The 57,671-nt window shown below is 46.6% G+C and carries 52 protein-coding genes and 2 pseudogenes; 15 read left to right on the forward strand and 39 right to left on the reverse strand.

The genetic code is table 11. From position 1 onward, the window contains the following. Positions 1–210 precede the first annotated feature (210 nt). Positions 211–354, forward strand: a complete 144-nt coding sequence (locus FYJ51_RS13795; protein WP_154503962.1) for an ATP-binding protein — start codon at positions 211–213, stop codon at positions 352–354. 16 nt (positions 355–370) lie between these two features. Here FYJ51_RS13795 and FYJ51_RS04620 read toward each other — a convergent pair whose 3' ends face one another. Next, complete coding sequence (locus tag FYJ51_RS04620) at positions 371–2,248, reverse strand: PRD domain-containing protein (RefSeq protein ID WP_235897223.1); 1,878 nt, start codon at positions 2,246–2,248, stop codon at positions 371–373. Beyond that, the gene (locus tag FYJ51_RS04625; RefSeq protein ID WP_154503819.1) at positions 2,176–2,757 is read right to left on the reverse strand and encodes a hypothetical protein; all 582 of its coding nucleotides are present in this window, start codon (positions 2,755–2,757) and stop codon (positions 2,176–2,178) included. The genes FYJ51_RS04620 and FYJ51_RS04625 overlap by 73 nt, the downstream gene beginning before the upstream one ends. Positions 2,758–3,137: 380 nt before the next feature. On the opposite strand from FYJ51_RS04625, the gene FYJ51_RS04630 reads away from it, so the two are divergent. The 6 genes from FYJ51_RS04630 (at position 3,138) to FYJ51_RS04655 (ending at position 7,356) form a co-directional block, all read left to right on the forward strand. Continuing rightward, positions 3,138–3,575 carry a PTS sugar transporter subunit IIA gene (locus FYJ51_RS04630; RefSeq protein WP_154503821.1) on the forward strand — a complete coding sequence of 146 codons (438 nt, stop codon included), beginning with the start codon at positions 3,138–3,140 and terminating at the stop codon, positions 3,573–3,575. Between the two features lie 8 nt (positions 3,576–3,583). Further along, positions 3,584–4,039: a PTS sugar transporter subunit IIB gene (locus tag FYJ51_RS04635; protein ID WP_235897219.1), complete on the forward strand. Its 456-nt coding sequence runs from the start codon at positions 3,584–3,586 to the stop codon at positions 4,037–4,039. 17 nt (positions 4,040–4,056) lie between these two features. Beyond that, positions 4,057–4,809: a PTS mannose/fructose/sorbose/N-acetylgalactosamine transporter subunit IIC gene (locus tag FYJ51_RS04640; RefSeq protein ID WP_154503825.1), complete on the forward strand. Its 753-nt coding sequence runs from the start codon at positions 4,057–4,059 to the stop codon at positions 4,807–4,809. Beyond that, entirely contained in the window at positions 4,809–5,657 is an 849-nt protein-coding gene (locus FYJ51_RS04645; RefSeq protein WP_105305212.1) for a PTS system mannose/fructose/sorbose family transporter subunit IID, read from the forward strand. The genes FYJ51_RS04640 and FYJ51_RS04645 overlap by 1 nt, the downstream gene beginning before the upstream one ends. A gap of 209 nt (positions 5,658–5,866) precedes the next feature. Continuing rightward, on the forward strand, positions 5,867–6,691 hold the full coding sequence (locus tag FYJ51_RS04650; RefSeq protein WP_105305211.1) for a BtpA/SgcQ family protein: 825 nt from the start codon (positions 5,867–5,869) through the stop codon (positions 6,689–6,691). Further along, entirely contained in the window at positions 6,688–7,356 is a 669-nt protein-coding gene (locus tag FYJ51_RS04655) for an HAD family hydrolase (protein ID WP_154503827.1), read from the forward strand. Before FYJ51_RS04650 ends, FYJ51_RS04655 begins: the two co-directional genes overlap by 4 nt. A 422-nt stretch (positions 7,357–7,778) precedes the next feature. Here the strand turns inward: FYJ51_RS04655 and FYJ51_RS04660 are convergent, their stop codons facing one another. Continuing rightward, positions 7,779–7,916: a hypothetical protein gene (locus FYJ51_RS04660; RefSeq protein WP_154503829.1), complete on the reverse strand. Its 138-nt coding sequence runs from the start codon at positions 7,914–7,916 to the stop codon at positions 7,779–7,781. Between the two features lie 90 nt (positions 7,917–8,006). Between FYJ51_RS04660 and FYJ51_RS13920 the strand changes: the two genes are divergently transcribed. After that, on the forward strand, positions 8,007–8,273 hold the full coding sequence (locus tag FYJ51_RS13920) for a CPBP family glutamic-type intramembrane protease (protein WP_408022618.1): 267 nt from the start codon (positions 8,007–8,009) through the stop codon (positions 8,271–8,273). Positions 8,274–8,304: 31 nt separating this feature from the next. Here FYJ51_RS13920 and FYJ51_RS04665 read toward each other — a convergent pair whose 3' ends face one another. From FYJ51_RS04665 to FYJ51_RS04740, 16 genes and pseudogenes are all read right to left on the reverse strand, one after another. Further along, entirely contained in the window at positions 8,305–9,159 is an 855-nt protein-coding gene (locus tag FYJ51_RS04665) for a MerR family transcriptional regulator (RefSeq protein WP_205946189.1), read from the reverse strand. 329 nt (positions 9,160–9,488) lie between these two features. Beyond that, complete coding sequence (locus FYJ51_RS04670; RefSeq protein ID WP_154503833.1) at positions 9,489–10,022, reverse strand: sigma factor-like helix-turn-helix DNA-binding protein; 534 nt, start codon at positions 10,020–10,022, stop codon at positions 9,489–9,491. Positions 10,023–10,099: 77 nt separating this feature from the next. After that, the gene (locus FYJ51_RS04675) at positions 10,100–11,176 is read right to left on the reverse strand and encodes an ABC transporter permease (RefSeq protein ID WP_154503835.1); all 1,077 of its coding nucleotides are present in this window, start codon (positions 11,174–11,176) and stop codon (positions 10,100–10,102) included. Further along, on the reverse strand, positions 11,173–12,048 hold the full coding sequence (locus FYJ51_RS04680) for an ABC transporter ATP-binding protein (RefSeq protein WP_154503837.1): 876 nt from the start codon (positions 12,046–12,048) through the stop codon (positions 11,173–11,175). Before FYJ51_RS04680 ends, FYJ51_RS04675 begins: the two co-directional genes overlap by 4 nt. Positions 12,049–12,137: 89 nt before the next feature. After that, positions 12,138–13,316, reverse strand: a complete 1,179-nt coding sequence (locus tag FYJ51_RS04685; protein WP_154503839.1) for a sensor histidine kinase — start codon at positions 13,314–13,316, stop codon at positions 12,138–12,140. After that, positions 13,304–13,978, reverse strand: a complete 675-nt coding sequence (locus FYJ51_RS04690; protein WP_154503841.1) for a response regulator transcription factor — start codon at positions 13,976–13,978, stop codon at positions 13,304–13,306. Before FYJ51_RS04690 ends, FYJ51_RS04685 begins: the two co-directional genes overlap by 13 nt. A gap of 208 nt (positions 13,979–14,186) precedes the next feature. Continuing rightward, positions 14,187–14,330 carry a hypothetical protein gene (locus FYJ51_RS04695; protein ID WP_154503843.1) on the reverse strand — a complete coding sequence of 48 codons (144 nt, stop codon included), beginning with the start codon at positions 14,328–14,330 and terminating at the stop codon, positions 14,187–14,189. A gap of 203 nt (positions 14,331–14,533) precedes the next feature. Continuing rightward, positions 14,534–15,370, reverse strand: a pseudogene (locus FYJ51_RS04700) (VirD4-like conjugal transfer protein, CD1115 family); the annotation flags it as partial. Between the two features lie 11 nt (positions 15,371–15,381). Next, positions 15,382–15,591: a hypothetical protein gene (locus FYJ51_RS04705; protein ID WP_154503845.1), complete on the reverse strand. Its 210-nt coding sequence runs from the start codon at positions 15,589–15,591 to the stop codon at positions 15,382–15,384. Positions 15,592–15,599: 8 nt separating this feature from the next. Beyond that, positions 15,600–17,192 (reverse strand): MobA/MobL family protein, encoded by a 1,593-nt coding sequence (locus FYJ51_RS04710; RefSeq protein WP_154503847.1) that lies wholly within the window; start codon positions 17,190–17,192, stop codon positions 15,600–15,602. 163 nt (positions 17,193–17,355) lie between these two features. Continuing rightward, positions 17,356–17,688, reverse strand: a complete 333-nt coding sequence (locus tag FYJ51_RS04715) for a hypothetical protein (protein ID WP_154503849.1) — start codon at positions 17,686–17,688, stop codon at positions 17,356–17,358. A gap of 370 nt (positions 17,689–18,058) precedes the next feature. Further along, entirely contained in the window at positions 18,059–18,274 is a 216-nt protein-coding gene (locus FYJ51_RS04720; RefSeq protein WP_154503851.1) for a hypothetical protein, read from the reverse strand. Positions 18,275–18,608: 334 nt separating this feature from the next. Beyond that, positions 18,609–20,483, reverse strand: coding sequence for a recombinase family protein (locus tag FYJ51_RS04725; RefSeq protein ID WP_154503853.1), 1,875 nt, complete (start codon positions 20,481–20,483; stop codon positions 18,609–18,611). An 80-nt stretch (positions 20,484–20,563) separates the two neighbouring features. Continuing rightward, positions 20,564–20,764: pseudogene (locus FYJ51_RS04730) on the reverse strand (VirD4-like conjugal transfer protein, CD1115 family); the annotation flags it as partial. 710 nt (positions 20,765–21,474) lie between these two features. Next, a complete protein-coding gene (locus FYJ51_RS04735) occupies positions 21,475–23,748 on the reverse strand; it encodes an FAD-binding protein (RefSeq protein ID WP_154503855.1) in 2,274 nt (757 codons plus the stop codon). 84 nt (positions 23,749–23,832) lie between these two features. Further along, complete coding sequence (locus tag FYJ51_RS04740) at positions 23,833–24,648, reverse strand: MerR family transcriptional regulator (protein WP_154503857.1); 816 nt, start codon at positions 24,646–24,648, stop codon at positions 23,833–23,835. A gap of 9 nt (positions 24,649–24,657) precedes the next feature. Here FYJ51_RS04740 and FYJ51_RS04745 point away from each other — a divergent pair, with 9 nt between their 5' ends. From FYJ51_RS04745 to FYJ51_RS04760, 4 genes are all read left to right on the forward strand, one after another. After that, complete coding sequence (locus FYJ51_RS04745) at positions 24,658–25,053, forward strand: hypothetical protein (protein ID WP_154503859.1); 396 nt, start codon at positions 24,658–24,660, stop codon at positions 25,051–25,053. Positions 25,054–25,388: 335 nt separating this feature from the next. After that, positions 25,389–26,213, forward strand: a complete 825-nt coding sequence (locus FYJ51_RS04750; RefSeq protein ID WP_205946190.1) for a PRD domain-containing protein — start codon at positions 25,389–25,391, stop codon at positions 26,211–26,213. A 218-nt stretch (positions 26,214–26,431) separates the two neighbouring features. After that, on the forward strand, positions 26,432–28,054 hold the full coding sequence (locus tag FYJ51_RS04755) for a PTS transporter subunit EIIC (RefSeq protein WP_235897221.1): 1,623 nt from the start codon (positions 26,432–26,434) through the stop codon (positions 28,052–28,054). A 15-nt stretch (positions 28,055–28,069) separates the two neighbouring features. Further along, positions 28,070–29,557 (forward strand): glycoside hydrolase family 1 protein, encoded by a 1,488-nt coding sequence (locus FYJ51_RS04760; protein ID WP_154503863.1) that lies wholly within the window; start codon positions 28,070–28,072, stop codon positions 29,555–29,557. 316 nt (positions 29,558–29,873) lie between these two features. On the opposite strand, the gene FYJ51_RS04765 is transcribed toward FYJ51_RS04760, so the two are convergent. The 3 genes from FYJ51_RS04765 to FYJ51_RS04775 form a co-directional block, all read right to left on the reverse strand. Next, positions 29,874–30,644 (reverse strand): Fic family protein, encoded by a 771-nt coding sequence (locus FYJ51_RS04765; protein WP_154503865.1) that lies wholly within the window; start codon positions 30,642–30,644, stop codon positions 29,874–29,876. Between the two features lie 121 nt (positions 30,645–30,765). Continuing rightward, positions 30,766–31,152, reverse strand: coding sequence for a hypothetical protein (locus FYJ51_RS04770; RefSeq protein ID WP_154503867.1), 387 nt, complete (start codon positions 31,150–31,152; stop codon positions 30,766–30,768). A gap of 159 nt (positions 31,153–31,311) precedes the next feature. Then, positions 31,312–33,519: a hypothetical protein gene (locus tag FYJ51_RS04775; protein WP_154503869.1), complete on the reverse strand. Its 2,208-nt coding sequence runs from the start codon at positions 33,517–33,519 to the stop codon at positions 31,312–31,314. A gap of 272 nt (positions 33,520–33,791) precedes the next feature. Between FYJ51_RS04775 and FYJ51_RS04780 the strand changes: the two genes are divergently transcribed. Further along, positions 33,792–34,079, forward strand: coding sequence for a type II toxin-antitoxin system RelB/DinJ family antitoxin (locus FYJ51_RS04780; RefSeq protein ID WP_154503871.1), 288 nt, complete (start codon positions 33,792–33,794; stop codon positions 34,077–34,079). Between the two features lie 199 nt (positions 34,080–34,278). Here the strand turns inward: FYJ51_RS04780 and FYJ51_RS04785 are convergent, their stop codons facing one another. The 17 genes from FYJ51_RS04785 to FYJ51_RS04870 form a co-directional block, all read right to left on the reverse strand. Further along, positions 34,279–35,430: an RNA-guided endonuclease TnpB family protein gene (locus FYJ51_RS04785; RefSeq protein WP_154503873.1), complete on the reverse strand. Its 1,152-nt coding sequence runs from the start codon at positions 35,428–35,430 to the stop codon at positions 34,279–34,281. Between the two features lie 3 nt (positions 35,431–35,433). Then, on the reverse strand, positions 35,434–35,847 hold the full coding sequence (gene tnpA, locus FYJ51_RS04790; RefSeq protein ID WP_154503875.1) for an IS200/IS605 family transposase: 414 nt from the start codon (positions 35,845–35,847) through the stop codon (positions 35,434–35,436). A 597-nt stretch (positions 35,848–36,444) separates the two neighbouring features. Next, positions 36,445–37,080 (reverse strand): hypothetical protein, encoded by a 636-nt coding sequence (locus FYJ51_RS04795; RefSeq protein ID WP_154503877.1) that lies wholly within the window; start codon positions 37,078–37,080, stop codon positions 36,445–36,447. Continuing rightward, positions 37,070–37,759, reverse strand: a complete 690-nt coding sequence (locus FYJ51_RS04800; protein WP_105305188.1) for a hypothetical protein — start codon at positions 37,757–37,759, stop codon at positions 37,070–37,072. The genes FYJ51_RS04795 and FYJ51_RS04800 overlap by 11 nt, the downstream gene beginning before the upstream one ends. Next, the gene (locus FYJ51_RS13870) at positions 37,753–40,521 is read right to left on the reverse strand and encodes a VirB4 family type IV secretion system protein (RefSeq protein ID WP_205946191.1); all 2,769 of its coding nucleotides are present in this window, start codon (positions 40,519–40,521) and stop codon (positions 37,753–37,755) included. The genes FYJ51_RS04800 and FYJ51_RS13870 overlap by 7 nt, the downstream gene beginning before the upstream one ends. Beyond that, positions 40,412–41,155, reverse strand: a complete 744-nt coding sequence (locus FYJ51_RS04810) for a hypothetical protein (protein WP_154503881.1) — start codon at positions 41,153–41,155, stop codon at positions 40,412–40,414. The genes FYJ51_RS13870 and FYJ51_RS04810 overlap by 110 nt, the downstream gene beginning before the upstream one ends. Next, entirely contained in the window at positions 41,142–41,474 is a 333-nt protein-coding gene (locus tag FYJ51_RS04815; protein ID WP_105305185.1) for a hypothetical protein, read from the reverse strand. Before FYJ51_RS04815 ends, FYJ51_RS04810 begins: the two co-directional genes overlap by 14 nt. A 1-nt stretch (position 41,475) precedes the next feature. After that, positions 41,476–42,735 (reverse strand): hypothetical protein, encoded by a 1,260-nt coding sequence (locus tag FYJ51_RS04820; RefSeq protein ID WP_154503883.1) that lies wholly within the window; start codon positions 42,733–42,735, stop codon positions 41,476–41,478. 22 nt (positions 42,736–42,757) lie between these two features. Beyond that, a complete protein-coding gene (locus FYJ51_RS04825) occupies positions 42,758–45,139 on the reverse strand; it encodes a type IV secretory system conjugative DNA transfer family protein (protein ID WP_154503885.1) in 2,382 nt (793 codons plus the stop codon). A 15-nt stretch (positions 45,140–45,154) separates the two neighbouring features. Continuing rightward, complete coding sequence (locus FYJ51_RS04830; protein WP_154503887.1) at positions 45,155–46,774, reverse strand: CHAP domain-containing protein; 1,620 nt, start codon at positions 46,772–46,774, stop codon at positions 45,155–45,157. Between the two features lie 2,128 nt (positions 46,775–48,902). Further along, a complete protein-coding gene (locus FYJ51_RS04840) occupies positions 48,903–49,316 on the reverse strand; it encodes a hypothetical protein (RefSeq protein ID WP_154503891.1) in 414 nt (137 codons plus the stop codon). An 85-nt stretch (positions 49,317–49,401) separates the two neighbouring features. Then, complete coding sequence (locus tag FYJ51_RS04845; protein ID WP_105305179.1) at positions 49,402–49,767, reverse strand: hypothetical protein; 366 nt, start codon at positions 49,765–49,767, stop codon at positions 49,402–49,404. 308 nt (positions 49,768–50,075) lie between these two features. Further along, a complete protein-coding gene (locus tag FYJ51_RS04850; protein WP_154503893.1) occupies positions 50,076–50,966 on the reverse strand; it encodes a hypothetical protein in 891 nt (296 codons plus the stop codon). A 505-nt stretch (positions 50,967–51,471) separates the two neighbouring features. Beyond that, complete coding sequence (locus tag FYJ51_RS04855; RefSeq protein ID WP_154503895.1) at positions 51,472–51,699, reverse strand: type II toxin-antitoxin system HicB family antitoxin; 228 nt, start codon at positions 51,697–51,699, stop codon at positions 51,472–51,474. Positions 51,700–51,887: 188 nt separating this feature from the next. Beyond that, the gene (locus FYJ51_RS04860) at positions 51,888–53,171 is read right to left on the reverse strand and encodes a DUF3854 domain-containing protein (protein ID WP_154503897.1); all 1,284 of its coding nucleotides are present in this window, start codon (positions 53,169–53,171) and stop codon (positions 51,888–51,890) included. A gap of 87 nt (positions 53,172–53,258) precedes the next feature. Further along, positions 53,259–54,239, reverse strand: a complete 981-nt coding sequence (locus FYJ51_RS04865; protein ID WP_154503899.1) for a hypothetical protein — start codon at positions 54,237–54,239, stop codon at positions 53,259–53,261. 360 nt (positions 54,240–54,599) lie between these two features. Continuing rightward, positions 54,600–54,764, reverse strand: coding sequence for a hypothetical protein (locus FYJ51_RS04870; RefSeq protein WP_154503901.1), 165 nt, complete (start codon positions 54,762–54,764; stop codon positions 54,600–54,602). A 957-nt stretch (positions 54,765–55,721) separates the two neighbouring features. Here FYJ51_RS04870 and FYJ51_RS04875 point away from each other — a divergent pair. Next, entirely contained in the window at positions 55,722–55,958 is a 237-nt protein-coding gene (locus FYJ51_RS04875) for a LysE family translocator (RefSeq protein ID WP_154503902.1), read from the forward strand. Positions 55,959–56,201: 243 nt separating this feature from the next. Then, a complete protein-coding gene (locus tag FYJ51_RS04880; protein WP_154503904.1) occupies positions 56,202–57,533 on the forward strand; it encodes an ATP-binding protein in 1,332 nt (443 codons plus the stop codon). The last annotated feature ends 138 nt before the right edge of the window (positions 57,534–57,671 follow it).

The following is a 57,671-nucleotide window of genomic DNA, read 5'->3' on the forward strand; positions in this document are numbered from 1 at the left end:
AGTATTCTTCATTTTCCTGACGCGTCAATCCTTTCATGAAAATCACCTCCAGGTTTCTGATTGATAATCACAATCAGTCTACCCAGAGGTGCTCTTCATTTCAGTTCACCTTGTATTAGACGCTTACCGATCTTCGAAGTGATGGATAACGGGAAAGGAATCTCTGAAGAAGATCTTCCATATATTTTCGAGCGCTACTATCGATGATCTCTGAGTGACCAAGACAAGTCTTCGGGACTTGGCTTATCGATTGCAAAAGAAATAATCCAAGCTGAAAAAGGAAACATTTCTGCAGTAAGCAAAGTTGGAGAAGGAACTACATTCATTGTTACTTTTCCGGTGGTGACTGATTAGTGCATGATTCATTATTTTAAGAATTGTACTCAGGAAGAAAAATTTCCGTCACATAAGCTATTTCTGTAGCTGGAATTTTGATGCCGAAACTGTCTTCAGCGTATTCCAAATTGTGCTCAACAACATGCATGATATAGGAATTATCATTAGAAAACGAATTGATTTTTTGGTAATTCCAGGTTTCTTTGCTAATGACACGTTCCAGCATGTTTGTACAATGGCATATATACTTTACTGCAATCGCATCAGAATATGGAATATCCAGCTCTTTTAAGGTATTTCTTAAACATGTTTCCAGAATAGATACTGCTTTATTTGTGTCAAGAAAAGACACGGTTTTCGCAATAATATTGTCTCGGACTTGATCCAGAAAAGAAGAATTGTCGTTGTCTATTGAATTGAAGGAAGAGGATGCAAAACGAGCCTCAAGAGAATCTAGGTCATTAAATGTTTTAGAAACTGCAGCAACAATATTAATTAAAGTAGGAAGACTTATATTTCGGATTGTTCGGGTTGGAATATGCATTTTTTTCAGTATTACATCTCCTACAGACGTGAGTGGCTCCATATCACAACATATCAGAATACCTGCCCCTTTATTGAGCTCTCCTGCTTTTATTAGCGATAATTCTAATAGATCATTTAGTTGCATGTGTTCATGAAAGTCGATATAGTCCAAAGAATAGTTTCCTTGATAATTGTTTCGGATATAAGATGCCATTTCGGTTGCGACAGATTTTCCGTGACAAATCAGCAAAATAGAAACCGCCGCATGCATTGACCAGCGTTTCGCAATGGCTAGATATGAAGTGATAAAATCGATTTCTCGCTCAGTGGGATTAAAATTATAAAAGGACCCAATTGATCGATAAATATTCTCAGCGACTTTATATTCTTCCACATAAATTTGCTTTGTAACAGATTCCTTATGTTCTGATGCAACATCACCATTTTCAACCCTCTTAAGGTAGTTTGAAATGTGAATCAAAGCACCGAAAAGAAGCTGGGGATTACTTAGCAATTCCAAATATTCATGATGTTTATTGAGCTCTTTGATAGTTATTTGATAGACAAAAGGGTTTATCTTTTTCCGAAGAGCTTCTAATTGTGCTGGAGGGCAATTTTTTAATACATTAATATTTTCGCTGACATAACCATCAATATTATTTAAATCTTCTGTATTTACATCGAATTCATCAACAAATTGATCCACCCGATGATCATTGAAGACGTCCGGTGCTTGGTGAAAAATCGTTAAATCTTGTGAGAAGCCATCTGCTTCAAAACGTAGATATTCTGATGGAATGCATGAGAGGAGGCTAATTACATTTGCTGTGTTGACTGAGTGTGCTTCGCTCTGATTTATTAGTTCTTGAGTAAGGTGCTGAAGGGTAACATAGACCGTTTTTATTTCTTTCCCAGGGCTTTCAAAATATGCTCGGCTGCAAATGTTCTGAATTTCATTTCTCATCTCGGAAATGTTATTTCTATATTTTCTGGCGGATAAAGCTGCAATAACATCCTTATGTACACGTATTGCAACATGAATGCGTAAAGCTTCCCTGGAAAAATTGCTGAGAACTAGTTCGATTTTCTCATATACAGCGCGATCATCTATATCAAGCAGATGAAGGTGGACAGGCAGACTATTCTTTATGGAGTCAATTTGTTCATCGTCATACTTATGACGAGTCGTGCAAATAATCATGGTATTGAGCGGCACAGGAATGTTGCTCCCTGCAGGCAGGAATTTTTCATCTTGAAGAAGAGAAATCACAAATTTCTGCTCTTGTATGTTTAAACTTCCAACCTCATCTAATATTAAAATTCCATAGTCAAGTTTTTTGAGCAGTCCTTCTTTAACTTTATTCCCACCAACTCGTTTGCCGAGCAGCGTATCTTGAAAGAGCCCTGTATTATTTTGAAATTCTTGGCAATATACTGTTTCGTATGGAACCTTTTCCCCCGTTCTTTCTCAGCGAATTTAATCATGCATCCAGCTAGCTCTGTTTTTCCCACCCCTGGGCGTCCATAAATCAAGCAATGAATTCCATAAGGGGGATAAGTAACTGCTGCCTTGGCACGAAGAATAACATCTGATAATGAACCTGTTGCTCCGATAATCTGATCAATAGAATCAAGAGGAACATTGGATTGCTTGACAGATTTTTCGGATTTTCCGATAAAATCAGAAAGCTGTTCATCTTTTGATATTACTGTAGGGAAAAAAGCATCAGGATAATGAGAAGAAAGTTCTTCATAGTCAAGATAATATACTGGCTTACCTTGAATCTTTATTAACTTTCCATTTTTCCACAGCCGGTTTAGCTCTCGTGAAACATTTGAACGATCAATCTTTAGATCCAAACCAATATTTAGAGCATCTGTGTTGTCTGCCTTCATCCCGTCTTGAAGAAAACGAATGGTTTTCTCTTTGATGTTTAAGTAAATCTTATCCGCTCTCGAGTTTTCCATATCAATTAAATAAAAAGTGTGTCAAATTCTTTCGTATCAGTGTCAAACACGAATGACAAATCCAAAGAAATCAATAAATGGATGTCAATTTCTACACGAATATTAACACACATGATATAGAAATCAAGACGATATCTTCTCTTGCAAAATCCCGAAAAGAAATATTATGGCAATCGCTTGAAAAACTAATATCTTTCGGCTTGAATTTCAAGAACACACATATAATCTGTGTCAAAAAATCGGATGATTTTGTTCACTTTTTCGGCTTTTTTATAATGCATGTGTAGCAATAGAAACGGAGAAACGTAATGACAACTCTTCTTATTCTAAGTCATGCGGACCTTTCTGAAACTCTATATAAAACTGTTTCATTGATTATGGGACGCCCTAAAGACAATGTTCACTACATCACTCTTCCTTATGGAAAAAATCTAGAACAGTATCAATCCGAAATAGAAAAAGTAATAGAGGATTCTGGCTCAAAGGGGACTCTTATTTTAACAGATCTCATGGGAGGTTCACCTTTCATGATTACTGCCAGAGTATATAGCAGATTAAAAAATGAGTATCCTCTTGAAATGATTACAGGTGTGAATATGCCGATGTTAATGGAAGTTATTTCGAATTTGGAAGGCCATTCTCTTGAAGAATTGAAAAAAATAGCTCTTGAATCAGGCAAGTCCGGAATTGTCGATTTCAAAGAAGCGATTGAAAGGAGAGAGCCGGAAAGAGAGGGAGAAAGATGAGTATAGTTATGATTCGCATCGATGATCGCTTAATTCACGGTCAAATTGTAACAGCTTGGGCAAAAAACAAGAATGCTGGAAAAATTTGGGTTGTTGACACTGCAACGGCAAAGGATGACTTTCTTTCAGGAGTAATGAAAATGGTTGCTCCTAGTGATAGAGAATTAGTCATTTCATCTGAAGACCAAATCAATGAGTTGGTCCCTAAATTTGATGCGGAACTAGAAAATGTTTTGATTTTAATGAAAACGCCAGAAGTGGCAAAAAAAATATTCGAAGCAGGGGTAAAGCTTACAGAACTCAATATTGGTGGCATGGGCGCTAACCCAGAAAGGAAGAAATTATTTAAGAACATCTCTGCAAGTCCATCAGAAGTGCAAACATTGAAGGAAATTCAAAATTCAGGAGTCTTTGTATATTTTCAAGTAACACCTGATGAGAAAAAAACAGAATTTAACTTTTAAAAAGGAAAGAGAAAAATATGTTAATAAAAGCAATATTGATCGGAATTCTTGCCACCATGTGTGGGAATGTCTTCAGTGAATATCTGGTTTGGATTTTCCGTAATCCGCTGGTAGAAGGAACACTTGTTGGTCTTATTCTTGGTGATGTGAAAACAGGTGCTATTATTGGCGGAACGATTCAATTAATTTATATGGGGCAGATTACAGTCGGCGGTATCTCGTCTTTTGATAAATGCTATGCCGGAGTTATGGCAACTGCTGTAACAATGCTTGCAAATCAGACGCCAGAGGTTGGCGTAACACTTGCCGTCACTTTAGGCACTCTTGGGTTGCTGGCATCAAATGCAATTATGACTGTGAATGTCATCTTCGTTCATATGGCAGATAAGTATGTTGAGTCTGGGGAAACGAAGAAAATTTGGGTCTATAACTGGTTGCTTCCAAATCTATTCTGCATTCTGGTTTATGGCCTACCAGCCTTCTTTATTGTCATGTATGGTGCCTCTGCATTTGAGTCATTTATGAATGCTATGCCTGCATTTGTTTCTAATGCGTTAAATACAGTAGGAGCAGTCCTTCCTGCGCTTGGAATTGGAATGATGCTGAAAGCAGTTTATAAGAAGAGATTCGTAGCGTTCGTAATTATTGGATTTGTTCTCTGCGCATATCTGAACCTTGATATTATTGCCTGCACATTAATTGGCTTAGCTGCAGCACTGCTTTATTGGTCTTTAGGAATAGATAAACTGACGGAAGGAGATGCAGCATAATGAATGAGAATAATGTTATGGAAGCTCAAGAGAAACCTGTAGCACGCAGGCTGACCAAAAAAGATCTTATCCATTGCTTTGTCATTTGGGAAACAACATCCGAATCCTGCCTCTCTTATGAACGTTTAATGTCGCTGGGATTCTGCCATGCAATGTCCCCAATTATCAACCGTCTTTATCCTGATAACAAGGAAGAACGTGTAAAAGCTTTGAAACGCCACTTGGTCTTCTTTAATACAGAGAATAACTGGGGAGCATTTATACCGGGCCTCGTTTGCTCCATGGAAGAAGACATGGCAAATGGCGGAAACGTTGATCCTGATATGATCACAAGCGTGAAAGTTGGCTTGATGGGACCTCTGGCGGGAATTGGAGACACCATTACTCAAGGCTTGGTGAAAACGGTAGCACTGGCTATTGGTGTAGACATGGCTACCAAAGGAAATGTCTTTGGCACAATTCTGTTTATTCTGCTGTATGGTGCTTACTTGATGGCAATGGGAATCTTCATGTTTAAGCAAGGATATACAGTGGGCAGAAACATTCTTAGTAAAATCACAGATAAAAAGATAATGGGGAAGATCACAGATATCCTCAGCATTATCGGATCAACTATTGCTGGAGCAATGATTTACAATAATGTGAATATCACCACTCCTCTCCAGTTTACAGTGGCTGAATCAACGGTCGTCGTTCAGGATCTGTTCAATGCAATTGTTCCGGGTTTATTAAGTGTTTTTGCTGTATTCCTGGTATTTAAAAACCTCAGTAAAGGGACAAGCGTATTCAAGATCATGCTCTGGATGTTCGTTGTTGCAATTGTCTGCAGTTTACTGGGAATTCTGTAATCAAATATCGTATTAGAAATCATTTCTAACTTTACTTTATTGCATGAGTGAACTTTCACCATGAATAACTAAAGCGTTCAAATAGTATTGATGACTAGAACCCAAAATTGGATGAGTAGAAAGGAAGGTGGTAGTCCTGAGGCTGCGGGTTGAAACTGTCTCCTTGGGATTGCCAATTATTGCTTAATTAAGCAAAACGGATAAAACAAATGCATAAAACTTGGTTAACTGATGTAATAGGAACTGAAAAAGCTGCTATTGGAGTTGTTCATTTTAAGGCATTTCCTTCAGATCCAATGTTTTGTCAGGAAAAAGGGATGGATTATGTTATTGAAAGCGCAAGGAAAGATCTGCTTGCACTTGAAAATGGCGGAATTGATGCGGTACTGTTTTCAAATGAATTCAGCTTTCCTTATGTGACAAATCCCTCGGAAGAAGTTATTTCTGGAATGGCGTATGCAATCGGCTGCTTGAAAAATGATATTCATGTTCCCTTTGGAGCCAATGTAATTTCAAATACTCATGCGAGCATTGCATTAAATGCAGCTATCGGAGGAGTGATCATGCGTGGAACATTCTCAGGTGCTTTCTCCGGGAATATGGGACTTGTGGATGCTCACCCTGGCGATTTATTACGCCATAGACATAATTTGGGCTTAGATAAGAAATTAAAGATGGTTCAATATGTTGTCCCTGAATCGAGTGGAGACATTGGCGGAAGAGACAAGATGACAATCGCTAAATCAACCGTTTTTTCTGACCTTCCTGATGCATTAGGATTCTGCGGAGAGTCGGCTGGAAAACCTATTGATCTTGAGTTCATGAAACAATGCAGGCTGATGTGGCCAGATATGGTAATGTTTGCATCAACCGGAGTTAAGCTCGAAACGATTGAATCTATTTATTCAGTAGCAGATGCAGCCTTTATCGCGACATATTTCAAAAAGGATGGCATTTTTGAGAATGAAGTCGATGAAGAGCGAGTAAAGAAGTTCATGGCCAAATTGAAAAAATATAGAGCAAATTTAGAGTGAAGATCAAAGGAATTATTTTCGACTGTGACGGAGTGTTAGTTGATAGCGAAGTCTACTATTTAGAAAGCCTTCTGAGTTATCTCTGTTCGAAAAATATTCAAGCTAGGTTAGAAGATGTCGTTGGTGTTCTTGGAATGTCCTCTCCAAATATCATCAGATATTTGCGTAAAAAATTTCCTTTAGAGCAATATTCGGATGAAGAACTGTTGGAAGGGCCACGCAAAAAAATGTCCTCCAAAATGCAGAAAGTTCCTCTCCAGCCGATGCCGTTTCTGAAACAATTTATGATGGATTGCTGGAACAGGGAACTGAAAATCGCTGTTGCTTCTTCCTCAAGAAAAAGCTATGTAAATGCAATTATTCATCAAATTGGTATTGCTGAATTGATAAACACGGTGATTACTGGAGACTCAGTTATATGTGGGAAGCCAGCACCAGATATTTATCTACTAGCATGTAAGAGATTAGAAGTAAAACCTGAAGAGGCAATTGCGATCGAAGACTCTCCAAATGGTATCAAATCAGCAAAGAGAGCAGGATTATTTACAGTTGGCTATAAAGGATCAAGAATTATCCAATGCACTGATGAAGCCGACATGGTAATTAAATCTTATGATATAAGTGTTCTGGCAATGCTATCAGTGGCAGAAAATTACGGAACGTAAAACTATGCTCAACGAAAACATATAGTAGATCAATAACCGAAACGGTTGACATGCATTGAAGAGGCTGCTAATAACAACGATGGAAATTCATTGTGTATTGACAGCTTCTTTTAATTTTTGGNGTCTCGTCAAAAGTTATTAGAGCGCAATAATATGGCGAATAAAAAACTTCGTACAATAACAATTTTACGAAGTAATATTGAACGCGTGCAAATTTTAATACATGCACTATTCTGGTTTTTGCACGAATAAAATATCTTCTAGATTGGTGCCTGCTCAAGTTTTACATAGCTTCAAAATTTACGATCTTTTTCGCCGTAGCAGTTTGAACGCTTTCTGTTCATAAAACAGCTTTATCCATACTATAATCATCTTATCCGATGTTTAACAATCGCATAAACTCGATCAAACCAAAATTTCTCTTATTGCTGTTTATCACTCTGCTTTTTATCTAAGGCTTTGGCAGCAGCTTCCTGTACCGCACCTTCGGCCTTACCGGCTACATCATCGGGAGATTTTTGTTTGCTCTTGCGTGCTATTTCTGGTTTATCCACTTTCACAAAGGAAACCACCTCTTAACAGAAGCACATCCTTTTTTCCAGACACCTGCTTTCTCACTTATATTCCTGCTCATCTTTGTCGACCTGTACATGGTCCATTTATTCGATGTACCGGGAAATATCACCGCACTGCTGAAACAAGACATCTCTTCCATCCTTTGTGACACCTTCATTGCCCTAACTGCTGGCATCTTTGAAGAAACAATATTCCGCGGTATCGGTGCAGATACCTTCTGCGCCTGGTACAAAGAGACAAACCACCCTCTCTGCCACAGTGCTATCTGGACGTCCCTCATCTTTGGACTGTCGCATTTGTCCAACATGAACGGCACAGATAGCAGCCAGGTATGGATCTAGGTATTCTCATTATTCGGCATGATAAACCTGTTTATTGCTGATAGCGTTGTGAAAAGGCCTGATCCGCTTTCTGCAGCTTTAAAACATATTCATCATAAGCAGGACTAAGTTTTCTCATTGCAGGAATGAAAACGCTGTTATATCCCTGCTCTTGATTGAATCTCTTTAACACTTCCTTAAGCTTAGCTCCTTCTGAATTTCGGTATTCTTCAGTATCCTGAAACTTAAGATACTGCTCGATGATTTCTTTATGATTTACCAGCCAGTTTTCTGGATCATCTATGACATCTGATAGAGCATTCCTTGTATTCAAGAAGATTTCCTGACTGTCCAGAATATTCAGGGAATCCAGATAGTCTTCTAATTCATCGGGGATTTCCATATGTACGCTATCAAGATAATCACAGATTTCATGATAGGCATTCTCCTGTTCTTCGGTTTCGATCGGATTCATTAAAAATTCGCGGAAATGGAGCGATAAATAATTTCCCCAGAATCCCGGAAAGGCGATCATCAAGCGGTCTATTACAGATTCCCGGCATTCCGCCGCGGCTGCCTTAAGCTTCACAGCATTCCAGTCCAAAGATGACGCCAGCTCTTTCAGAAGATCGTTCTGTTCTTTTCTTCTTTGCAGGTCACGCCGCTGAGTATCAATGATTTTCCAAAAAGCCAAACTATCACCTTTATTAACCAGTTCCGCGATATTAGCAACAGATACGCCAAGACTTCGCAGAAGCGAAATCTTTTTCAGTTTTTCAACATCTTCCGCAGAGAAGGATTTGTACCCATTCTCTGCTATTGCAGGATCAAGCAATCCTTTCTGACAATAGTATTCAATCGCTTTTTTCGTTGTTCCAGCTAATTTTGCGGCTTCATTGATATACATACGCATCACCTCCAGCTAAACCATAAGCCGCCCCCTGAGGGAGCAGTCAAGAGGTTTATTGAAAGCAGCGTATTGCTTGAAAACTGTACTGGCAAAATCAACTTCCTATCCTACTTATAATTGATGTTTGCTAAAGTTAGTTGAGTTTTCTTCTCAGATAATTGAATTTTGTCTTCGGATAATTGGCTTTTACTTTTCTCAATTCACGATGCCATAGTGCATCTAATAAGATAGCCCATGAAAGTTAATTTGCAGCAAGATCTCCATTCACCACCTCATATTCCTCGCCCGGCTTCAATTTCATCTGCCGGTTCAGGAACTTCTCAATGTCAAACAGGTTCTTCTTGTCGCAATGCTAATGGATCACCGGCGCGAGCCGCTTTGATTACGTCCATCGGCAAAAGCACCCTGCCGTTAAAAGTTGCCTGTTTCATATCAATTTCGTACTCCTTCGGCTTCCAAGTTTTTCGCAGTTTATTTGATGCCTTTGTCCTGTGGCGCTGGACGGCGCTGCGGGACATCCCTACAAAATTGCCCACTTCTTTGTCTGGAAGTTCCAACACACAATACAGGATCAAAATAGTATGTTCCGGCTCCGGCAGACCGGAAAAAGCGTCAGCCACCATTTCTTCACGAAGGTACAGTACATAACCAAACGCTGAAAATACAAACTTCTCGCTGGGGTATTCATCAACTGCATAGAGTTTGCCTAATTCAGACTGCGATAAGGTGCTAAACTGAGCTATATGTTTCCCTTGGTGGTTCAACTCTCGAAAATAATTTGTGGCTTCATGACGTAGAACAGTTTTACAAAAAGCATCGAATCGGTGTCGTTCTCCATGCTCATCAAAGACGTACGTCATCTTTTACCTCCAATCTGCGTGCGAACGAGATAACTGATTTCATACAAATCTAGTGTCAGCGATTTGGTATCAAAAGCTTATGAAACCTGGTGCTTTGCAAATACGCAGCAGGAGAAAACGGCGCCAACTCCCAAAAAGAGCAGTGCTGCCGGGATGGCCCATATCGCATACAGCATACCGTTATTCATTTGCTCCACCGACAGAAGCGAAATGACCAGTACATGATAGATTGGAAGAAGTCCAACCAATCGGAACAATGGATTTACTTCGGTGATCGGCAGCAAAACGGGAAAAAGAAAAATTGCCATAGACGCAACGAAAGCTACAATCTGATTTTTACTGATTGCAGATATAAGTAGCGTAATTCCCGTTACGCTGAGAGTACAGGTAAACGCCAAAAGGATTTGGTATTTTAGCAACGTCCCACAAGTGATATTGAAAGGAATGAACCCCTCTACATAGTCGCTGGGAGCGAATAGGATACTACAATCCAGCCCTTCCGTTCCATATAAGATAAGAGCAAGAAGCAAGTTAAAAGCCGCAACCAGCGCGGTAGTGAGAATGGCGGTAAGAATACCTGCTGCTACCTTTGCAGTAGCGCATTTGGTTTTGCCGTATTTGCTTGTCAATATGATATTGTCAACGCCTTCATACTCGCCGGAGAAAATCGGAGCAAGCATGATGATAACCGCAAGAGCAAGTACGATAAAAATCCGCACCATGTTTTTACTTGTTGAAAGCCAACCATCTACATAGCCAATTTTGATTTTTTCATTACCGAACACATCCGAAACACTTAATCCGTTCCAATTTCCCTCTTTATCAGAAAATCGGGAAAAGGCGGCGGATTGTGTAGCGTTTTGATACAGGTACATCGCATTGAGACCATGCAGATCATGGGTCGGCGCAAAGTCATTCATCATTTGCTGTACTTTTTCGTCGGTCAATATTCCCTCGTATTTCGCGGCAATTTCCTTGTCGATTTCTACTGCCGTTTTTCCTGAACCTTCCGCACTTACACCGTCAAAAGCAAATTTGTTTTGATAGGTAGAAAAGGAAATCAAGACAGAAAACAGAAGTATTCCAACCAGAACAATCAAAGATAAACGCTTTGAAAATATTTTTCGCAGTTCAAAAAGAATTAGTTTTTTCATTCTTCACAACCCCCTTTGAAATAGAACAGGTACAAATCTTCCAAAGTAGGCTGCACCCTTACCACATTTTCCATAGGCGGACGATCTCCAATAACCCGTAAGATTGTCTGATTTCCGCTGATGTTACGCAGATTGCTTGTATTGTAGGCAGCCGCGTATTTTTCCGCATAGGCAGTCGGAACCGTACATTCCCATACTTGACCGTCGATTTCAGAAGTAATCTCCTGCGGATTTCCAAAATGAATGATCTGACCGGATTTCATCATAATGATTTCCTCTGCAATAAACTCCACATCGGAAACAATATGCGTAGACAGAATTACAATGCGGTCTTTGGAAAAGGCGCTGATCAAATTGCGGAAACGGACGCGCTCTTTTGGGTCAAGTCCCGCTGTCGGCTCATCCAAAATCAAAATGCGGGGGTCATTGAGCATGGCCTGTGCAATCCCCAAACGCTGTTTCATGCCCCCGGAAAAGGTTTTGATTTTGTGCTTACTTTCCCTCGATAAGTCTACTACTTCCAGCAGCTCCTTTGACTTCTTACGCGCCGTCTTCTCATCCAACCCTTTTAGGGCAGAAACATAGAGCAGAAAGTCAAACGCTGAAAAATCCGGGTAATATCCGAAGTGCTGGGGCAAGTAACCCAAAAGATTGCGATAGCGTTCACCAAGCCCAGAAATGTTTTTTCCGTTCAGCAGAATTTTCCCGGAAGTAGGATTTTGGATATTGCAGAGCAGACGCATAAGCGTTGTTTTCCCTGCGCCATTTGCGCCCAGTAAGCCGTAAACGCCATTTGTCAAGGTGATGTTCAAGGCGTTCACAGCCGTTTTAGAGCCGAACTTTTTTGTCAGACCGATTGTCTTTAACTCCATAAAAAACGCTCCTTTCTCCATAGGGAGCAATAAAAATACTCTCCATGTGTTTTCATGGAGAGTATAGAGAGGAGATATCTACTTTTTATCTACAAGGCTGGAGATTTGAAGTAGGCGGATACCTTTGCCCCGGTTGTAGTATTTTCGATCTTCAAATAGCCGTTGTGGTGTTCACAAAGCAGCTTACAAATATACAGTCCAAGTCCGAAATGCTCGGAATGGTTGCTTTCCTCTGTGTAATATGGGCTGGTAGCTTTTTGCAGACCGCTTTTGTCAAACCCTTTTCCATCATCTGATACGGAAAGCAGCAGACCATTGTCACGCAAGGCAAAAGAGATTGTTACCGAAGTCCGGGCATACCGAACTGCATTAGAGATCAGATTATTACACACTTGTGAAACAAAGGACCCATCAAGGGATAACCGCGAAACAGGTATGTCATTTTGTAAAATTAATTTTTTTCCGTTTTTCGCACATACGATTTTTGCGCTGTCATACAAAGAAGATGCCACTGTCTGCAAGTCTATCAACTTGTACTCTGGCTGTGTATCTTCCATACGCCTAAGATTGCTCATGCTGCTCACATAACTTTCCATACGAGAGATATGCTTTCCCATTGTGGCGGCGGTTTCCCTCGTTTGGGAATTGTCGCTGGCTTGCAGCATTTCGTTATATCCTTTTAATACTGTTAGAGGAGTACGCAGATCGTGAGCAAAAGCGGTGTTGAGTGCTTTTCGTTCTTCAACTTGCCGCCACATTTTAGAGAAATTGTTCGCAAGGGTTGTCCGCATGATTTCAAAAGACGCGCAAAGCTGTCCCAATTCATCGTTGTTATCATAGTCTATTGAAAAGTCCAAGTCATTGTTCGCTATTTTTTCAGAAGCAGTCCGCAGTTCCGCAAGCGGCTTTTTCAGCCTGTTTCTGTAAAACAGCAGCGCAGCGGCGATAATACAGAATGCAGAATAGATAGGAGCTGCAACAATGGGAAGTTTCTCCAGTAGCGCAATTGTACGCTCGTCCTCTTTAGACATCGGGACGGGCACTATCCCGATGTAAGCGCCGTCACCCAACTGTTCCCCCTGCTCATTCGTCAAATAATATTTTTCGCCGGATGGGGGATAAGATGCTCTGATACCTTCGGCAGCACTACCACAGATCGAAAAAGTCGTTACGGATAGAAAGACTGCGAGTACAACAAAGGCAATTACATAGAGAACAAGGCTTTTTTGGAGAGATAAATAGTGCTTGCGGCAATTTACTTGACCCATTTATATCCACACCCCCAAACCGTTTCAACATATATATGGTCGGTATATGCAGCAATTTTAGTCCGTATCCTGCGGATATGCTCTGCCACAACGCTGCTGTCACCCTCGCTGTCATAACCCCAAATACGCTCATAAATTCGTTCTTTATCAAAGATCTGTCCTGGATTTTGAGAAAGCAGTTCCACAATATCAAATTCCTTTTTTGCAAGATCGACACGCTTATCGCCAAAGAACACGCAACGTTCTGAATAGTCAATCGTTAAATCACCGGAAAACTTGACTTGTGCTTCAAAATTGTGTCGTGCTTCCCGACGCAGATGAGCGCGCACCCGTGCTTCAAGCTCTACGAGGGAAAAGGGCTTCACAATATAATCATCACCGCCAACGGCAAAGCCTTTTACCTTGTCTGCATCTTCAATCCGAGCAGTCAGAAAAAGGATCGGGCAGGATATGTGATCGCGGATACGCTTGCAAACTTCTAACCCGTCTGTTCCGGGCATATTGATGTCAAGCAAAATAATATCCGGCTGCTTTTCCACTTGCTTTAGTGCTTCTGCGCCATTGAAAGCGGGCAGCACACGAAAACCCTTGCTCTCAAAAAAACTACCAAGCATGGAAACAATATCGCTTTCATCGTCAGCAATCAGTATCTTTGCATTCATTATGCTCACCTCCTAACAGCAAATATAGCAATCATTTTTCAATTATTTATCTGTTTTCCGAAAGTCTTTGAGTCTTCTGCAGTGAAGGTGGGTGAACAAAGCTGGTAGCTCCAAAGTAAGCATCAATAGGTCTGCATAGTATTAACCCCGGCATACCAAAGTCTGAAAAGGCGGACATAGATGTGACGGGAGGATTATCTTTGATAGGTTATCTGACTCTCAGCGTGTTGGAAAGCTGATCGGAATCCAGCATTACCTGCTGATTTCTGACGATATAAATCATTCGTCGGATTTCGCTCTCGCTACTTATGACAGCCAAGTCGACAGCTTTCTCGGATTTAATTTTGCTCATTACCTGTCCTTCTTAAAACTTGAGGTCGCAATTTGCGACCTCAAGTGGTTGCGACCTCAAGGTGACATTACAATAAAAAAACTTTGATAACAACCTTTGATCAGAACATCGGTCTGGTGTCAATCTGAATTGCCAGCTTTCCTTCTGCGACGATTTCTTTATCCATAGTGCCCTCATGCATCTTAAGGTTCCCATCTGGCACCTTAAGATTTGCCATTAACAATGCACAGACGATTTGCTGCAAGATCTCCGTTCACCACCTCGTATTTCTCGTCCGGCTTCAGTTTCATCTGCCGGTTCAGGAACTTCTCAATGTCAAACAGGTCCCCGGTCAGGTAATAGTTCGGATGCTTCGTCAGGTCATACTTGGATGACAGGAATGGTCGGACACCTCTGAGCTGCAAAATGCACTTGGATCCATCCAGCACCGCGAGTTCATCAACGGACAGAAGATCATGTCCCAGCTTCTGATAGTTCAGGCTGTGCGACAGCTCCCGTCCCCGGTTCTCTCCGGTGTTGTAGGTATCGATCGTCTCCTTGCCGAGTGCCTGATTCAGCTCCTTCAGCGTTGTTGGTTCCGTGCCGCCAAGGAAGATCCGCGAATCCATGTTGCCGATGATCGTATCTGCGTTGTCCTTGTAGATCGCCTTGAGCTGCGACTGCGCCTGCAGCACCAGACAGGCAGAGATCTCACGGCTGCGGATCGTTGCCACAAGCTTTTCCAGATTTGGGATCTGACCGATGTTGGCAGCCTCATCAATGAGATACCGCACATGCACCGGCAGGCGTCCTCCGTAGACATCATCCGCCTTCTCACAGAGCAGGTTGAACATCTGCGTATAGATCATAGCGATCAAAAAGTTAAATGTGGCATCGGTATCCGACATGATCAGGAAAAGCGCTGTTTTCCTGTCTCCCAGCGTATCAAGCTCCAGTTCATCGTACATGGTGATATCCCGGACTTCCTGAATATCAAATGGAGCAAGTCTTGCGCCGCAGCTGACAAGTATACTTTTCAGGGTCTTGCCAAACACTAATTGTCAATAGTTTCTTATACCGAATTTTTCCCAGAATCGGCTTTTAACACCCGTTTCAACTTCTCTGAAAAGGTCTGTCCCTCGTTCTTGAAGTACATATCGGCGATGTACGTGATTTTGCCGACTTGCTTTCGTATGGTTCCCGATGGCGCAGAAAAAGCACAATCABCATTCCCGGCAACTGTGCTTTCCTGCTCCTGTGTTAAATTCTGCTCTTTCTCCATAAACTCCTCTACAATGCCTCCTCTCTGCGATTCTGCACCCGCGCCGCGATCTGCTTCTTTTGGCGGCTCTCATTCGCCAGCATCCGGTTCAGATCATCGCGATTGTACTCAAGCACTTCCACGGCAGACAGATTGGTGACAAGCTCTGCATATGGTTTCTGTGTCCGGTCAAGTGATGCCTGTACCGCTGCAAGCTCCTGTCTCCATGTCCGCGGTGTGATCTTCTTATCCGCTTCCGTAATCATGCCCTTGATGTGGCTGCGGTGCGCATCGTAAAACGCCAACTCACTGATATGCTGTCGCTCGTACTTCTTCCGCGCCCACCCGGTTACTGCCCACTGCTCTTTGTGGAACTTGATATATGGCTCATACTCCCTGTAAGCATCCAACAGCGATTGCAGATACACGGCGCGTTTCTGCATATCCAATCTCTGTGTACTGATTGCAGAATACTTCTGCTCCTGTTCGTGCTTGAACGACTTCATTTCCGCAAAGGAAGTCCAGCCCATTTTCCGCACAAAGTCTTCCATCTGCGATTTATTTTGCAGGGACGCACGATCTGACATAAGGCGCAGGAACTTTCCCTTGATGATCGGCAGTTTCAGCCGTTCATGGTTCCGCTTCGCGGCTTCCCGAATCATATCAAGAATCTCGCTCTTGATGGCCTTAACCGCAGATGCCGGAATCGCCGATATTACGCGCAGATTCTCTTTCGCCTGTTCATACGCGGCACGTGCCATCTGGATAACTGCATTGTTGGCAATGATCTCCCTGTTAATATCGCCGCGGATAGTCTGCACCCCAGCCCGTTCCATTGCACTTGCCTTTTCTCCAAGATGGATTTGCGGGACAATTTCTAATCCCTGCTCTTTGAATGAGCGATGCTCCCAGAAATCTTCTGTCATGCCGATTCTCTGGTTTACGGCATTGATAGTATCTGCCAGGTCTTTCCTCCAACGTTTGGCATTCTCTTTACTGCTCCAGTCATTGGTGGGAATGGTTACGCACTTCCACTGTTTCCTGTGCTGTTTATCGGTTTTCTGCTGTCCGGTTTTCTTATCCATGAGCGGAATCCGCTCACCGTTCTCATCTTTGAGATATTCCTTTCTCTGCTTGGCCATCCAATGTCCCTGTGCGTCAAGACTTCGCATCGTAAGCAAGATATGACAGTGCAGATTTCTCTGCCCTGTTTTCCTGTTCTCTGAATCATGGATTGCAAACTGCGCACACATTCCCTTGTCAACAAAGTTCCTCTGCACGTAATCCCGCATCACTTTCGTTGCAAGCTCATAGTTCCATTCGTTTGGCAGTTCCACGCGGTAGGTTCTTGCCAGCTGTGCCTTTGCTCCGGTTTCATACGTTTCAACTGCATTCCACAATTTACCAGGGTCTTTATATTCCTCCGGTGCATTGTCCGGCAGCATGACCGCCGTGTAAACAAGGTCTTCGGAATATTTCGGGTAATAGGTCTGCCCGTCGTATTCCGAATGCATGGTGGTTCGGCTGATGTAGGATGATTGCTCTACGGCGGAATGCCCGCCGTGACATCGCTCCCCTCGTCCGCATATCTGCGCACGCGTACTGATAGATTTAACTGCCATTCAGCCCCTTGCTTTCTGTCGCCGCGTAGCACGCGTCCCTGCCCATGCGGCAGGCAAGGCTCCATGCAATGGTCTCCGAAGGACGCACCTACCACCTCTGGTGGTATATCTGTGCGCACCGAGAAAATATCGGTGAATGGTTTTGCTCTCCCCTGCACTTTGTTTATTCCTCATTCTGGCTGCCCCCGTCGATAGAAATATCCTTTCCCAATTTGCCGTTTCCGGCGCTCTCCTTTCTGACAAGCTCAATGATTCTCTGGCACTGATCTGACTTGATCGCCGATGCTAAAATCCGGTTCAGCTCCTGCTCATCAAATTCATAGCATTCGGGGAAATACCGATGAACAATGCCGCCCATCATGTACTTATGCCTGTTCTCTGCCTGCCGCTTTTTCTGCGATGCCTTTCGGTTCGCTTCCAGAAGACGCGCCTTTGCCTGTTCCACTGCTTTCTCTGCCTTGATCTGTTCCTTGGACTTTTCTTCATTCTGAATCATGCTTCTGCTCCTTTCGATTCGATATTTGCTCCATCAAAAAAAGGCGGCGAGGATTTCTCATCATGAAATCCATGCCACCTATCAGTTAAATACTGTGTATGCTTTTATTAATCACTCATGTCTAGTTTATCTATCCCAATAAATTACAATTTACAATGTTGCGGCGTCGGGCAGGCTTGCATGTTTTTTTGCTAAAATATGATGATAATTGTTCCTGCCATAATTAAAATAGTAGATGCCAGAACAAATACATTCTGAGGCTTCCAAATCAGTTAATGTGAATGTATGCACATTTCTATATTGTATAAAAGAAAATACAATAATCCCGACGATAACTATAGCGACTATTATCAGCATCCACTTCTTCTTTTTATTTCTCACCCTCATCGTCGTCATCATTGTCATTGTTTTTTACCGCGCTTCCTATGGCAAGCCCAAGGCACATGCCAGCGGAAAGTCCCATCGGCATATACATACCAATATTTCCTATTGCTGCACCTAAGGCTGTTCCCAGACTCATTCCTATAGCCATGCCTAAAGCCATACCTGTTACTGCTTTGTTTCCACCGTCTTTTTTATCTTTCACGATTATCCTACCTCCACAAATCCCGATTTATATCTTGGAATACCTATCTTGTCTTCTTCCAAGCAGCTTTGAAATCTGTAGCAATTATATCCATTTCTCATCAGCACAATTTCGATATTTAGTATATCATGTTTGGAATTCGTGAAAAACAGAAAATCTTTGGTTCTTTCTTTTCGCTTTCTTTCCAAGAGGAAGAAGAAAAAGAAAGGAGAGGGGAAGAAAGGGTGCATCCGATAATTGTCGTACTTCCTGCAAAAGAAAAAGTGCTGATGAAATCTCCCCCATCAACACTTTCGCACATATAGACCAAACCATAGTTATCGGGTGAACTTTTTTAAGAATTCACCCTTTCTGAACCGGCAAGCACCAGACTCTGAGCAGAGAAATGTTCCTCGTCATACTCCTCCGCAGGAATGCCATAGGTGTTCGGGTTCTGCGCTTTCACTCTTGCAAGCCTTGCCATTCGTCGTGGCGCGTTCTTCTTTTCCCACCTTTGCTGCGAACCGTCCTGCTTGCGCTTCAAATACTTCTGATGGCATTTATCCTTGTATGCTTCCCTGCTTGCGATCTCCGCTTTCTCCTCCTCGGTCAGCTCTTGCACCGGCATGGAATAGTTTCCGATGAAATTGAAATAAATATCAATCTTCTGTGTGGTCTGTGTTGACCCTTTCCGGTCACGCTCATGCACCATGATGCGGTCAACGAACTCATTCACCATGTACGGTGTGATTTCATCAAAGTTGTTGTATCGCTTCATGAGATCGACGAACTTCTTGCCGTTCTTGCTTTCTGCTTCCATTCTGGACAGATCGTCTTCGATCTGTTCGGCTTCTTCATTCAGCAGATTCTGTTCCCTGCTGTACTCTCCCAGCAGGAGTTCATACCGGCTCTCCGGCATTTTCCCCAGCGCATTGTCCTCGTAGATTTTACAAATGAGCTTTTCCAGATCGCTGGTTCTCTTTTTGCAGACCTTGAGCCGCGCCTGCCGTCTTTTGATTTCGGCACTGCGTGTTTCGGATTCATTCTGCGATATGCTCTCGATGAACATTTCGGGGTCTTCGTCGATGGTCTCTTTCAGATACCGCAGCGTGTCCCGCAAGATTTTTATAACCGCATCGCCGTTGATTCTGTGAGCGGAACTGCACTGCGTCCCTACCGGAACCTTTCCGTACTTGGAACATACAAACTGCGCGACGCGCTTTCCATTGCTTGTCCTGTGGCAGTACATGATACCGCCGCAGTCGTAACAGAACATCTTTCCATCCAGCGGGTGGGGCGCGCCCCACCCGTTCGGGTATCTCTTGATCCCACGGCGGCACTTCTGTGCGTTGTTGAATGTCTCCTCGTCGATGATCGCCTCCTGCGTGTTCTCGAATATCTGCCAATACTTCTGCGGCACGTAATGGCTTTTCTTGTCCTTGAAATGCTTCCTCGTCTTGAAGTTCACCGTATGCCCCAGATACTCCTTTTTTGTAAGAATGTTGGCAATGGTAGAACTCCCCCACGCGTACGGATGTTGGATTCGTCTTGTTTTCCACAGCCCGACACCTAATTTCTGCATGTGGTAGGCAGGCACCGGGATGTGGTCTTTCTCAAGAACCTGCGATATTTGATACGGCCCCAGCCCCTCCAGCGTCAGCTTGAAAATGCGTCTTACGACCTCTGCCGCTTCCTCATCGATAATCCAATGGTTTTTATCAAGCGGGTCTTTCAGATACCCGTATGGTGTTGCGCTGGCTACGTGCTTACCGGAGTTTCCTTTTGCCTTGAATGTCGATCGGATTTTCTTGCTGGTGTCTTTCGCATACCACTCATTCATGATGTTACGGAACGGCAGGAAATCATCATCGCCGTGAAGTGTATCTGTACCGTCGTTGACGGAAATCAAACGCACATTCTTCTGTCGGAACATCTCAACAATCTGCCCGACGCGGAGATAATCTCTCCCCAGACGACTCATGTCCTTAATCACGACGGTGCCGATATTGCCCTCGTTCACATCTTCGATCATTTTCAGAAATGCAGGGCGGTCAAACCTCGTGCCGGATATGCCGTCGTCCCAGAAATGGCGCGGATTGGGAAGCTCATGTGAAACAGCGTAGTCCATGAGAAGTTGTTTCTGGTTGGAAATACTGTTGGATTCTCCCTGAAGCTCATCGTCATGGCTCAGTCTTTCGTACAACGCGGTATATCGTATTTGTTTCTTCATAAGCTTGTTCTCCTTTCCGCAGATTTCTGTGTCTGTCTGCTATTGCTTACTTGTGAAAGAAACTAAATAGATCATGCGGCACCGGCAGCCATCTTGAACTTCACATATTGTCTTACTGCAAAATGATTTGGGTTCTTCTCTTTCAGCCGCTCAAAAAGGATATCCACCGGGTTCTGGCACTCTTCATCATCTTCCCGGACATCCATCGAATTGAGCATCTCCAGAAGTGTCGCAAAGTTCTGCTCTTCTTCCGGTGTCTCGTAATGAATGTATCCGATCAGCGGCTTAATAACCTCTTTTTGAAGACCCCGGAGCACCATACGAGCAATTCATTGAAGTTGTTTGCCCGGATCAAAAAAATGAAAGAAAGGCTGCCCTTTTCTAGACAGCCCGCAGTTATACAAAGATCAGAACATTCCTTGGCCGTAATACTCTTCAGGGTCATAATCATCCGATTCAGGAATAATCTGCCCATTAATTATGTCTCGTGCGGCAAAGGATTTCTTCAAAGAGCAAAGCAGACAGAATGGCCGGCACCCCTTTCTCCTCCAGGAACGGATTCCGATGTACAGTGCATCCATGACAGAAATGTAAGCTTCATTCATATTAGTATTCTCCTTTCGGGCAATCATCGCCCTCTGATATCCCTATTGCCAGGCAAAAGAGGATTCCCCGAAAGTTTTTAAAGATTTTTCGCCGGATTGGATGCGGCAGAAAACTGAATCCGAAAAGCATAACTATCATGTTCTTTGAGAATGTCCTTGGCTTTCATTTCTTTCCAACTGCCATAAATTTGTGGCTCTCATTACTACATATTTTTAGTTTTCATTACTACATATTTATGCTTCTTAAATTTTATCCAGCGCGAAATCCTCCTCGGCATCAAAGTCTGCCCTTCTGCCAAATGCTTTTCCTCCATTTCCGGGTAATAGAAAACGCTTGCCATTTCTGACAAGCGTTTTCTATTCAGAGAATGCTTGATGTCACCGAGTTAATTCTTCACTGCGGCAGCAGCGTTTTCTCCGGCAAGGCGGCCGGATGTGAAGCAGTATCCCTGGGCTACACCGCCATAGTTTGCATATCCCTTTTTGTTAGTGAAGAGAACGCCCATGGAATCTGTTCCTACTGCATAGAGACCTTCAATCGGATCGCCGTCTGTATTCAGAACATGGAATTCTTCATCGACGTCAAGACCGCCGCAGGTTGAATAGATATAAGGCGCGCCTGTGACAGCAATGTAATAGTCATTTCCGTCCTCGATCTGTCCGAGACGCTCATAGCTCTCTTCGGACTTTCCGAGTGCATCATCCTTGTTTGCGACGCCTTCGTTGTAGGTCTTGATAGAAGCGAGGAAGGTATCTACATCCATTTCCGGATAATCTGCCTTGATTGCTTCGCCGAGAGCCTGCAGAGAATCTGCTTTGTAGACAAAGCCCTTTGCAATTGCATCGTTCAGGACAGTGTCGATGTCAGTCATCGGAACATCCTTTGTAGGAACTCCGCCGACGCCGAAGTGATTCAGATAGCGGCCGGATGCGTCTTTCGCAAATCCTTTTTCACGGAGCATATCGATCATATCTGAAGAGTAAATGGAGAAGTATCTGGATCCGCCGACATAAGCGGTGTACTGAATCCGCTCTTCATTCAGGAAGCGTTCGCCTTTCTTGTTCAGCGCAAGCGTTTCGCTGGTCGAGACCATAGCGTATGGAATGTCGTTATCGAACGGAGAATCGTAGTCATTTGTGATTACCGTAGGAGCAGAGAAGTGTGACATCGGAGGCATGTCGATGTTGTAAGTAGCCGCGCCAAGCTCAGTAGCCATGCGGATGCCGTCGCCGGTATTCTGCGCCATGCCGTAAAGCTTCCAGTCTTCGCCGAGATATTCATTCATCATATCTGCGCTTCCGCCGAATCCTCCGGTTGCGAGAATCACCTGTCCGGCATTGACCGTAACTTTCGTGCCGTCATCCATGACTGCAGAAACACCGGTGATCTTTCCGTCAGAATCAGTATTGATGGATTCGACAGTCGTTTCATGGAGAACCTTTCCGCCCAGCTTTTCGAAGTTGCCCTCAAAGGTATTCCACATTGCTTCCGTCTGTGCCTTGTTGCCGACGTAAGGAGTGTAGATAGCATATTTGTTTCCGAGGAATCCGATCGCATCAGTGAATGAAAATCCGTTATCGATCATCCATGCACTGGTCTGACCGGAATTGTCGAGCAGTTCCTTGATGATCTCAGGCTTTGAGCCAACCTCGCCATCGACAGTTGTATAGTCAACCCAATCCTGATAGAGCTCATCTGCATCGACCAGTTCTTGACCTGCCGGCTTATCTTCAACTTCACCGGTTGCCGGATTGGTCCAGTCTTTGATTTCCTTTGCAACCTGAGAAGGCTCATTGATGCTCATCGGGCCGCCAGTTACTGCGGAGGTACCGCCGGTCTTTCCGGCTTTCTCAAGTGCGATGACGTTTGCACCAGCCTGCTGTGCTGCCAATGCAGCCGTAGCGCCGGATCCGCCGAAGCCTACTACGACAACGTCGGCATCATAGGTGCGGTCTTCACCTGGAGTGTCTGCAACAACTGCAGAATAAACTGTCCGATCTCCGCCTGCCTGTTCCACTGCATCCAGGACAGCCGCTTTGATAGCACCGGAAGTTTCAGTTGCGCCAGTAATGGAATCCACACCAACGGATTGTGCTTCGATGATGCGCGGGATCAGAAGATCCTTGGCATTCTTCAGAATGCTTGCAGTTTCACTGTTGTTATCACCAGTGGTAATGTCAGCAATCCTGCCGTTCTTCACACGGACAGTCACAGGGAGCGGTGCAGTAAGACCGAATCCCCATGCGCTTGCAGTATATTCACCATCTGTCAAAGTGCCTTTTTCTTCAGAAGCGGTTGAAGCAGCTGCTGAAGATCCGCCGTTCAATGCAGCATTGCATGCACTGATAACACCGTCGGACGTTCTCGTTGCGCCGGAAACGGCATCAACATCGCAGGCATTTGCAGACACGATTTCGTCGGATAATGTGGAGAAAGCCTTCTGGCCGATATCAGGAGTTTCATCATCTCCTTTGATTTCAGCCTTTGTGATTTTCCCGTTCTCTCTTGTCAGAGTTACGGTGATATCGCCTCCATTACCCTTTCCAGTACCAGTGAGTACTTCGGAAGACGATGATGCGGCGGTGCCAGATCCGGTGCATCCGCAGAGTAGCATTGCAAGCCCTGCTGTTACGGAAATTGCCTTTTTGATCTTGTTCATTCTTTCCTCCCCCAAGACAATTCCGATTCTACAACTATAAAGCTGGTTTATAGTCAACCGTAAAATTAAAAAAATCACAAAATGTCAGCTATTATTTGCATTCACATGCATGAATATATTTTCAATCGTTTTTCGTACGCCCTTTTCGGTATAGGCGAGCTGAATCTCTGAGATCATTTCACCGCATGGTACATATCCTGCAGCTTTAACCTGTGCATACAGCAGAGGATATATAGAATCGTCAAAAATAGCTCGGTTAATTGTGATTTTATAGGAGAAATGCTTTGAAAAATGGACTACATACGGGTAGTCAGGAAAATGATATCGATTCTGCAGTACTTTGGAGATCAGCAGTCCCTTTTCATTGCAGGAGCTCCCATCTGAATGCATCACAATTCTTGAAAGCTTTGCTGATTCAATGCAATTCCAGGATTTTTCAGCTTTGATAGCTTCTTCTTTTTCTGGAGCAAGATCGCCTTCAAGCGGAAGAAAGGATAAATCTGGAATTTCAACTGTTTCAGTTCGAAGATCAGATTTCTTCAGATACTCAATGCTCTTGATCATTTCATCTGTCGCAAGGATTTTCCGCTGAAGGTCCTTCTGTTCTTCAATCAGCTTCTTTTTCTGTGCAGTGAGCGCATCGCTGATTTCATCTTTTTCACTTGATCTAAGAAGATCTTCGGATTCCTTAATCGTAAATCCAAATTTCTGATACTTCTGGATCTGTTCGAGATCAATAAGCTGAACCCTGTCATAAAAACGGTAATTGTTTTCTACATCACGGTGCGGGGTAACGATCCCCTGGCGCTCAAAAAAGCGAACCCCTTCCGTTGTCATTCCAAGCAGTTTTGCTACATCTTTTATCCGGTATTTCATCAGTTCCTCAAACAATGAAATCATACTACCATCATGTTTTTGAAAACGACAGTAGATGGCTGTCAGTATCGCCTGATTCTTTCAAAGCGTATCTGGATTGATGAAACCTATCTGAATGACACTGAATCATGCACGAATTCGAGAGGAAGAGAAGACTGCCCCAAGAATCAGATCTGCATAGTTGCTGCGGTCGATGTCCACAAAAACATGATTGCGGTCCAATGCGGAAACGGAAACCCGACTAGTCAGCGGATTGAAGAAGCTTTTCTCAAGCACATTAAGCCAGGTTCAATAAACGTTCATGATGGGAATGTTGCGCATAATCAGCTGATCACAAAAGCAGGCTGTACGAGCGAAGTTTATAAGGCTGACACTGATGATCCGAAGTACATCGAGCAGATGCGGCTGATCCACAATATGTGCGGCTGACTTCAGAGATTTCTCTGAAAGTGAGGGGAATAGAAGCGGAGAATCTTCTGTCTTGTCTGAACCTGTTTGTATATCTATTAAATATCAAGCGGGATGATGAGAAATACCCGAAAGTAGAACGAGTGGTCACTCATATCCACTTTTACTTACCCAAAAAATTACGAATGTTTCATGCTTGCAAAAATTTAAAAAATGAAAGCGCTTCTATTGACTTCAGCTATCAATTTGATTATAAAGATTAATGTAGACAAGGTGTTACTCTTGCAGGCACTACTTGGAAGCAACGGAGAATGTGTTGTTTAAGTAGTGCTTTTTACTTCTCTGAGGAGAGCAAGATGAAAGTAGTCAAGCAAATAAATAATAATGCAGCACTGGCTCTTGATGCTTCTGGGGCTGAGGTTGTTATTCTCGGTAACGGTGTTGGCTTTCCAAGAGTTCCATATGACCTGAAAGATCTTTCAAAAATTAAGCGCACGTTTTATGATGTTGATCCGAAATATATCGATATGATCGCGGGAATTCCGCAAGCAGTAATTATGGCGGCGGCGGAAATTACTGAAAAAGCTGAGGAGAATCTAGAATGTGATTTGAATGCAAATCTTTCCTTTACATTGGCTGATCATCTAAATTTTGTGATAAGGCGGATGAAGGAAGGTTATTCGTATACAAGTCCCCTTTCCTATGAAGTGAAAAATCTATATCCAAAGGAATACCGCCTTGGTGTATCTGCCCTTCAGATTATTAAACAACATACAGGCATTATGGTTCCGGAGGGGGAAATTACAAATATTGCATTGCATATCATCGGCGGAGAATATGAAAAAGCTGATCATAGCAACTATGCTACAACATTACAGATCGTTCAGGACCTAAATGACATTATCGAAAAAGATATGGGTGTACAGATTGACAGGGAAAGTTTTCAGTATGAACGCTTCATCATGCATTTGCGATATTTGATTCTTCGCCTTTCCACAAACGGGAAAACCACAGATAAGAATTTGTCATTGCTTAGAACTTTTGCTAAGGAATATCCACAAACATATCTGTGTGCTAGAAACATTGAGAAATATTTCCGAGAGAAATGGAACTGGAAGTGCAGTGAAGATGAAGTATTCTACTTGATGCTTCACATCAATCGCGTGATTTCAAAAGAGTAAAAAGTGAACGGAGTGTTAACCGCATCTTGTGGCGCATTACCCGTGAAAACTACATCTATTATTGATGAAGTTTTCATGGGTTTTTATTTCAAGAGGAGGAATAAAAGCGCATTGCGGAAAAACCGTAATCTAGATGATTCTGGATCACAGGATGTGGGAATTCATAAATTTGGCTTAAAGTCGATGGACGCATCGGCAGAGCAATAAAGAGGTAAAGGATGAAGACGAGTGAGATTCTTGAAAACATCTTTCCTTCTGTGGGAGGAAAAGAAAATGTATCTAGTTTCTCTGAAAAAGGGACGATTCTTTATATCTATGTAAAGGATCGCAGCATGGTTCATCCTGACGCCTTAAAGCAGCTATCAGATGTTGAATCAGTTGAGCTCATGAGGGGACATCTGAAGATTACTTTAGCAGAGCAAATTGAATCGGAGGAAATTATGGCAAAGATTGATTATGAGAAGCTCGCATCGGATATAGTAAGGCTTGTTGGTGGAGAACAAAATATCGGTATGGTAACACATTGTGTTACCCGGCTCCGCTTTTCGTTAAAAGATCGTACAAAAGCACAGGATGATGCAATCCGTGCTCTTCCAGGCGTGCTGGGGGTAGTTTACGGAATGGATCAGTATCAGGTTATCCTTGGTGAAAATCTATTTCCTGTTTTTGACACAATCGAAAAATCTTACGATATTAAAACCGGTGATATTGTTAATGAAAATCACGAGGAAGATTTAAAGATAAAGAATCAGCAAAACAAAACCTTTAAATATTATTTCTCAAAAGCAGTTAATTTCATGGCGCAGTCTCTAACACCGTTCATCACAATTCTTTATGGTGCCGGGATGCTGCGAGTAATCCTCTCTCTCTCATCTTACTTTAATTCATCTGCTGCGGACAGCACGACATATAAACTATTCAATTTCGTTGCACAAACACCGTTTTACTTTATGCCTGTGCTTGTTGCTTATGGTGCATCCCGCGTTCTTAAAAGCAATCCTGCGTTTTCAATGACACTGGCCCTTTCATTGCTTTACCCGGATTTCAACGCTCTGGTATCTGCGGGCGATCCAATTACAATGCTTGGAATGCCGGTAAAACTGATTTCTTATTCATCCACGCTCCTTCCTGCAATTTTCCTGGCTCTGCTTGCAGCATGGTTAGAAAAATTCTTCTATAAACATATTCCAGCTGTTCTCCGTTCTGTATTCGCACCCCTTTGCATTCTCCTTGTAGGTTACCCTATTACTATCCTTTTCCTTGGCCCGGCGGGAAATGTTGTAGGCGGTTGGATCGTGAATCTCATCGTTTGGATTGAATCTCATACTGCAGGACTTGCACCTGGCATTATTGCGGCAGCACATCCGTTCCTTGTTCTCTTTGGAGTTAACATGCTGATGGTTCCACCTATGACAGAGCTGTTTACAGCTCAGGGTTATGACAATGTCTTCCGTCCTGGCTGGATTCTTCATAACATTGCTGAAGGTGGATCGTGCTTTGCTGTAATGCTGAAAACAAAAGATGGCGACTTAAAATCAACTGCTCTTTCTGCAGGAATTGGAGCTGTAGTTTCCGGAGTGTCTGAACCGGCACTGTATGGAATTGGTATTCGTTTCAAAACTCCGATTATTGGCGTTTCCATTGGTGGTCTCGTTGGAGGCGCAATCGCAGGAATCATGGGAGCAAAAGCCTATTCAATGGGTTACTCTAGCATCTTAGGTGTTGTAATCTTCGAAGATACAATACTTGCGATTGTTATTGCATGTATCGTTTCATTCGTTGTTTCGTTCCTGATTACATATGCACTCTTCAAAGATGATCCAAAAGCTGCAAAGAATTAAGAAAGGATAGAAAAAATGACTGAAAAACATTATCTTTACCAGGTCCCTCAGGGCTTCCCTCAAGGATTCCTGTGGGGAGGAGCAACCGCAGCAAATCAATACGAAGGAGCCTATATGGAAGATGGAAAGCTTCCTTCTGTTGCTGATGTTCAGCCTCATGGAGTCTTCGGATATCCGGACAGGAATGCTAAATATTACCCGACACATGTTGGCATTGATTTCTACCACCATTGGAAAGAAGACATCGATGCCTTCGGTGAGATGGGGTTCAAAATTTACCGCACAAGCGTAGCTTGGTCTAGAATTTTCCCTCTTGGTGATGAAGATGAGCCGAACGAAAAAGGGCTTGAATTCTATGATAAGGTTTTTGAAGAATGCAGAAAGCAAGGAATGGAACTCATGGTCACAATTTCGCACTATGAGATGCCATTAAATCTTGCTGATAAATATGGCGGCTGGAAAAACAGACGAATGATAGATTTCTATCTGAAATTCGTAAAGACGATGGTTTCAAGATGGAAAGGAATCGTTAAATACTGGCTGACATTCAATGAAATTGGGAACAACATCCATAAGATGGAATGGATGACTGCCGGAATTGATCCGAAGACTGATACGTTACAGGATGTTTATCAAGCAAGTCACTATCAGTTTGTTGCCAGCGCGCTTGCGGTCAAGACTATTCATGAAATAGACCCTGAAGCGAAAGTAGGATCAGTTATTGAGTATAAAACCATCTATCCGATAAGCTGCGATCCTAAAGACATGCTCGTTGTGTACAAGGAAAAGCAAAGAAGTTTCTTTTTCCCAGATGTTCAAATTCGTGGAGAATATCCAAAGTATCAATGGGAATACTTTCAGGACAACAATATCCACATTGAGTACACGGATGAGGACATGGAGATTATTAAAAAATACCCATGTGATTTCCTCAGCTTTACTTATTATCGTTCTAGAATTGCTTCAAAAGACTACCTAGAATCTGTCCAGAAGGAAACCAATACATCTGATAAGGAAGTAAAAGGTGATACTTCTTATCGTGGCGATTCAAATATTGTAAATACCGGTAAGACAAATCCCTATCTTCAGACTACTCCATCAGGATGGTCTATCGACCCAGATGGGCTCTACCTGGCATTAGTTGATCTGTATGGCAGGTATCAGGTACCAATCTTTATCGCTGAAAATGGATTAGGTGTAAAAGAAAACTTAGTTAATGGCACGGTTCATGATGTTTATCGCATGGAATACCTTAAAGCACATGTCGAGGCAATGAAAAAAGCCATTAGAAACGGTGTTGATTTATTTGGATATTGCTGGTGGGGACCGATAGATCTTGTCTCTAATGGATCTGGCCAGATGTCTAAACGTTATGGCTTTATTTACGTAGACCGTAACGATGCAGGCGAAGGAACCATGAAACGTTATAAAAAGGACAGCTTCTATTACTATAAAAAAGTAATTGCTTCAAACGGTGAAGACCTCGAAATTTCCAAAAATTAACGCTTGAATAGGCCGGCGGGTATATTTTCTACCAGTTTGATAAGATGACGACTTTATCTATGAATGAGGGCGTCATCTTTTCAGTACCAGCCGTAATACGGTGCACAAAAAGAAAGCAACCGTTTAATAGAGGGTAAATTGTAATAAAGAATACTACGGATAGATCAACCGTGATCATGAATAAGCGAAATGGGAGCAATTCTCACGAAGGGTGACGTAGAAGAAAGTCGAATAGTGTTAGCGACAATTTACAAAGGTATTCTACAGATTTGAAAAAGCATTCCAAATTTCAAATGGTGGTTTTGAGAATTCATTTTTAACAAGCTCGCTGAAATTTCTTTGCCGTAGAGTACCTATTCTCAACGTCAAAGAAAATGCACTGGGCTTTGTATTCTTTCTGCTCTTTTTCAAAGAGCTTTGAAAGACCAGAATAATTTCCATTCACCTGAGCATCATGCAGGCTGACAATATATTCAGCTCTATTTTCGTTCTTAATGATGAATGGAATAATATTTTTTTCCAAGCACTCGCGGAACAGGATAATTCTCCCGGTTCTTCCGTTTCCATCTTGAAACGGGTGTATGAATTCATACTTTGCGTGAAGCTCAGCCAATGTAGTTAAAGAAACTTCGCTGCATGAATGATACCAGTTAAGCAGTTCTTTCATTTTATCGGAGACAGAAGCAGGAGCCGCTACAGTCAGCCCTCCTACGGTATTCGGGCGCTTCTTATAGTCTCCGATTGCATAGCCGTTTGCTCGATCTTCGAAGACTCCAGCTTTCAACTCATAATGAAAACTTTTAATTAGCTCTTCTGAGAGAGGTTCGTCCAAGGATGCGAGCATTTTATTAAACATCAGAAAATGGCCGTTCATTTCTTCGACATCTTTAGAAAGATAAACAGAATCATTAGGCGGAAGAAACCCTTCTTCAAAAAGGGCCGCTGTCTGATCTTCAGTCAGTGTACTTCCTTCTATTCGGTTTGAGTTATAAGCTAATGTACGCTGCGTATAACCATATAGACCGCTTCGATCATTATTCCTTTTCTCGGTCAGAAGGACCCAGCGGATTGCATTTACTTCACACATATTTATTCCTCCATCACTTGGCAAAGGATCAAGCCAAGGTTTTTTGCCCTTCAAAAATGGCGGCTTTCTCTTGCTGCATCAATTACAGGAGCGATATCACATTGTACCGGAAAGCAGATAATTACTTCTTTGCGCTGGCTTTCTTTCTGCGGCGATCAACTTTTTCTCCGCCTTCTGCAGCGATCTTTTCAGCTTTCTTTGCTTCTTTTCTTGCTTCCCGGAGAGCAACCTTGCGAAGGGTTTCTCCGACGTCATCTTGTGTTTTCAGCCAGGTCAGAATCTCCTTATCTTCCTGGGCCCTGCGCTGGTCTGATTTGCTGGAATGCTGTGCGCGGACAATCTTTCGAATGGATTCCGAGATGTTCTTCTGCTTGTTCAGCCAATCAATGACATCAGCATCTTCGTCATATCTGAAGCGGATCATGAATGCGCGGTAATGTTCATCAACGTATTGTTTCTGATACTGTTTTCTGAGTTCTTCTGAATTCTTTCTCTTCGGTCTAGACATCTCAACTGCCACCCTTAACTGAAACTGACCCTATTCTATCATGGCTCTATCGTTCCTGAAACATTCCCGAAGAAGGTGCGAAGCATGCAGTTGCCCTTTGCTGAAGCAGCATTCATCATTTTTCCTATGTTCTGCTTTCGCAATCGTCCTGGCTTCTCGTCATTCTTCCCTGGTACTTGGAAACCGTCTCCCCTTTGCAAGCGAAAGCTGCCGCTTGCTTGCCGCAATGTCGCGCACGGCCTCATTCTTCCGCTTCTCATCCGCCTGAACTCCATTCACCGCAAGATGCTGGAGGTATCCGGTCACTGGCATGTGGATGTATCCTGCGACGGACTTTGCCCGCTCGTAGTCCTTCGGCGAAAGCCAGATGTACACCTTCTTTCCTGTGCCCTTTGCGTCGGAGGAAGGATGCCTGATCCAGCTGTCACTCCCAGCGCGGCTTCCATGCCAGCCATAGGTCGGAATGCTGACAGGTTCCCTGCGGAGCTGGTCCTCCTCTGTCTCCTCATGGTTAAACCGATGCGCATCCTTTGCGGCTTCATGAATCCTTTGCTGTTCGATGCGGCAGGCTTCAATGATCCGCTCCACTTCATTCAGATCATCGATCTTCCCTGCATCCAGCATTGAAAGCTCGCGGAAGGAGAACCGGAATTCTCCTGTTCCCCCGCGCTTTTCCCATGCCTGCTTCAATGCAGAAACCTTGCGCAGTTCTTCTTTGCTCAAAGTAACCGGGATGTTTGCGGATCCTTTTTCGCGGAAGATCCAGCGGCAGTGCTCCGGATCGAGAGGAGCGTCCAGGGAAAGGAAGCGGCATTTCTTCCGGATCGCATGTGCAGCCGCATCCGCCATCCAGTCATGGCAGAGGATCACGTAATCCCCGGCGCCATGTTCCTGGACTGCATAGATCTGGGCAAGCTGGCGGACTTCAAAGAACGGCATATAGATCACCGGCGAAGGGTGAGCATAGCTTCCTTCTCCGACCATCATCTGGCCATAGGAACCAAGAAGTCCATAGGTCGGCCCGCTAACCCCGAGTTTCGCAAGCACTTCTTTTGAAGCCGCCTGATAGCCGGAGTGGCCGACTGCAAGGATGTCCTTCAGGGTGTCCACGCCGGGGTGAGAGGTCGGCACGACATAGACGCGGGTGAAGAGATCCGTGCCTGCGGTCAGAAGCGACTTCGTGATGCTGCGGGTGTTCTCGGATTTTGCCCGGGCTTTCTCCACCAGACCTTCATCGATCACCCCGTTCTCCAGAATGCGGGCTTCGTTCACCTTCACGGTTCCATTCGTCACGCCCATCGTCATCGCGTAGGCCATCGCTTCTGTGTCGGAAAGATACACCGCGGAAACCTTGTCCCTTGCGCCAGGATCATGGGCGAAGAACAGGCGTGCCAGCTGATCCTTCAGGACGCTCTCGAAACCGAGCTTTCCGGAAAGCGTGAGGAACCGGTTGTCACCCGGCGTTCCCATATAGAACATCACGACCGCTTCAGGAGAAATGTAGACGCCAAGGCATCGCGTTCCGCGGAAGGTGTCGGAACCGGTCATCGCAAAATCATGATCGGGGTCATCATGCATGGAGTTTCTTGCAAAGCCGTCCGAGGGGATCGCATAGACCCCGGAAGCAACCTGATCCACAAAGCGTGCGACTTCCCGTGTGGAGTAGAAGAACCCGGAGAGGTCATTCCGTGTGTTTTCCCACGGATGCTTCTTCCAGAGTGCTTCGCCATCTTCCCTGCTCCAGCCGTCATAGCGGAGATTCTGCGGGTGATCGCTGTCATAGCCGTTTGCGGAAGTGTGAACCCAGGGAAGACATCCCCAGAGATCATAGAGCTCAGGCTTGTCAAACGGGAAGACATGCACGCCTGTGACAAGCATGACCGCCTCCAGACGGGAGAGCTTCAGCTGGCGGACGTAGGCATCAAACCCGGAGCGGGAGAAGCGGTGCTCCTTTTCGCGATAGAAGTTCTGATAGTATTCCTCACCCGGCGGCATCAGGGAAAGATCCTGGAACCTGCCGGTGTTTTCAATCAGCCAGACGAGGCCTTTCCGGGTAAGATGCGCCACGAGATAAGGATTGCGGACGTCGGAAGGATCGGCTGGAGCGATCCAGTTGCGCATGCTGGCACGGTCGGGCTCTGAGGGATTCGCCGGGGTGAGCAGTTCCAGAAGCCCATCCTTCAGGAGATTCCGATAGGTTTTGCTGACATCCTGACGATGAACGGAAAGCGTGCTCCCAACCAGGCGGAGATCTTTCACCCAGCAGCGATTCACTTCAAAAAGATAATGCATCATCAGGAATGCACGTGCACCTAAGTGCGCACGCGAATATGCCTGCTTCTCTGACTCTGACTTCAAACGGGACATGTCGTATGTTCCTCCTTCCTTACTGACGGTCTGCAGAACTAGCTGCTTTAATGCTTGCTGACGCTGTATGCCTGACGTATTTCAATTCTGCGCTTATATCCTCCAGGGTACCCCGAAGACTAGGAAAGTATTAGGTGCAATGCTTCCGTTTTAAATATGGTTTTCCATAGCATTTCCCTGCTTTTTATGCGTAGTATATGCATAATATGCGCATAACCTATTGATTTTGTGCACATTTATGATATATTTATTCTGTCAAGGAGACGAATAATATGGCTAAAGTAAGCACAAATATCAGTCTCGATGAAAATTTGAAGAAGGCCAGTCAGGCGCTTTACTCTGACCTTGGAATGGATCTTTCTACTGCTGTAACGATTTTCTTGAAGCAGTCGCTGCGCGTTCAGGGTATTCCTTTTCCGGTTACAAGAGAAAATCCCAATGCAGAAACAATGGCTGCAATGAATGAGTATTACGAAATGAAGGCACATCCCGAAAAATACAAGCGTTATTCTTCTTTTCGCGATGCAATGAAGGATGCCCTGGAGGATAAGGATGCGTGAACTACTCGGTTACAAGTAACCGAGCTTCAAAGGGCAGACCCTTCTCATTTTTCCTGTGTTTCCGGGCTGTTAGGAATACGTTCCTATGCCGAAGCACAGGCGATGCATTCTGCCGTAGTATTCCCACGCGGTCTTGTATGCTCCGTGGGGTTTGGATTCAGGCTATCCCCGCTGTCCCAGCGGTTCTGTAAGACACGTATCAGCAGGTGCAGTAGATCCGCACTGCTTCGTTTTTGATGTTGACTGCGGCATTCACATCACGATTGTGATGATGCCCGCATACCGGGCATGTCCATTCTCTGACAGACAGATCCTTTGTAATCGGGGATACCGTTCCGCAATGGCTGCAGGTCTGCGAGGAAGGGAAGAAATGGTCGACTTTAATGACCCTCTTTCCTTCTTTTTCAGCCTTATAGGCAAGCATTGCGGTGAACATTCCCCATCCTTTGTCGGAAACGGACTTCCCAAAATTGAGAGACTGTGCCATGCCTTTCATATTCAGAGCCTCAATGCCGATGATGTCATACTGATTCACCAGCTTACGGGAAATCTGATGCAGAGCATCGTTTCGCTGATGCTTGGTTTTCGCATACAGTTTCGCAATTTTCTGCTTCTGTTTCCCATAGTTATGAGAATTCTTCTGCATATGGGACAGCTTTCGCTGTTCCCGGGCAAGGCAGTCTTCTGCTTTCCAATATGGAGAGCCGATGTCCACTTCATTGCCTTCGGAATCAACATACAGGCCATGCATTGACATATCCAGTCCGACTGCATTGCCTGGATCGATCTGATGCATTACTGGAACCTTTTTATATTCGTAAAGAAGAGATACGTAATATGCTCCATCAGGCTCACGGGAAATCGTCGCACTTTTCAGCTGCCCTCCATCCTTAATGGGGCGATGATTGATAACGGGGACTTCTTTTTCCATCTTAGGAAGCGAAAGATACATCTTTCCGTGATCCATGTGAATGGAAGCGTTGTTCGTTGTATAGGAATCGTTGTGAGCGGACTTTTTCTTGAAACGGGGATAGCGTGACTTCTTGTTATAGAAATTCTGGAATGCCTGATTCAGGTTCAATTGCACGTTTGCCAATGCAAGGCTGTCCACCTCATTCAGCCACAGGCAGCAGGAGATCTTCTTATACCATGCAGGGGTAAGCTTAAGATCTTCGTGCCAGTATTCCCAGGCATGAATTTTGTCACTTAACATGCGATTGTAGAGCCAGCGAACGCAGCCGAAAGTCTTTGCAAAATAAGTCTCCTGCTCCGACGAAAGGGTTCCAATCCGGAATTTATATGCAATGCGCTCTCTGTCTGCTGATGAATGTTTTGTTCTGCGAAGCGGCATATTCTACCTCTGGACGTTTTTCTGACGGTCGATATAACGGCGTACATTTTCTTCGCTTGTGGAGCCGATAGTTTCAACGAAATAAGAACCATTCCACAGTTCTCCGCGCCACAGCTTTTCTCTGAGCTTCGGATACTGATGAAACAAACGAAGCCCCGAAACACCTTTCAAATGTTTGACGATAAACGTGATTGACAGCTTCGGGGGAGCAGACACAAAACAATGCACATGATCTGCTTCTCCAACTTCGCACTGATCAACAGAGAACCCATTCTCCATGCCTATCTGTTTCAGCACTTCCTGCAAAGTGGCTTCAATCTCAGGCGTAAGAACCTTCCTGCGGTATTTGACGCACCATACAATGTGATAGTGAACGTTATAAACGCAGGTTCTTGCATGTACATACTCATCATTCATACACATAGTATAGCATATAAGCACAATTATGCATATTTATAAGCCTTGATTTGTGATGCATATAATATAGAAAAATGCCGATTCATCTCCCATACAAGTAAGGGAGAATTCTCGGCTTAATTCTTAAAGTCATTCTGTCCAACCACGTGAACCTCCCCGTCTAAGTGCTGACGCACTATAGACAGGGCTTCCAAGGGCTTGTGTGCCCTCAGACTTCCGTCTGCACAAACGATACGGTATCAGCACAGCACACAAGCCGAAGCTTATGCACCCATCTGTACTAACGTTTCTCAGACTTATGTCGGGATCGTCAGACTGCCGCAGGAAGCAGAGGGCACAAGACCCTGTTGATCTTCCATAGGTCAGCTAACGTCCTTTGGGTTCCACTCCCGATCCCAGAGACTTTTGTCATAAGATCGGGTGATTCCATAGGATCTTTTCTTCATCCTCCAATCTTATGCTTTCTCATTACCTGGTATTCCGGCGATTCATAAAAGACCTTATAACTTCCGGAATTTTCAGATTGAGAAAGGGACATGCGAGCAGTTTGTACCTGTTCTTCTCAGATGTCCCCTTTTCCTTTATGCTCTAATGAGCTTAGATCCAGGTCATCGATTGAAACTTCTCGGAGGGGATCAGTTGAAACTCCGTGCCGATCCTGTCGCCCTCAGGCGCCTCCAGCGTTCGGACACCGAAGAACACCAGGCACTTCACATTGTCCGTCCGTATGATCGTCCGCATGATCGCATTGATCACAGCGCCGTCCTCATTGCAGTTATCCATGACCGTCCGTGTGATCTTTCTGACCCAGCGGGTCTCGATCAGAGCAAAGCGGTGAGGAGCTTCTGAGGCAAGATCGATCTGATTTTCATATTCATAGGCAAGGATTGCGGAGCTCACTGCTTCGGCTGCGTTTGTCCCATTTCGTGCTGTCGTCATCGGCGTGAACACAGAAAGGATCCCGTCCTCGTAATCGACGTCAACCTTGATCCCGTGGCTGCTCAGGACAGCGGGCTCAGCCATGGAAGAATCGTGATCTGCTCTCCAGCACTCCCGCAGAAGATCGTTCATCCGTTCCGTGCGGGTGATTGCCCGGGATAGCACGCTCTGAGTCAGTGCACCTTCCGGCAGGCTTTCGCTTCTTCTTACATCATGAGCAATCGCATCCGAAAGCTTCTGCACCTCCCGCAGTGCGCCTTCGCGAAGGTCTGCCATTCTCTCTTCAGAATCCATAATCCTTCCACATCTCCTCTTCACTTCGTTTTTCAAGAATCCGATAACCGCTTTCTGATTTCTCATTCAGCATGCAGATGTAGCGGAAGCCGATGAACGGCACCTGGGACACGCAGCGGGGATCCTCGATCACTGCGATCCGGCGGATATGAGAAGCGGTCTCTTCCTTCTCAACGCATGGGATATTCTTCAGCAGCTGCGCCATCGTAAACTCCTCCCCTTTCGGAATCTTCGTGATCTGAAAGAGCAGAGACGGCTGATTCTCTTTCGGCGGCATGATGAACTGGATGTACCAGTGCCCGGCGGAAATCTCGAAGTCTCGGCTCAGCGGCATCATGTCTGCGGCAATCACCATGCAGTCAGCGATGGCCCGATCCCGCTCGTCTTCTATCTCCAGGACACCGGCAGGAATCCGTTCCTTTGAGCCGGAGCGAAGAAGCGAGAACTCCCGGTCTCCGGTGATGCGCTTGTAGCATCCTTTGGTGATCAGCCAGCCATCTTCTGAGATGAGAACGCCGCCATGGTACTGGAGTGCCTCGATCATCATGTCGGCGTAATGCCCTGACATTTCCTCAAACGTGCGGCAGAGACTGATTCGCATAGATGCTCTGCGCAGTACTCCGGTCCGATAGAGAATCCGCTGTTCAAAGTCCAGATATGGTTCAATATCGCTCAGCATGCTGTCCTCCTTTCCAGGCGCTGAGACTTGCCTGAGCTTTTTTGATTCAGATGGTTCAGAGTCTCTTTCTCTTCTGATTTGAACAGAGATTCCGCAGCGTCTTCTTCGAGAGCCATCTCGGCTTCCTCAAAGACCGGAATATCCCGGATGCTTTCCATGCTGTCTGCCAGCTCTTCTTTTCGAAGAAGCAGCGGAATCTCGTCTGCTGAGAACAGCGGAATCCATTTCTGTTCCTGCCTTTCAGCTGACGCGGAAGCTCTCTGTTCTCTTTCCTGCATTTCTTTTTCCGCGAGGATCATCCGGAGATCGTCCTGCGCATTGGTGATCAGGAAATGTTCCGTCCGCGAAGCCTGGAAGCGGATCTGCAGGCGGATCCCTCCGGTCAGAAGCAGCGCATTTCCGCGCTCCAGCCCGGTGATCAGACGTGTATCTTCTGCGGAGAGGTTCAGAAGCTCCTGAACCGTGATGCTGTCGGAAGGCTCCGTGCGCATCAGAATCTTCGTCGCGCAGTTTCCGATCAGGGCCATGCCGTACTTTCCGTTTTCAACTGCAAGGATGTCCCGCAGCTGCTGGGTGGAGACGACATAGGAGCCGTGGTACGATCGGATGGTCTTCGAGATCTTCATCGCGTATTCCGCACACACCGGATCCTGCAGAAGAGTCCATGCTTCATCCATCATCAGCGCACAGTCCTGGAACCGATCTTCCCTCACCTTTGCCCAGGCGAAATCCAGGGCGATGTAAAGACCGACCTTCAGGAGCTCAGCCTTCATCTTTTCCAGGCCGAACACAATGAATTCGTTCTGAAGGTCAACATTGGTTTCGCCATTGAAGCTTCTGCCTGAGCCGGTCGTGAAGAACGAGAGAATCCCTGCCATGCGGCGCGTGTCCGGGGACTCTTTCAGCACTCTGACAAGATCTCCGACGATCGGCATCCGGCGGAATCGCTTCCTCTCAGGATCCTCAGGATCAATCAGCGATCGATTGTCCTCGGTGATTCCGAATGATGCGTAGACTTTCATCAGTGCGTTATCCAGAAGCTGGCGTTCCTCGATCGTCATGTCGGTGATCAGAAGCGAGAAGAAATTCTTCAGCGTGTCGATTTTCTCAGCAAGCCTGGATCCTTCCGCCTCCGCAGAACCGTTCACGATTCCGGAACTGATTTCTGCACGCTCATCCTTCGGCCGGATTTCCATGATGTTGATCCGATCTTTGGACCCGGGAGCGAGCTGAATGAACTGCCCTCCGACTCCGCTGCACATCCTCCGGAACTCATCTTCCTTTTCCGGGGCAAGCAGATAGACCGGAATATGACCTGCTCTGAGACGGATTGCAAGCAGGGAGAGCGCATAGCTTTTCCCGGCGCCGGAGGTGCCTTCAATGAAGAGGTTGTAATTCGTCAGACGCTTTTCATCGAAGAGATCCGCAATCACAAGACCACCTGTATCAAGATCATCGCCAAGATAGATTCCACCGGGATCGTGAAGTTCGAATGCGGTAAACGGATAGGTGCTTGCCGCTCCTTCCGTAAGCACATTTCGCTTTGTTTTCTCAAAAAGAGCAGGATCCGGACGAGCAAGCGGAAGACCGGAGAAGAATGCCTGCTCCTCTTCAAACTCACAGGAGCGAAGCTTCAGACCGGACTGCTTTGCACGCGTGCAGAGTTCATCTGCTCTTCTTGCCGTTTCTTCCGGATTCTTCCCGTTTACGGAAAAGAGAACCATCAGATAGCAGAAGTCCTGGCCTGCAAGCATCCCGTCCCGGATATAGGACGTACTCGCAAATGCCTCCGAGGACACATCCATCGCTTCGGAGGCGTAGGAAACGCTTGCCATATCTGTTTCTGCGTAAGTCATGTTGCGGCGGATGGAGTTCATCACTTCCTGAGGCTCTTTCCGCTCAATAAAGAGATTCAGGTCAATGCCCGGAGATGCACTGAAGAAAGGCGTBAGCCAGCCTGCCTGCACAAGGGGGTTATAGCCGTCAGAGGCAATGCAGTAATAGGTGCTGAAATTTTCTCCGCACCTTACATATCTCTGATCCATGAAGGAAAGAAGATCCGGTGCAAGGATATCAGTGATCGGAACGGGAATCGGGTTTCCTTCAGAAGAGGTGGAAGCATACCGCTCCTTCACTTCCGCAAGTCGCGTTTCAAAAGGCTTTTCACGATATTCCGCACGATGAAGAATCGTGTACAGAATCTTGGCCGATGCAGCATCTGCTTCCTTCAGGGAAGGCTCTATCACCTCATTGCCGCAGTTGCGAAGGGCGGCAGTCAGCACGGCCGCAGTACGCTCCAGTTCAAAAGCAATTTCCTCCAGCGTTTCCTTCTGAAAAAGAGCACTGCGATTGCGCTCGTATTCAAAGCTCAGGAAAAATCTTCTGGAAAGACCATACTGCTCGGATTCGCTCATCCGCTTCCGGTATTCTTCGTCCACCATCCGGCATTCCGGAGAGGCTTCTTTTTTCATCGCTTCTGAAAGCCGTGCCTTTTCTTCGGAGAGATCAGCAGAAAGGGTCATCACCGTGATCTGCAGATGGTGAGGGGCACTTTTCAGCACCGTCTCAAAGTGGAGTGCCGTATCGGTCTGCTCTTCTGATGAGAGAAGCAGAAACGGCACGGGGAGTACTTCCAGGATTTTTACGTACCGGTCATCCTTTGTGATGACGATGCCGCGGTAGAGTCCTCTGATCGGAAGATTCTGCTGAGTGCTCTGCAGAGGTTTCCGAAACCTTCGCTTTTCTTTCCTTTTTACTGCCACGCTGTGCCTCCTTTCTCCTGCGACGTTCTTCCTTGGTCTTTCGGCGCTCTTCCTTCTTCAGATTCTTCCGGTAGGTGCGGTATTCCTTCGGATTCATATATTCCACCGGCGTCTTTACGATCCCGATATCCTCTTCAAAGAAAAGTTCTCCAGGTTCAGCAGCTTCAGAAAGAGTATCTGCCGGGTCGGATGCTGCACGATGAACAGAAGTTCTATGAAAGCCGGATAAGAATTTCTTCAGCTTTTCCCGGGGAAGCTCCTGCTCTTTACCCGCAGCTTTCTTTTCTTCTGCCACTTCAATCCGTACGCGCGGATTGTAATATGCGGTGCGGCGCGAGCGATAGAACCGGAATACTGCCTTCAGAAACTGCAGAAATGTTCCCCCTTTCACGCCATGAATCCCGGCATATCCAAACAGCGTTGAAAACATCAGCACGGTTCCGATCGAGTCAGAAACTGAAAGTACCATGCCGAATGCCGGAAGAATCCAGTAGGCAGCCGCGACCGGAAGCAGAGCAAAGACCACTCCCTGCACCAGGAAAGAAGCCGGATAGGAATGCGTGCCGATTGAGATGCCGTTCTGGAAATTTTTCGGAAGGAAGAACGATCGTGTGCGTTCTTCACTCTGCTCCATGGTTCCTCCTTACTGCCTCTGCTATGACTGCTGCAGAAGAGCGGAATGAGGCATTCAGCGCATCCGCCATTTCCTCATAGTCCACCTCTTCCGATGCCGGGAGAATCATCAGCTGCATTTCCAGCCGGTTATCCTTCCGCATCCGATAAAATCCCAGCGCATCTCCGGAATCGTTGATTTCTTTCACGCATTCCTCTGCACTCTGCCGTTCATCTCTGTTCCGCGCAATCGGCTTTTCGGAGCGAAGGCGGATACAGGAAGCAGAGCTGAACGGAGATTTCTGAAGGAGAGCGCTCGCTTTATGAATGGAGCCTGTCATATCAGTACTTCATCGCGACGCCGGTCACGGTCTCGTCATACTTGACCTTTACTTCCACGGTGACGCGGTCTCCAGGATTCAGCATGATTCTTCCGACTACCGCGGCAGGGTTGATGAATGCAGTGACGCCGTTCTTCAGAATCACGATGTAGCGGCCGGCCTTTGACATGTGCGATACCGTTCCGAAATAGATGCCTCCGACCTGCACTTCTGCAAACGCCTTGGCGTCAAAGCGGATCTCCGCTCTTCTTGCGGAAGCAAAGAGATTCACGATTGCTCGATCCTTTTCGGATGCATCCTTCACCACGCTGTGCCGGATTCCGGTGACCATCACACGAACCTGATCTCCTGGATGATATTTCTCCTGGCAGTCTTCGAGGTATTCCTTTCCGCCTGCATCATACAGATGCATGGTCGTTTCCACTCCGAAGAGCTCGACCGTTACGGAGTCCTCGCGCACCGAGAGCACTTCTGCACGCTCAAAGATGTCGCCTTTGCGGATCTCCCGATCAGCAAGCTCCGGATGCTTTGCGAGGTCCGGGTGAAACCAGTGTTCCTGCAGCATCAGCATCGCATCCACTCTTGAACCGAGCAGGCCGCTGCGATGATAGGTGTATTCAGAGCCGTCGGAATACTTCGCATGCACGGTATCGCGCTCCGCCCGGGTAATGATCACGGGAATCGTGGATCCGATCCGCCTGCGGGCAGCATCCTTTCTCGTCTGGAACTTCACTGCCTCATCCTTCTCAGCGTAATGGGATCCGAACGTCGTATCCGGCATCCAGAACAGCGCTTCCGGGATTGCAATCCGCTCGCCATGGACCCGGGCTGTGAAGAGCAGAGATTTTGATTTTCTCCCAGTCTCCTCAATTCCATCCACGGAGGTCCAGACAATGCCCTTCGTCCTTGCCAGCCGGGTGATCAGCCGCCATTCCGATTCTTCCCGTTCGGCTTCACTTGTCTCGCTTTCGGCAATGATGTCGCCGGGGCGCCGGTCTCCGATCCGATCATCCGCGATCGTTCGATGCTTCCCCTGCCGCCGCTCCGCTTCGGTGAGCTTCACTTCCTCCTCCGGGTGCACGGGCTCTTCGGGAGCCTCTTCCGCCGGTTCATTGTCCGAAGGCACGACAATGTCGGAAGCGATCACTTCCTCTGACTGCAGCGCTGCATCCGGCTCCTCATGCTCCGGATGATCGGGCTGAAGCTCTTCCGGAACTTCCGGTTCTGTGGATTCTTCGGTTCTGTTCTTTGGTTCTTCCATGACGTTTTCCTCCTTTGTTCTCTTATTCATAAAGCCGTGACGATGAACGGCTTCTGATCCGCGGCTGTCTTCGTTCTGCCTGACGGTTCGCCTGTCTTCTGCGTCTGCTCCCGACGCCTGCCTTGGAAGAAGTCCGGATTCCTTCCGCCTCGGTTTTCTGAACCGCTTCTTCTTTCAGGACTTCCGGGTTTACTGCCCAAGAGCCTTCCGCTTCACCGGTTTCTTTCGAATCTGCACCGCTTCCTTCCAGCAGGTCTGCTTCCTCAAGCAGGGTGTCTTCGACAGGCTTCTCTGACCGGTTCTTTTCTGCATCCTCTGCTTTTGGAAACGTGCATGGATTTTCTGCCGGTATCAGTGTGTCGATCTTCTCAAGAATCTCCGGCCACTCCGGACGCGGTTTCTGCCGCATTCTTCGGGCGCTCAGCGGTTCCAGGTCCTCCAGGGCGGCTTTGCGGGCAGTTACTTCCGCATAGAACGGATGTTCGGTATAATCGAACCGCTTCAGCTTCAGCGGCCGCTCTCCTGCCTTCATCACGAGAACGCCTCGCTCCTTCTTGAACCGCGAGACTTCATCCGGAGTCATCACGAATCTTCCGGTTTGTCCGGACCGGTAATCCTGCCCCTGCACCGCGTCCATGAATCCTGCCGCACTGTTATGAGATTCGTTCTGCACGGTGCCGACGCCGGTCATTGCCGAGATGTTCTCGCTGGTCTCGGAATCATTTGAAGCAAGCAGGATCGTCACGTCGATGCAGGACTGGGTGATCGTCACGGCGTTTTCCTTCCCGTAGAGCGCCGGAACCTGGGTCATGTTCTGCACGATGATACAGGTATGCAGGTGGCGCTTGCGGGAGTTGGCCATGAAGGTTGCAAACACGGATGGCGAGGAACCGATCACTCCGAGCGTATTGAACTCGTCCAGCATGACCGTGAGATCGAGAATCGGATTCTTCGTTCCATGCGCAAACGCATCGTTCTCTGCCCGGTCATAGTTCGCCTGCGCTTTCTTCAGAAGAAAGCTGAAGAAGAGACCGGTGATCGAACGCAGGTCCGGCGTATCTTCGGACGGGATCAGGAAGTAGGCGCATGGATGCTGGTTTACCTCCGAAAGCCGGATGCCCTTTTCTGAAAGGATGTATGACAGCCTCTGATCCGTAAGGAGAGTGAGCTTGCCGAGCGTTCCGGTAATCGCGGAAGTCAGAATCGTGCTTTTCCCTTTCTGCTCCGCGGATTCCTGATGCGCAGACAGATACGCGATCATTCCCATGTTGTTTGAGGGGATTGCAGACTTTCCGCTCAGGGGATGGTAGGCTTTTTCGATCTCGTCGTAATGGAGCAGAAGCCGGTGCACTTCCGCGATATGAAACGGCGGTGCGGAAGCGTCAATTTCTTCGAAAAGAGCGCGGATCTCAGACTCGGAATAGCCGGTCCTTTTCGCAGCATCGAGAATGATCTTCTGCAGAGCACGGATGCTTGGGGCAGTGTTCTCAAACAGCTGCGCGTTTTCGGAATATTCAGGAAGCGATTCTGCCGTTTTTCGGTACAGCATGGAAAGGTCTGAGATCACACGTGTCTCATGGCTCCATGCGGCAAGAGCACATGCCTGCTCCAGATAGAGAATCGTCATCGTGTACCAGAAGTCATCCATCTTCTGACCGTCTGAGGTCATGTTGCAGACATAGGTCGTGACGAATTCCATCATGCTCTGGCCATCCATCCTGCCGGTCTCCGGGTCCACGGTTTCGGCCAGGCAGTCCCAGCAGTCGCTGTGTTCAAAGTCCTTCAGGTTCAGAACCTTCACATCGACTCCGCGGCTGCGGCACCATTCCGCCAGAGTCGCATACAGTTCGCCGGCCGGATCCGTCGCAATGAAGCTGTCTCCGCGGAGAATGGAATTGATCAGTTCCGTGCGCACATAGCACCGGGACTTTCCGGAGCCCGGAGAGCCGACGATGAACACGTTCTGCAGCTCATCCGCATAGTTCGACCGGCGGTAGGAGACCGTCTTTTCGCCATGCTCGGAAAGCTGGCCGTAGATCGTCGTGAAGTCCGTGGTCTTCCGGATGTCCTCGACGCGGAAAACCTGTTCCGCTTCCTGTTCGCTCATCCATCTCGAGGTTCCGAACGTTCCATTTGCAAGCCAGTTCACGCCGCGCTCATCCTTCTGCACGACGTAATTGCGCGGATCATTCCGAAGAACAGCCGCCAGAAAGATTCCGGCAAGAATCAGAAACAGGATCGCCGTGAGCCCTTTTCCTTCGCTGAGTGCATAATGGAAAATTCCTTTCGGATCATTCCCTGCAAGCAGGTGCATTCCTCGCAGGAGCGTTCCGGACGCAACCACTGCCGCAAGCAGCGCAGTCGCACAGGAAACAATCACCGTTTTCATCCGTTTCTGCTTCATGATCTTTTCCTCCTTTTACTGCTTCGGATTGCAGAAGATGTACTTTCCGCCATACCAGCTGCTGAATTCCGCCAGCGCCCATTTCCGGTTGATGCGGATGCCGTTTGCTGAACCGCCCCAGGAGGTATTTCCGTCGCAGGTCCAGATCGTGTCTCCCTCTACCCGGACGACGAATCCGACATGGTTGGTCGTATATCCGCCCCAGGCAGAGAACAGCGCTCCGGGGGCCGGATACCTGGAGAGCTCGAATTCGTCCGGATATTTTGCTGCAGTGTTTTCCGCCATCTCAAGCCCGTTTCCGCCTCCGCAGTCTTTCCCGTACCAGTTCCAGAACATCCAGTGCGCAAAGTCGGTGCACCAGCGTCCCCAGCCCGTGAGTGCAAAGTGGCCGGCGGCGTCCTTACGGATTGCTGCCCAGAGCTCTGTGTGCGCGTTCGGATCGTTCTCCGCAAAGCCTGCAAGCAGGCCGCCGCCTGAAAAGCCGGGACTGATGTTTTTCAAGAGAAGATCTTCGTAATGCTGGTCCAGATAAGCGCCGTAGCGTCTTCCGGCAGGAAGATCGCGGGTACCGGTGCGGTCCTCATAAAGATTCAGAATCGTGTCGAGGATCATGTCGGAGCATTCCTCCAGACTGTACTCAGAGAAGACTTCCTGCTCATGAAGCCATTCGGACGCGTCCGCTATATCTCTTGCCCGATAGCCTGAGATGTCATAATTCACCGCCAGATAGATCGTTCCGGTCTCATGCTGAACCGTTTCTGTCCGGATCCTTCCGTCTTCTTCTCTGACCTGTTCTCCAGTCAGCGGATCAAGGACCGGTTCCTCATAGGGTTCCGGATGGATGCCAACTCCGTCTTCATCCTTTGCTTCGCTGACCGGGGTCAGAAACAGTGCTCCGTCCGAGGAAAACAGAGAGGTTTCCGCATATTCGCGCACGCCATCCTGATACGCATTCGGATCCGTGAATGCCGTCGCGTCGTCCGGCTCCAGAAAGTCTCCGATTCCGCCGTGCGATGTGCTCAGATACTGGATTCCGCCATGAACCGCAAGGATATACGGCGTGATCGTCTCGGCAATCGCATGCGGAGAATCCATATAGATGGAGATCGAAATGTGAGAATGGTCCTCAGGATAGTGCTCCTTAAGCCAGTCATCCGCAGCCTTCTCAGCTTCCGCACGGGCGGTTTCATAAGATGACTGAATCGCTTCCTCAGTCAGGGAAACCATGCGCGCATAGGCCGCTTCATAGGCATCCCGGTCCACGAGTGCGGCTGCATCCAGCAGGACTCCATCCGAAGAGCTGTAGACGTCAGAACGGTCGGAATCCGTTGTCGGAAGATCAGAGTCTGCAGTTCGAAACAGATTGTTCGGATAGACTGAAATCAGAATCACGATGGCAAGGACTAGGATGATCACGACGAATGCCATCGGACCGGCACTGCTAAGCGCAGTTCCGATTCCCTCTGCGGCTTTCTCAACTGCCCTGCCTGCTGCTCTTCCCGCTTTCTGAATTCCTTTGGAAACGGGCTTTGAGGAAGAAAGGCGGACAAGGTTCCGGACGGATTCTCCGGTCAGGTGCTCTGCCCGATTTACACCGCTCTCGAATGTTTCAGCAGAGCGGTCATGCGTTTCCATGAGGCTGATCCTCCTTCGGATCCTCTGCTGCAGCGGTCTGCTCAGAAGAATCTATGCGATCATTTAGGTCATCTGCATCAGCGTCCTCCTCCATCGAAAACGAATCCGGATCAACGAATTCCTCTTCAACAGCTTCCTCAGGCTGATCAAGACTTGCCTCTGACTCATCAAGACTTGCCTCGATCGCATCATGTTCCTCTTTCTTCTGCCGGACGCGTTCCTCTTCATTCCATTCCGCCTGCTCCTTCGGGGCATCTGAGTGCTCGGGTGCAGGCGGTTCTGCACCGCTTCCGTCATGTTCCTCGAAGCTGAACTCCGAGCCGTATCCGAATGCCTTCATCTCCCTTTCTGCCTGTTCGGAAGATCCTTCATTCAGTGTTTCGCCGAAGGACTTGTACGGATCGTCCGCGTCAAATCTTGTCGGATGGACTTCATAGGCGTAGAGGGAATCGCTGACCTCCTTCATGACCGGGGCATGAGCTGAAGTCTCTGCAAATGTGAACGCCTCATGTTCCGGATCATTGCCGATCTGATATGACACCTGATGCCGTTCATTTCCATGCCGGTCGGTGCCGACGGTTTCATGCTTTGCCGACTGCATCAGCTCTTCTGTTCCGATTGCATAGGTCTTCGGAACCGAAGTTCCGTCTGTTCTTCTCTCAAGGCCTGAGATCATCACCGCATCCCCGCCGTCTTTTCCGCGGATGTACTGCGCATTTCCGCGTGATACCGCAAAGTTCGGAATTGCCTGATCCAGATGCAGCGCTTTTGAAACGTCCTCAGAGGACAGAGAACCGCTTTTTCCCCTGGAGTCCACCCAGGCGTTATAGCGGCTCTGCGCGGCGGAGCGCTCCTGCCAGGCGTTCTGATAGCCTTCCGCATACCGCTTCTGATCCGAACGGGAAAGCGAACTGTTCAGCATCGTGCCGGATATCGACCGCATCCCTGCTTCCCGGCCGGTGCGCGCAATCCCGTCTTCCCTGGCCGCACGNGACACCACGCGCTCAGAAGACATGGAATCCGGCACCACCTTCAGCGGGTTCTTCGGATCCGAATGAGATGCATTCCGCAGCGATTCCCCGCGGGCACCAAGCGTGCTCATCCCTTCCTTCCGGCTCATTCCTCTGACCGACGCCCGGGCTTCCGCAGATAGCGAAGTTCCGGAAGAAGCGGAAGCTGCATTTGCCCGCAGCGTTCTGAGATCGCTTCCGGCGGCAATCCCGGTGCGGACCGCACTTCCGGTCATCCGTACCGCAGAACCTGCAAGCGCAGCCGCAGTCCCGATTCCTCCGAGAAAGCTCCTTGCGGCATCTGCGGTCGGCATCGTGCGGATGTTATACATGCTAAGAATCTTTTCCAGATTCTTCGCCAGAGTGAACAGTGCAAGCGACACGGCCAGACCGAGCACGTTCAGCGTCCCGTCATAACCGGTAAACGACGTGTTCAGGGAGGACATCGCCATGAAGATCATCGCGTAGGTCGACGCAAGCATCAGAACCTGCGTGAGGACGCCGACCAGCCATTGCTGGAAGGATTCCATCGTCCGCGGGGAAACGATGAATGCCGCCGCAATCGGAAACGTATAGAGATAAAGACAGAATGAGAGAAACCGCTCCACGTAAGTGATCGCGGCCTGGGCCTCCGCAAAGGCGATGGAGCCGACGAGCGCAAAGCGGGCAAACTTGTTGATGAAGTGCCATCCGGACCAGGACCAGTTCAGCTTCACGGTCTCCACTCCGGAAACAAGGTTCTTCATCCGCTGAAACACGTAAATGTCGGAGTAATTCAGAAGGAGCGTGAAGATCTCCTTCCGGTATCTGAGAAGCACTGCGGCCAGCGCAATTTTCAGCACTGTCTTCAGCGGATCCTCTTCAGAGCCGGTGAACGGTCCTGCAATGATGCGGATCAGCGCGCTGTAGGCAAGCATTACGAGCACGATCCAGCCGACGACGTTCAGGATGCTGATGAATCCGGAAAAGTAAGGGATCACGGAATTCAGTGACTGCGGATCTGCACCGGAACGCAGTGCGGTTTCAAAATCCGTGCTCATGATCGCTTCGAACATGAGATTGGCAAAATCAACCAGCCAGCCGCCGAGCGAATCAAAGATGATGTCCAGCATAAAAGATCACATCCCGCTTACGGTCCGGATCAGTGAAGGGATCAGATAGAACAGCGCGACTGCCGCAAGCACCCGGAAGATGCGGGAGCGCTCTTTGTCGGCGAGCATCGGATCCGGTGTCGTCATGATCACGTAGAGACTCCAGGAAACAGAGGCTGCGGCAAGCGGGACAATGACCGGGCTCAGGCGGGACTGCCAGGTGGAAGCCTGGAGCCTTCCTGCTGCTTCTCCGCTGTAGCGCTCCGCCTCAGCAAGATTCGGGTCGTTCAGGGATTCAATCGATCCGGATGCCGTCCCGGAACAGCCGGCAAGCGATGGGAGGAGGAGCATCGGCAGCATCCAGACGAGGTATTTCAGATATTCCTTCAGGGAGGGCTTCTGCATCAGGCGGATTTCCCTGAATGATAACGGTTTCTTCATGCATACTCCTTTCAGAAAGGTCAAAGAAAAGCAGGAGCACATTCAGCACCCCTGCAGACAGGAAAATGACAGATTATGCGATGGATCAGCTTCCGGCCGCGGCAGTCTTTGCTGCTTCTGCGATCGTGTTGATCAGAACCGGCGCGAAATAGAACAGGACGACGGCGACAAGGATTCCGATCAGCCACTTCTTCGCGGATCCGACTTCGTTCTGATTGGAAGCGATCAGGATTTTGAACGCACAGATGGCAACACACACGATGGCGACGGGAAGAAAGATGTTGCCGAATCCGGTCCGGAATTCCGTGACGATCTTTCCTAAGGCCGTGAAGAAGTCGCCGACGCTGTTTGTCTGTGCAGCCGCTCCGCTTTCCCCTTCCCCTTCCATCAGGATGCCGATCCCAGGAGACAGAAGATTCTGAGCTGCAAGCCATAAGTATTCTGAGGTCATAAATTTCTCCTTTCCTTCTGATCCCTCTCTTCTGGAAAAACAAAAAAGCATCCCGCCCTGCAGAGTAATGGGGGATAGTCTGCAGAACGGGAGATGCTTCAAGAGGAGGTGATACAGTTAAGGCTTTTCTATACTTTGGTACGCTAACATCTTAGATTGCAAAGCTGTTCCTGTCAATATAAAAATGAACTGCAAAACGCAGAAAATACTGATAAACATAGGATAATAAGAATACGATACAAAAAATACATATTTGTATAGCAATCATAAATGCAGGTTATGAAAATTGAGCAGGAGTCCATGAACCATCAGTCATTCATGATTTCTCTGGCGGAATATCCCCATAAAAGGCTGGAAAGAACTCGTATGCCTTCCTCATACCTGGCGTGAATATACTTTCTGGACTTGCCGATGATCCGCGCACATTCTGCTTCTGAATTCCCCTGGGAGCGAAGAATCAGAACATTCTGAATGGCTTCTCCTTCAAAAGGATAGGTTCCGACCGCACTGAGGCATGCATGGATTGCATGATCGACAAGTTCAAAATCAATCTGGTTCCCTTTTACTCTTCCTGCATTTCTTCGGACCAGCGGAGCAATCTGCACGAGATATTCCGTGTTATGAAAGGCAGTCTTCATATCCCGATCCAGCACTGCAGAGGCATTCTCCATTTTCTGATCGAGCTTTCGGAAGTCTTCTCCATATTCCTGAATGATTTCTCTGACGGAAGCTTCATAGTAAATATCGATGCAGTATTTGGATACATCTTCTTTCATGGATCCATGAACAGCATTCAGTGTCTTCAGCGCTTTCAGATTCAGAGAGCATCTGCTTTCTCCGTTCAGGATTTCTTCAGTCAGATGAAGCATACAGGCCGAATCCGTCAGTGTTTCCTTCTGAAGGTTCAGTCTGGAATACCGTATGATTCCGCAGTAGCTTTCCTGCTCTTCCTCCAGGAATTTCTGCAGTGAGAAAAGATCAAGATCCAGGCTTTTCCGCATGTGTTCGGCCCAGGACTGAACCGGATAGGCACACAGGGAAATGATCAGAGGATAACTGTCCGGATCCTCGCTCAGAATCTGATTCAGAATGTCACGGCAGTGATGTTCATGCCTGCTGGCTGTCGGAATGCGTGAGATGATCGGCTCTGCTTCTGCTTCCTCAAGGAGAAGTTCTGCAAGCGTTCGGTATGCACTCATAGATGCTGCACCCTTCCCGATTCAATGCGTACGATTCCATTCAGAACAGAGTCGGTTTCAGCAATTCTAAGTTCCATCCGAAAATCCGAACACACTTCTGATATTTCATTCCAGAGGTCAAGATCTTCAGTGGAAGCAGAAAATGCATGATCCTGCAGATATTCCTGATTCCATTCAAAGGCAATCTTCCGGTTGGCACAGTAATAAGTCACGAACAGGGGCTCTTTCGGAGGCTTGCTGTTAGAAAGATTATTCAGTGCATCAAGAAGTGCATAGACAAGGATGTAATGTATGGTCAGCGGTCTTCCACTTTCAAGAGAGATCTCAACCGCGGGAAGCTGAAATATATGATTCCTCTCATTCTGAAAGGTGAGTGTGAAGCATCCTCGGCTATGCAGTCTGTTTGATATCGAATACCCTGAAAATACATCTATCCATTTCATCTATTAAAGTATTATTGCATAAATAATAAAAATGATACAGATTCTAAATAAATACTCTGGAGTTATTCTTTTACTGAGGCCGGGTCTGGAATCGCTGTACCATCCTCCAGTGCCGCTTCCAGCCATGCTTTCTTTGCATCCGCAGCGTTTTCTGCGGCAGACTCCAGTGTTTCGCCGGTTGTGATGCATCCCGGAAGTTCTGGATAGCGTGCGACATAACCTCCTTCATCTGGATCTGTAATTATTTCCAATCTGTACGGAAGTCTAAGGTAATACTCAATCGTTTCCATTTTTTAGCGCCTCCTTCCTTAATCAAAATTCTTATGCTTTGCGGATTTCAATATATTACAGAAATTGTAGCGAAGGCTGTCTTCTCCTATTAGAAAGGACGGCTGTCTCGATCTCAGCATTTTATGACGCTGAACATCAGACATGAGCCGCCTTTGAATTAATAGCTGTCTCTAATTTTTCAAATGCATTATTCAGCTTCAGGCAATCCTGGCTTTAACCTTTTGACTAACCCTGTCAGATTGCTGGCTTCTGTGATCCGTCCTCTATTTCTGCATTCCAGAAGCCAGTCATCAATGCCTTTATAATTCCTGTCCCAACTCCATGCAGCAAACTCAAGACCTGAAAGAGTCACCTTCTCCTCGATACCTTTCAAAGCTGAGGCAACATGGGCATTTTCATAAAGATCCATATCTACAAACACGGATATTCTCTTTGTCCCATGATCCTTCAGGTAGCCAAGCACAGATGGAAGCTGTTCCTGATTCCCGACACCGATAAGCGCAATGAATGGTTTTCCGGAAATTGCCGATGCTGCATCTGCCTTCAGGGCGCCTTCCGTCAGTCCGACTGTCTCCGGAGTCTGCTCCTTCTCAAATGAGAATCCGGCAAAGTGAATCTGAGAGGCTCCTCTTACCGAGCATCCCTGCTTCCACCCGGCGGAAGAAAACCATGCATACCGATGGTAGCGATCCTTCTCTTCTTCTGGAGCGTTCTCAGGAAGCGGATCAAATCGGATCTGCATGCCGGTGATTCTTCCTAAGCAGTCCTTCACGGGAATGAAATATCCGGAATCCATCCTGACTGCAGCAATTCTTCCGCTGTCAGACAGATAAAACCCAGGGATGACGGACCCTTTCTCACGGAAGATCTCTTTCCATTTCTCCAGGTTTTCTTCCTGATCTTCAATCCGGAACACTCCGCTCTTCAGCAGAGCATTTTCGGCGTAAGTGCAGAAGCCGACCCGCGGTACGCTGCGAAACCATGAATCTGCAATCTCTGCTTCTGTAAATCCTCTGCGTAGAAGATCTTTCCGATGGGGATCTCTCAGCTTCAGCTCACTCAAGAAGGACCGGTAAACGCGATCCAGCACGTCAGCTGACGCAGGATGGCCTTCCGTGCATGGAGCGGAACGCTCCTGGTGCTGCACCTGGAATGCATGCTTCTGATCCTCGCTCAGGCCTTCGAACTCTGCTAAGAGATCGCGGTAACCAGCCGACCGAGCTTCCTTCGTGTCATACGGTAGACCCTTCAGCATGCAGTGCAGCTGAATCAGCCCGCCCTGTGCGTGATTTTCCTCATGACAGACGTTGCAGCGGAAGGTATTCTTCGTGAAGTCGAGATGGAGCTTCCGCTTTCTGCCGCAGAACGGGCAGTCATAGTCTGCCGAGGTTCCGGTCTTCTGATAGCGCCGGATGTCCGGCCGGTCGAGCTCCATCACCGCATCAATCCCAAACGGGAATCGTGTTTCCATTCTTCTCCTCCTGAAGAGCAGAGGAGAGTCATGCTCTGACTCCCCCTGCGCTGTCAAATTTCATTGGTGCGGAAATGAGCTCTCGATTCAGCTCTGGGTTCCGATGAACTGCAGCTCCTTCCGCTCAAGAGCGCCCATCATGATTCTTGCCGCCTCGGCTTCCTCCGAGTGGCCGGCATTGTTCACAAAGCACTGCAGGAACACCGTTCCAAGGCCTTCTTCATAGCCGAGAATCTCTCCCATGGTCTTCCCTGCGAGTTTCCCATAAGTGATTTTCCAGCTCATCGCCTGGCGGAGATTCATGCCGGAAGGCTGAGCGCTGTTTCTGACGGGAAGTCCCACCTGGTCAGCCGCATTGGTTACCGGAGCCACTGTCTGGCGCCTCGATGCACTCTGGGCTGCAGCGGGTGTACTCCGCGATGGAGCAGCCGATGCATGTCTCTCTGCTGGCGGAACAGAAAGCTGTGCTGATGGTGCCTGCAGCTGACTCTCTGCTGCAGGAGCTTTTGCACGTGGAGAAGCTGCCTGAGACAGCCTTGCCGTCTGCCGCGGTGCAGCCTGGATCGGCTCGCGGAAGTCATCCGCTTCTGCTTCGGAATACACCCCGCTGTAGCCAAGCCTCGACTTCTTCAGCACCACGCGGTCAAAGCATCTCTTGTACGCCATGCTCAGAGGGTAGGCGTTCCTGCAGTTTGCAGCGGAAACTTCTCCGACTTCGCAGATCTCGTCATCCATGTAATCGTAGACGATCATCTCACCGAAAGTCTTCGACTCCACGATGGATCTCTGGAAACCGGAGCACTTCACGCGGCTCTCTTTCGGAAGATGGTCATTGATCTTCAGGCATCCGCTGTGGGAGATGATCAGACCGCTGAAGACCACGGCTCCGCTTTTCGATCGGTTCTGCAGGATCCAGAAATCCGTGTCCTCCAGACCGAATTTTCCGGATTCAATCATCTCGACTGCCTTTGCGCGGCTCGTCTGATACTTCGCGGTAACGATCGGGCGGATCCCATCATTCCGCACCTCACCTTCAAAAACATGCTGTCTGTGTTCGATTGATGTCATGATTTGTCCTCCTCTCAGCCATTCAGGCATCAAAAAAGACATACCCATCTGCCCGCTGCTTATGCGTAAGCATTCCGCAGAAGTTCAGCCGATTCACGGCGTTCTGATCACACACGCAGAGAAATGGTTGCGTGCGGAACTTCAATGGAATGACCTGCAATGCAGGGCTTCAAAGTATGTCTTTATCGAGTTAATGATAGCATGGCCAAGGAAAAATAAGCGAGATTTCAGGCATTAGATTTTATACGCACAAGAGTGCTTACTTTCGAGGATTTCCATTGATCTCCTAGAGAGCTTTAGGAGAAGATGAATAAATTGGCTTATATCATTTACACTCCCACAAGCTTCAATTAGGGAGTGTCAAACTATCCATCTTTCTGCCTGAGATACAGAAGCATACTTCTCAAATGCCTCCTTTAAATCAGCAAGCAGCTTCTCCAGATCGATTCCGTTTTCAAAGCAGTAAATCACGACAAGAATCTCATGGGCTTCTTCAGTGACCATTGCTCGTGTGGAATCAGACATCGAAGAACCGAAAATACCTCCCTATTAAGTCAAGACCATTTTGGCTTGAAATAAAGCTTTTTTGAATGTACCTTAAAGTACTTGCCTTAGTTATGGATCGATCATTTCCTGCATTGAATGCGAAATCATAGAAGAGCGGGTTCGTTGAAAACAAGAACGTCTTATTTCTTCAATAAACAGCACTTGTTCTCCCATCGCTTCTATGGCGGCGAATCTCCCGTGTCTACCAGGATCACTGCATACTGCGCAGGTCCCAACTTCCTTCGTTCCGCTTGTCCATAACCTTAGTTACTCAAAGTTTAAAAATTATGGACTACAGCAAAAAAATGCGGAAATCCGCAAAATTTTAATGAGCAGTTATTAGTATATAACCGAGAAAACAGCATAAAAACTGATGTGAACCTCCCCACCTTGTTCATGATCCGCAGGCTGTTTATGGAATCACCCGATCTTATGACCAAAGTCTCTGAGATCGGGAGTGGAACCCAAAGGACGTTAGCTGACCTGTGGAAGATCAACAGGGCTATGTGCTCTCCTCTTCCCGCAGCAGTCTGACGATCCTGACATAAGTCTGAGAAACGTTAGTGCAGATGGGGACATAAGTTTCGGCTTGTGTGCTGTGCTGTCACCGAATCGTTTAGCAGACGGAAGTCTGAGGGCACACAAGCCCTTGGAAGCCCCGTTTATAGTCCGTTAGGACTTATGCGGGGAGGTTCACTCACCCCTGAATAGTCATCTCCTATGATTCTGGAGAGACCGCTGTGTTCTCTGGTCGCATCATAGTAATAGATGGTCATCTGCTTCTCCTCGTACTGGTTACTCTTTGGTATCCGCTTTTTCAGCATCAAGAATCCGGAAAAACAGCAAGTCTAATCCGCTTATCTCAGCAAGCTTCTTTACCAGTCTCATATTGTGCTGATTTCTGAGAATGGCAGTGAATGAAGCGTTCGGGAATTGATGATTTACTGTGTTACGGCATTGACGACTTATGTGCTTCCTTATGCAGAGAGCTATTGGAAGCTTCTGGCTATTGCAATGATTCTGCCGTTTACCGGGCCGATTGCCAATCTTGTCTGGCTGTTTTCCGGGTCTGCGCTGGAACGTCTTTTCCAGAAAAATCAGAAGGCTGTGAATACTGTAATGGCGCTGATGCTGGCGGTATGTGCGGTCAGTATTGTCGTATCATGGCAATGAAAAGGGCACTTACCGTGCAAAAACTATACTTTCTGCAGTTCTGAAATGTGTAAAATCATTACTTTTGGCTGAATTTAACTATGCAAAATTTATATTTTTCATAATTTATGAGGCTGTAATAGCTGTATTTTTTATAATTTTTTAAGTGGTAAAAACGGTAATTTTATCCTTTTTTATATTGGAAAAGCTATACTTTTCTATTATTCTGTAGGTAGATGAAAAGATTTCTGAAGGAGTGGGCAGATGAAGTTTAAAAGGAAAGTATATGATCAGCTGCTGGAATGGAAAAATACATGGCATGGACAATATGCTGTGCTTCTGGAAGGTGCGCGTCGTGTGGGGAAAACTACAATTGCAGAAGAGTTTGCGAAGAAGGAGTATCAGTCGTATACTCTTGTGGATTTTTCAACTGCCAGCAGCGAATTAATGGATGTTTTTTCTGACCTAAATGACCTGGATATGTTTTTTATACGTCTTCAGGCCGTTACACATGTCACTCTTATCGAAAGAAACTCTGTTATTATCTTTGACGAAGTCCAGCTCTATCCCAAAGCACGTCAGGCGATCAAGCATCTTGTTAAAGATGGAAGATATGATTACATCGAAACTGGCTCTTTGATTTCAATCCGAAAGAATGTGAAAGATATCCTTCTTCCTTCAGAAGAGATGAAGATCAATGTTTATCCGATGGACTATGAAGAATTTATGTGGGCCGAAGGAAGAACTGCAGATGTTCTGAAACAAATGGCAGGAATGAAAAAGCCAATTGGTGATAGTACCAATCGAAAACTGATGCGGGATTTCCATGTATATATGGCTGTAGGCGGAATGCCGCAGGCTGTCGAAGCATATTTAAATGCCAAAAATATGGAAGTTGTTGACAGGGTAAAGAGAGAAATTATTCGTCTGTACGAAGATGACATCAAGAAAATTGACCCGTCAGGCAGGATGTCTGCGATGTATAGAAGTATTCCTTCTCAGCTGGCTTTAAAGAAAAAGCGTTTTGTAATTACATCTGCTACAGGAAAACAGAAGACAAATAGAGATTCGGAAAGAATATTTGACCTGATTGATTCTAAAACAGTTCTTCCGTGCTGGCATGCGGATAACCCTGGTGAATCTCTCACTTTATCAAAGGATCAGGATTTTTTTAAACTTTATCTTTCAGACACTGGTTTGTTTACAACGCTTCTTTTTGATGGAGGCCATGGCGTAAGCAGTGATATTTATATTAAATTGCTGAGTGACAAAATAGATACTGATCTAGGCTATCTGTATGAAAATGTTATGGCTCAGATGCTTACGGCACGCGGCTACGATCTTTATTACTATACATGGAAAAAAGAGAAAGGACGTGGATATTACGAAATCGATTTTCTTCTTTCCGCGGGGATTAAAATAATCCCGTTTGAAGTAAAATCTGCCAGTATAAAAAATCATTCTTCAATTGATGCTTTTTGTAAGAAATATTCACATTTTATTGCAGATCGATATCTGATATCACAGAAAGATATCGGCAATGCGGAAATGCTGAAACTGAGACCGTTTTTTCTTGTGCCATTTCTGACGCTCTGAGAAGCCGGATCGCTACCTTATCTTTAATTTCAGGCTCTTCTCTCGCTGTAACATTCGCACTCTTAATAGCCATAATATTACCGCCTTTCTGCCAAAATAGTATCGCATTGTATGACGCTAAGCGATACAAAAGCGTGC

Source organism: Stecheria intestinalis (genome assembly GCF_009696165.1).
Lineage (GTDB): Bacteria > Bacillota_I > Bacilli_A > Erysipelotrichales > Erysipelotrichaceae > Bulleidia > Bulleidia intestinalis.

What these genes read in the sequence shown, in the direction of transcription:
- FYJ51_RS04625 (WP_154503819.1), bottom strand. Translation starts at nt 2,757, where the DNA reads ATGAAGGCAGACAACACAGATGCTCTAAATATTGGTTTGGATCTAAAG.
- FYJ51_RS04630 (WP_154503821.1), top strand. Translation starts at nt 3,138, where the DNA reads ATGACAACTCTTCTTATTCTAAGTCATGCGGACCTTTCTGAAACTCTA.
- FYJ51_RS04635 (WP_235897219.1), top strand. Translation starts at nt 3,584, where the DNA reads ATGATTCGCATCGATGATCGCTTAATTCACGGTCAAATTGTAACAGCT.
- FYJ51_RS04640 (WP_154503825.1), top strand. Translation starts at nt 4,057, where the DNA reads ATGTTAATAAAAGCAATATTGATCGGAATTCTTGCCACCATGTGTGGG.
- FYJ51_RS04645 (WP_105305212.1), top strand. Translation starts at nt 4,809, where the DNA reads ATGAATGAGAATAATGTTATGGAAGCTCAAGAGAAACCTGTAGCACGC.
- FYJ51_RS04650 (WP_105305211.1), top strand. Translation starts at nt 5,867, where the DNA reads ATGCATAAAACTTGGTTAACTGATGTAATAGGAACTGAAAAAGCTGCT.
- FYJ51_RS13920 (WP_408022618.1), top strand. Translation starts at nt 8,007, where the DNA reads ATGGTCCATTTATTCGATGTACCGGGAAATATCACCGCACTGCTGAAA.
- FYJ51_RS04665 (WP_205946189.1), bottom strand. Translation starts at nt 9,159, where the DNA reads ATGTATATCAATGAAGCCGCAAAATTAGCTGGAACAACGAAAAAAGCG.
- FYJ51_RS04670 (WP_154503833.1), bottom strand. Translation starts at nt 10,022, where the DNA reads ATGACGTACGTCTTTGATGAGCATGGAGAACGACACCGATTCGATGCT.
- FYJ51_RS04675 (WP_154503835.1), bottom strand. Translation starts at nt 11,176, where the DNA reads ATGAAAAAACTAATTCTTTTTGAACTGCGAAAAATATTTTCAAAGCGT.
- FYJ51_RS04680 (WP_154503837.1), bottom strand. Translation starts at nt 12,048, where the DNA reads ATGGAGTTAAAGACAATCGGTCTGACAAAAAAGTTCGGCTCTAAAACG.
- FYJ51_RS04685 (WP_154503839.1), bottom strand. Translation starts at nt 13,316, where the DNA reads ATGGGTCAAGTAAATTGCCGCAAGCACTATTTATCTCTCCAAAAAAGC.
- FYJ51_RS04690 (WP_154503841.1), bottom strand. Translation starts at nt 13,978, where the DNA reads ATGAATGCAAAGATACTGATTGCTGACGATGAAAGCGATATTGTTTCC.
- FYJ51_RS04695 (WP_154503843.1), bottom strand. Translation starts at nt 14,330, where the DNA reads ATGAGCAAAATTAAATCCGAGAAAGCTGTCGACTTGGCTGTCATAAGT.
- FYJ51_RS04710 (WP_154503847.1), bottom strand. Translation starts at nt 17,192, where the DNA reads ATGGCAGTTAAATCTATCAGTACGCGTGCGCAGATATGCGGACGAGGG.
- FYJ51_RS04715 (WP_154503849.1), bottom strand. Translation starts at nt 17,688, where the DNA reads ATGATTCAGAATGAAGAAAAGTCCAAGGAACAGATCAAGGCAGAGAAA.
- FYJ51_RS04725 (WP_154503853.1), bottom strand. Translation starts at nt 20,483, where the DNA reads ATGAAGAAACAAATACGATATACCGCGTTGTACGAAAGACTGAGCCAT.
- FYJ51_RS04735 (WP_154503855.1), bottom strand. Translation starts at nt 23,748, where the DNA reads ATGAACAAGATCAAAAAGGCAATTTCCGTAACAGCAGGGCTTGCAATG.
- FYJ51_RS04740 (WP_154503857.1), bottom strand. Translation starts at nt 24,648, where the DNA reads ATGATTTCATTGTTTGAGGAACTGATGAAATACCGGATAAAAGATGTA.
- FYJ51_RS04745 (WP_154503859.1), top strand. Translation starts at nt 24,658, where the DNA reads ATGTTTTTGAAAACGACAGTAGATGGCTGTCAGTATCGCCTGATTCTT.
- FYJ51_RS04750 (WP_205946190.1), top strand. Translation starts at nt 25,389, where the DNA reads ATGAAAGTAGTCAAGCAAATAAATAATAATGCAGCACTGGCTCTTGAT.
- FYJ51_RS04755 (WP_235897221.1), top strand. Translation starts at nt 26,432, where the DNA reads ATGAAGACGAGTGAGATTCTTGAAAACATCTTTCCTTCTGTGGGAGGA.
- FYJ51_RS04760 (WP_154503863.1), top strand. Translation starts at nt 28,070, where the DNA reads ATGACTGAAAAACATTATCTTTACCAGGTCCCTCAGGGCTTCCCTCAA.
- FYJ51_RS04765 (WP_154503865.1), bottom strand. Translation starts at nt 30,644, where the DNA reads ATGTGTGAAGTAAATGCAATCCGCTGGGTCCTTCTGACCGAGAAAAGG.
- FYJ51_RS04770 (WP_154503867.1), bottom strand. Translation starts at nt 31,152, where the DNA reads ATGTCTAGACCGAAGAGAAAGAATTCAGAAGAACTCAGAAAACAGTAT.
- FYJ51_RS04775 (WP_154503869.1), bottom strand. Translation starts at nt 33,519, where the DNA reads ATGTCCCGTTTGAAGTCAGAGTCAGAGAAGCAGGCATATTCGCGTGCG.
- FYJ51_RS04780 (WP_154503871.1), top strand. Translation starts at nt 33,792, where the DNA reads ATGGCTAAAGTAAGCACAAATATCAGTCTCGATGAAAATTTGAAGAAG.
- FYJ51_RS04785 (WP_154503873.1), bottom strand. Translation starts at nt 35,430, where the DNA reads ATGCCGCTTCGCAGAACAAAACATTCATCAGCAGACAGAGAGCGCATT.
- tnpA (WP_154503875.1), bottom strand. Translation starts at nt 35,847, where the DNA reads ATGAATGATGAGTATGTACATGCAAGAACCTGCGTTTATAACGTTCAC.
- FYJ51_RS04795 (WP_154503877.1), bottom strand. Translation starts at nt 37,080, where the DNA reads ATGGATTCTGAAGAGAGAATGGCAGACCTTCGCGAAGGCGCACTGCGG.
- FYJ51_RS04800 (WP_105305188.1), bottom strand. Translation starts at nt 37,759, where the DNA reads ATGCTGAGCGATATTGAACCATATCTGGACTTTGAACAGCGGATTCTC.
- FYJ51_RS04810 (WP_154503881.1), bottom strand. Translation starts at nt 41,155, where the DNA reads ATGGAGCAGAGTGAAGAACGCACACGATCGTTCTTCCTTCCGAAAAAT.
- FYJ51_RS04815 (WP_105305185.1), bottom strand. Translation starts at nt 41,474, where the DNA reads ATGACAGGCTCCATTCATAAAGCGAGCGCTCTCCTTCAGAAATCTCCG.
- FYJ51_RS04820 (WP_154503883.1), bottom strand. Translation starts at nt 42,735, where the DNA reads ATGGAAGAACCAAAGAACAGAACCGAAGAATCCACAGAACCGGAAGTT.
- FYJ51_RS04825 (WP_154503885.1), bottom strand. Translation starts at nt 45,139, where the DNA reads ATGAAGCAGAAACGGATGAAAACGGTGATTGTTTCCTGTGCGACTGCG.
- FYJ51_RS04830 (WP_154503887.1), bottom strand. Translation starts at nt 46,774, where the DNA reads ATGGAAACGCATGACCGCTCTGCTGAAACATTCGAGAGCGGTGTAAAT.
- FYJ51_RS04840 (WP_154503891.1), bottom strand. Translation starts at nt 49,316, where the DNA reads ATGAAGAAACCGTTATCATTCAGGGAAATCCGCCTGATGCAGAAGCCC.
- FYJ51_RS04845 (WP_105305179.1), bottom strand. Translation starts at nt 49,767, where the DNA reads ATGACCTCAGAATACTTATGGCTTGCAGCTCAGAATCTTCTGTCTCCT.
- FYJ51_RS04850 (WP_154503893.1), bottom strand. Translation starts at nt 50,966, where the DNA reads ATGAGTGCATACCGAACGCTTGCAGAACTTCTCCTTGAGGAAGCAGAA.
- FYJ51_RS04855 (WP_154503895.1), bottom strand. Translation starts at nt 51,699, where the DNA reads ATGGAAACGATTGAGTATTACCTTAGACTTCCGTACAGATTGGAAATA.
- FYJ51_RS04860 (WP_154503897.1), bottom strand. Translation starts at nt 53,171, where the DNA reads ATGGAAACACGATTCCCGTTTGGGATTGATGCGGTGATGGAGCTCGAC.
- FYJ51_RS04865 (WP_154503899.1), bottom strand. Translation starts at nt 54,239, where the DNA reads ATGACATCAATCGAACACAGACAGCATGTTTTTGAAGGTGAGGTGCGG.
- FYJ51_RS04870 (WP_154503901.1), bottom strand. Translation starts at nt 54,764, where the DNA reads ATGTCTGATTCCACACGAGCAATGGTCACTGAAGAAGCCCATGAGATT.
- FYJ51_RS04875 (WP_154503902.1), top strand. Translation starts at nt 55,722, where the DNA reads ATGATTTACTGTGTTACGGCATTGACGACTTATGTGCTTCCTTATGCA.
- FYJ51_RS04880 (WP_154503904.1), top strand. Translation starts at nt 56,202, where the DNA reads ATGAAGTTTAAAAGGAAAGTATATGATCAGCTGCTGGAATGGAAAAAT.